This is a genomic window from Kitasatospora sp. NPDC096204, from assembly GCF_044763205.1.
In the GTDB taxonomy this organism is placed as follows: Bacteria; Actinomycetota; Actinomycetes; order Streptomycetales; family Streptomycetaceae; genus Kitasatospora.
Map to the genome: position 1 here is coordinate 1 of NZ_JBIWFT010000044.1, position 57671 is coordinate 57671.

The 57671-nt window shown below is 72.0% G+C and carries 41 protein-coding genes and 2 tRNA genes (1 of these 43 running past the window's edge); 13 read left to right on the forward strand and 30 right to left on the reverse strand.

The window, feature by feature from the left end:
* Positions 1–206 precede the first annotated feature (206 nt).
* From ACIQ87_RS34135 to ACIQ87_RS34145, 3 genes are all read right to left on the reverse strand, one after another.
* Positions 207–350, reverse strand: a complete 144-nt coding sequence (locus ACIQ87_RS34135; RefSeq protein WP_402414583.1) for a hypothetical protein — start codon at positions 348–350, stop codon at positions 207–209.
* A 105-nt stretch (positions 351–455) separates the two neighbouring features.
* The gene (locus ACIQ87_RS34140; RefSeq protein ID WP_402414586.1) at positions 456–734 is read right to left on the reverse strand and encodes a hypothetical protein; all 279 of its coding nucleotides are present in this window, start codon (positions 732–734) and stop codon (positions 456–458) included.
* 594 nt (positions 735–1328) lie between these two features.
* Entirely contained in the window at positions 1329–2468 is a 1140-nt protein-coding gene (locus tag ACIQ87_RS34145; protein WP_402414588.1) for a Fic family protein, read from the reverse strand.
* Positions 2469–2965: 497 nt separating this feature from the next.
* On the opposite strand from ACIQ87_RS34145, the gene ACIQ87_RS34150 reads away from it, so the two are divergent.
* Positions 2966–4234, forward strand: a complete 1269-nt coding sequence (locus ACIQ87_RS34150) for a tyrosine-type recombinase/integrase (RefSeq protein WP_402414590.1) — start codon at positions 2966–2968, stop codon at positions 4232–4234.
* 505 nt (positions 4235–4739) lie between these two features.
* On the opposite strand, the gene ACIQ87_RS34155 is transcribed toward ACIQ87_RS34150, so the two are convergent.
* Positions 4740–4809, reverse strand: a tRNA-Pro gene (locus tag ACIQ87_RS34155).
* A 663-nt stretch (positions 4810–5472) separates the two neighbouring features.
* Here ACIQ87_RS34155 and ACIQ87_RS34160 point away from each other — a divergent pair.
* Complete coding sequence (locus ACIQ87_RS34160; protein WP_402414592.1) at positions 5473–6723, forward strand: tyrosine-type recombinase/integrase; 1251 nt, start codon at positions 5473–5475, stop codon at positions 6721–6723.
* Between the two features lie 118 nt (positions 6724–6841).
* Positions 6842–7981, forward strand: coding sequence for a hypothetical protein (locus ACIQ87_RS34165; protein ID WP_402414595.1), 1140 nt, complete (start codon positions 6842–6844; stop codon positions 7979–7981).
* 54 nt (positions 7982–8035) lie between these two features.
* On the opposite strand, the gene ACIQ87_RS34170 is transcribed toward ACIQ87_RS34165, so the two are convergent.
* From ACIQ87_RS34170 to ACIQ87_RS34185, 4 genes are all read right to left on the reverse strand, one after another.
* On the reverse strand, positions 8036–9976 hold the full coding sequence (locus ACIQ87_RS34170; protein WP_402414598.1) for a hypothetical protein: 1941 nt from the start codon (positions 9974–9976) through the stop codon (positions 8036–8038).
* Positions 9976–10551, reverse strand: a complete 576-nt coding sequence (locus tag ACIQ87_RS34175) for a hypothetical protein (protein WP_387945477.1) — start codon at positions 10549–10551, stop codon at positions 9976–9978. The genes ACIQ87_RS34170 and ACIQ87_RS34175 overlap by 1 nt, the downstream gene beginning before the upstream one ends.
* Complete coding sequence (locus tag ACIQ87_RS34180) at positions 10548–11915, reverse strand: dsDNA nuclease domain-containing protein (protein WP_402414600.1); 1368 nt, start codon at positions 11913–11915, stop codon at positions 10548–10550. The genes ACIQ87_RS34175 and ACIQ87_RS34180 overlap by 4 nt, the downstream gene beginning before the upstream one ends.
* Positions 11916–12209: 294 nt before the next feature.
* Positions 12210–12737: a hypothetical protein gene (locus ACIQ87_RS34185; protein ID WP_402414602.1), complete on the reverse strand. Its 528-nt coding sequence runs from the start codon at positions 12735–12737 to the stop codon at positions 12210–12212.
* Positions 12738–13733: 996 nt separating this feature from the next.
* Here ACIQ87_RS34185 and ACIQ87_RS34190 point away from each other — a divergent pair.
* From ACIQ87_RS34190 to xerC, 3 genes are all read left to right on the forward strand, one after another.
* A complete protein-coding gene (locus ACIQ87_RS34190) occupies positions 13734–14663 on the forward strand; it encodes a hypothetical protein (protein WP_402414605.1) in 930 nt (309 codons plus the stop codon).
* A gap of 134 nt (positions 14664–14797) precedes the next feature.
* Positions 14798–14995 (forward strand): hypothetical protein, encoded by a 198-nt coding sequence (locus tag ACIQ87_RS34195; protein WP_402414607.1) that lies wholly within the window; start codon positions 14798–14800, stop codon positions 14993–14995.
* 26 nt (positions 14996–15021) lie between these two features.
* Positions 15022–15822, forward strand: a complete 801-nt coding sequence (gene xerC / locus ACIQ87_RS34200) for a tyrosine recombinase XerC (protein WP_402414610.1) — start codon at positions 15022–15024, stop codon at positions 15820–15822.
* 565 nt (positions 15823–16387) lie between these two features.
* On the opposite strand, the gene ACIQ87_RS34205 is transcribed toward xerC, so the two are convergent.
* Together ACIQ87_RS34205 and ACIQ87_RS34210 are read right to left on the reverse strand one after the other, a co-directional pair.
* Complete coding sequence (locus tag ACIQ87_RS34205) at positions 16388–16795, reverse strand: hypothetical protein (protein ID WP_402414613.1); 408 nt, start codon at positions 16793–16795, stop codon at positions 16388–16390.
* A gap of 302 nt (positions 16796–17097) precedes the next feature.
* A complete protein-coding gene (locus tag ACIQ87_RS34210) occupies positions 17098–21696 on the reverse strand; it encodes a sacsin N-terminal ATP-binding-like domain-containing protein (RefSeq protein WP_402414615.1) in 4599 nt (1532 codons plus the stop codon).
* A gap of 1362 nt (positions 21697–23058) precedes the next feature.
* Between ACIQ87_RS34210 and ACIQ87_RS34215 the strand changes: the two genes are divergently transcribed.
* Positions 23059–24519 (forward strand): tyrosine-type recombinase/integrase, encoded by a 1461-nt coding sequence (locus ACIQ87_RS34215; protein ID WP_402414618.1) that lies wholly within the window; start codon positions 23059–23061, stop codon positions 24517–24519.
* Here the strand turns inward: ACIQ87_RS34215 and ACIQ87_RS34220 are convergent.
* The 6 genes from ACIQ87_RS34220 to ACIQ87_RS34245 form a co-directional block, all read right to left on the reverse strand.
* Positions 24485–24558: transfer RNA gene (locus ACIQ87_RS34220), tRNA-Pro, on the reverse strand. The two genes, ACIQ87_RS34215 and ACIQ87_RS34220, sit on opposite strands and share 35 nt — an antisense overlap.
* A 135-nt stretch (positions 24559–24693) precedes the next feature.
* Entirely contained in the window at positions 24694–26085 is a 1392-nt protein-coding gene (locus ACIQ87_RS34225) for an MFS transporter (protein WP_402414619.1), read from the reverse strand.
* A 130-nt stretch (positions 26086–26215) separates the two neighbouring features.
* Complete coding sequence (locus ACIQ87_RS34230; protein ID WP_402414622.1) at positions 26216–27007, reverse strand: DUF1684 domain-containing protein; 792 nt, start codon at positions 27005–27007, stop codon at positions 26216–26218.
* A gap of 255 nt (positions 27008–27262) precedes the next feature.
* Positions 27263–28132 carry an acyl-CoA thioesterase gene (locus tag ACIQ87_RS34235; protein ID WP_402414624.1) on the reverse strand — a complete coding sequence of 290 codons (870 nt, stop codon included), beginning with the start codon at positions 28130–28132 and terminating at the stop codon, positions 27263–27265.
* 226 nt (positions 28133–28358) lie between these two features.
* The gene (locus ACIQ87_RS34240; protein WP_402414700.1) at positions 28359–29048 is read right to left on the reverse strand and encodes an alpha-ketoglutarate-dependent dioxygenase AlkB family protein; all 690 of its coding nucleotides are present in this window, start codon (positions 29046–29048) and stop codon (positions 28359–28361) included.
* A 443-nt stretch (positions 29049–29491) separates the two neighbouring features.
* Complete coding sequence (locus ACIQ87_RS34245; RefSeq protein ID WP_402414627.1) at positions 29492–30280, reverse strand: transglycosylase family protein; 789 nt, start codon at positions 30278–30280, stop codon at positions 29492–29494.
* Between the two features lie 600 nt (positions 30281–30880).
* Between ACIQ87_RS34245 and ACIQ87_RS34250 the strand changes: the two genes are divergently transcribed.
* The gene (locus tag ACIQ87_RS34250) at positions 30881–31726 is read left to right on the forward strand and encodes a hypothetical protein (RefSeq protein WP_402414630.1); all 846 of its coding nucleotides are present in this window, start codon (positions 30881–30883) and stop codon (positions 31724–31726) included.
* Positions 31727–31935: 209 nt separating this feature from the next.
* On the forward strand, positions 31936–32814 hold the full coding sequence (locus tag ACIQ87_RS34255) for a hypothetical protein (protein ID WP_402414632.1): 879 nt from the start codon (positions 31936–31938) through the stop codon (positions 32812–32814).
* A 237-nt stretch (positions 32815–33051) separates the two neighbouring features.
* On the opposite strand, the gene der is transcribed toward ACIQ87_RS34255, so the two are convergent.
* From der to ACIQ87_RS34275, 4 genes are all read right to left on the reverse strand, one after another.
* Positions 33052–34506 (reverse strand): ribosome biogenesis GTPase Der, encoded by a 1455-nt coding sequence (gene der / locus ACIQ87_RS34260; protein WP_402414635.1) that lies wholly within the window; start codon positions 34504–34506, stop codon positions 33052–33054.
* A 188-nt stretch (positions 34507–34694) separates the two neighbouring features.
* Positions 34695–35408, reverse strand: a complete 714-nt coding sequence (gene cmk / locus ACIQ87_RS34265; RefSeq protein WP_402414638.1) for a (d)CMP kinase — start codon at positions 35406–35408, stop codon at positions 34695–34697.
* Positions 35409–35639: 231 nt separating this feature from the next.
* Positions 35640–36752: a DUF4419 domain-containing protein gene (locus ACIQ87_RS34270; RefSeq protein ID WP_402414641.1), complete on the reverse strand. Its 1113-nt coding sequence runs from the start codon at positions 36750–36752 to the stop codon at positions 35640–35642.
* A gap of 87 nt (positions 36753–36839) precedes the next feature.
* Positions 36840–37925, reverse strand: coding sequence for a prephenate dehydrogenase (locus ACIQ87_RS34275; RefSeq protein WP_402414644.1), 1086 nt, complete (start codon positions 37923–37925; stop codon positions 36840–36842).
* A 395-nt stretch (positions 37926–38320) separates the two neighbouring features.
* On the opposite strand from ACIQ87_RS34275, the gene ACIQ87_RS34280 reads away from it, so the two are divergent.
* The 3 genes from ACIQ87_RS34280 to ACIQ87_RS34290 all read left to right on the forward strand — a co-directional run bounded on the left by ACIQ87_RS34280 (position 38321) and on the right by ACIQ87_RS34290 (position 42573).
* A complete protein-coding gene (locus ACIQ87_RS34280) occupies positions 38321–40573 on the forward strand; it encodes a DUF4139 domain-containing protein (protein WP_402414646.1) in 2253 nt (750 codons plus the stop codon).
* A gap of 3 nt (positions 40574–40576) precedes the next feature.
* Positions 40577–42124 (forward strand): mucoidy inhibitor MuiA family protein, encoded by a 1548-nt coding sequence (locus tag ACIQ87_RS34285; protein WP_402414649.1) that lies wholly within the window; start codon positions 40577–40579, stop codon positions 42122–42124.
* 86 nt (positions 42125–42210) lie between these two features.
* Positions 42211–42573 (forward strand): DUF952 domain-containing protein, encoded by a 363-nt coding sequence (locus tag ACIQ87_RS34290; RefSeq protein WP_402414652.1) that lies wholly within the window; start codon positions 42211–42213, stop codon positions 42571–42573.
* A gap of 237 nt (positions 42574–42810) precedes the next feature.
* Here ACIQ87_RS34290 and ACIQ87_RS34295 read toward each other — a convergent pair whose 3' ends face one another.
* The 10 genes from ACIQ87_RS34295 to ACIQ87_RS34340 form a co-directional block, all read right to left on the reverse strand.
* On the reverse strand, positions 42811–43818 hold the full coding sequence (locus ACIQ87_RS34295) for a helix-turn-helix domain-containing protein (RefSeq protein ID WP_392922884.1): 1008 nt from the start codon (positions 43816–43818) through the stop codon (positions 42811–42813).
* Between the two features lie 403 nt (positions 43819–44221).
* A complete protein-coding gene (locus ACIQ87_RS34300) occupies positions 44222–45439 on the reverse strand; it encodes a pseudouridine synthase (protein ID WP_402414655.1) in 1218 nt (405 codons plus the stop codon).
* A 62-nt stretch (positions 45440–45501) separates the two neighbouring features.
* Positions 45502–46095 (reverse strand): SMC-Scp complex subunit ScpB, encoded by a 594-nt coding sequence (locus tag ACIQ87_RS34305; RefSeq protein ID WP_392882995.1) that lies wholly within the window; start codon positions 46093–46095, stop codon positions 45502–45504.
* A 311-nt stretch (positions 46096–46406) separates the two neighbouring features.
* The gene (locus ACIQ87_RS34310) at positions 46407–47270 is read right to left on the reverse strand and encodes a segregation and condensation protein A (protein ID WP_402414658.1); all 864 of its coding nucleotides are present in this window, start codon (positions 47268–47270) and stop codon (positions 46407–46409) included.
* 524 nt (positions 47271–47794) lie between these two features.
* On the reverse strand, positions 47795–48385 hold the full coding sequence (locus ACIQ87_RS34315; protein WP_402414661.1) for a hypothetical protein: 591 nt from the start codon (positions 48383–48385) through the stop codon (positions 47795–47797).
* 41 nt (positions 48386–48426) lie between these two features.
* Entirely contained in the window at positions 48427–49494 is a 1068-nt protein-coding gene (locus ACIQ87_RS34320) for a ParA family protein (RefSeq protein ID WP_030245868.1), read from the reverse strand.
* A gap of 425 nt (positions 49495–49919) precedes the next feature.
* Entirely contained in the window at positions 49920–51035 is a 1116-nt protein-coding gene (ald, locus tag ACIQ87_RS34325; protein WP_392882756.1) for an alanine dehydrogenase, read from the reverse strand.
* Between the two features lie 261 nt (positions 51036–51296).
* A complete protein-coding gene (locus tag ACIQ87_RS34330; protein WP_402414664.1) occupies positions 51297–53591 on the reverse strand; it encodes an AAA family ATPase in 2295 nt (764 codons plus the stop codon).
* A 286-nt stretch (positions 53592–53877) separates the two neighbouring features.
* Positions 53878–54525 carry an NUDIX domain-containing protein gene (locus ACIQ87_RS34335; RefSeq protein WP_402414666.1) on the reverse strand — a complete coding sequence of 216 codons (648 nt, stop codon included), beginning with the start codon at positions 54523–54525 and terminating at the stop codon, positions 53878–53880.
* A gap of 123 nt (positions 54526–54648) precedes the next feature.
* Complete coding sequence (locus ACIQ87_RS34340; protein ID WP_402414669.1) at positions 54649–56286, reverse strand: CTP synthase; 1638 nt, start codon at positions 56284–56286, stop codon at positions 54649–54651.
* Between the two features lie 761 nt (positions 56287–57047).
* On the opposite strand from ACIQ87_RS34340, the gene ACIQ87_RS34345 reads away from it, so the two are divergent.
* A protein-coding gene (locus ACIQ87_RS34345) for a glycoside hydrolase family 15 protein (RefSeq protein WP_402414672.1) crosses the window boundary here: on the forward strand, positions 57048–57671 show its 5' end (the start). It continues 1377 nt past the right edge of the window; only the first 624 of its 2001 coding nucleotides appear in the window; its start codon is at positions 57048–57050; the stop codon falls past the right edge of the window.

The following is a 57671-nucleotide window of genomic DNA, read 5'->3' on the forward strand; positions in this document are numbered from 1 at the left end:
CCAGAGGTCTTGGAGGAGGTCGTCAGCCACGACCGTTCATGATCGCGGTTGTGGTGACGCTCTGTGGCTCTGGCACGGAAAGTGATCCAGAACCAGTTTTCACCCGACGCCGAGAATGGACTTCGTTGCCGCCCAGTCCGACGTCGCGGTGTCGGCGGAGGACGGTAGGCGGTGCCGTGCGGCCGGCGCTGCAGCCGGGCGACGGGTCAGCGCAAGCCGGGTGTGGTGGTCTCGGCCTTCATGCGGGCGGGGAGTTCGCTCCAGTCGTGCAGGGCGGCATGGAGCAGGTTCTCGAATTGGGCCTTGCCCTCGTTCACCAGGAGATCCCGCAGGCAGGCGCAATCGTTCATCGAGCCGCCGTCGGTGAAGCAAATGAAGATACCGGCCGCCTGGAGGCCTCGGGCGGCGACGGCGATCTCGTGGCCGAACGGCAGCGGTACGCGGCTGGCGAGTTCCTAGGCAAAGAGTTGCTCGATCCGGGGACGGCCCAGGGCGGCCAGCACGGCGCCGACCAGGCTGCCGAACAGGGTGTGCAACGACTTCTTGCCGTCCAGCAAGGCGCGGGCGAGGGTGGCCAGTGCGTCGCAGCCCTTGCCGCGGTGCCGTTCGACGAGGGCGTTCCAGGTGTCCGGGGCCACGTACCGGACGGCTTGTGCGGCAATGACCTCGCTACCGCCCCCGCCGACGAGTTGGGCGCAGGACCGGACGGCGCTCTCCGTCTCCGCACGGCTCACGAGGTGCGGGGTCCGGGGCGACGACGGCAGCCCGCCGCGCTGAGGCGGAATCCCGGCAGGGCGCGGAGCAGGCCTGGGCCGCGTGGCCGAGGTGCGACGAGCGGGGGCAATGGTGCGTGGGGGCCGCGCCGGGGGAGTGACCGTTCGCGAGGCAGCGGTCGTTCGCCGGGGCGAAGGCCCGGGCGAACGCTGGCCACCGGGAAGCCCCTGGTGCAGGTGGCAGCGGAAGCCCTCCTGCCGCACCGGGTTCCTGCAGAGCTTCTTGTCCGGCTTCATGGCACGGCACCTGTTGACCATTGGCAGAAAGTGACGGCTCGGCATCCTCCCGGCCAACATCGCCGTTTCGCGCAGGGGTGATTCGGTCAGCGCCATCCGCGGCTCCGGCCAGGCAATTTGACGGCATGTCGAGTGAAAACAGAGGTGGCGAAGCAGCGATCGCTGGAGAATCACGTCCAGATCCACGGCTCAGCGGGCAGGAGGCCGCGGGAGCAGTGGCGGAACAAGGGCCGAGGCGCTGGGCGACCTCCCGATTCATGCACTCCGAAGGCAACTCACGGCACACGGCTGCAGATCGCGTCCGGAAAGCGGCTCCGTTCAGTGGCCTGCGTACGGGTCCCGCAGCGGTCGGGGTTCGCGGACCCCGCGCGTGATGTCCTCGGGCAGGTCCGGGCCGGCGGTGTAGTAGCGGCCCTGGGCCTCGCCCTTGGCGGCGAGCCAGCCGGCGCGGACGATTTCGCGGATGTCACGCTGGGCCTGCTGCTCGCTCAGGTCCGCATCGGCCTGGTAGGTAGCGCGGCGGACGCGGTTGCCCATGGCGGCCGGGTAGAGGGCGTAGAGCATGCGGTCCGGCCAGCCCTGGCGCTCGACTGCTTCGTCGAGGGCGGACCAGACCTCGCGGGTGGTGGTGACCTGGCGTTCGACGGTCTGGGCCTGCTGGTGGTGGGCACGCAGGCAGAACCGGACCCAGGGCAGGGTGTCCCGGTCGGGAGTCCAAACCGGGCCGCCGACTTCGGCAAGGATGTCGTAGTAGCGGTAGGTGTTGCGCGCCCGGCCGAGCCATTCCTCGATGCTGGAGAACTCCGGCGCCATGACGCCTTCGCGGGCCAGGACCAGAGTGTGCAAGGCGCGCGACATCCGGCCGTTGCCGTCCGACCACGGATGGATCGACACCAAGTTCAGGTGCGCCATCGACGCCCGCACCAGACCGGGCGCATCGAGGTCACCCGAGTTCAACCAGTCGACCAACTCTCCAGTCAACTCCGGCAATTGCTGTGCATCGGGGGCGGTGTAGGCGGCGATCGTCGGATCTTCGGCGGAGGTTACGTACACCGGCCCGCTTCGCCACCAGCCGGGCCGCTTGAGCAGGTGGTGCCCCTGCATCATGAAGTGCAGCGAGTTGAGCAGGCCCTTGCTGTAGGCGAAGTCGTCACCGGCCTCGGCCAGGCGCTGGATGTAGGTCATCGCCTGCCGGTAGCCCTCGATCTCGGCCGCGACGGTGTCGCTCGCGTCGATCGGCGCCTCACCGACCATGATGTCCTCGACATCCGACACACTCGCCGCGTAGCCCTCGATCGTGTTCGAACCGGCGATCGCCCGCGCTGTGAGGTTGCGCCGCAACTGACCCTCCCTCCGGCGCGGAGCGCGCAGGTGCAGGCGCAGCCGGTCCCGCATCTCGTCGATCTCCGCGAGAACGGACTGGTCGATATCCCGCAGGGCGGGCACAGCGTAGAGCATGACGCGATGACACCATGACGGCGTCATCAAGTCAAGGCTGGCCGGTGACGGTTGCAGCGGCACGTAAGCCGTCCGGCAAGGGCCACGCAGAGACACTCCCCGCCGAGGCCGGCCGGGGCAGGGCCCGCCTTCGTCTTCGGGGCAGATCCGACGGCGAGCACGCCCAACTGGCCAGCACCTCACCCCGCCGAGCACCACGGCGGCGCCCGGGGACGGGCGGGAACCACCGGTCGCGGCCAACTGGCATTACGACCTGGTGGTCAAGCTCGGCGCAACCGGAAAGCCCGATGCCCAAGAGAGAATGCTGCGACCATCCTTCACCGCACCAGCGTCACAGCCGCACCAATTCCCACCCGCATCCGCGCCGACTGCTGCAGCACCGACAGGGCACCGCCTGCTGGACCCACGTGCCGCGCTCACAACGGCGGGCGCGGCACGATGATCGTCCGACACAAGGGCCCGCGATGTCACGTCCACCAATCACGTAGCCCTGAACCATGAACATCTCACGCAAGACCCCGAAACGATCACACGGCGCCGAACCCTACGCGTGGACCGCATCGGCCCCCGGCTCGACGACGCTTCCGGCCGCCCTCCACCCCAACGCCACAGACGCGCCCCTTCACCGCACCGGCGGCGATGCCGTCCCGGCCCAGACCCAGGCGTGGGCCGCGTTTCTGAACACCGCCGTCCACAACGGGCTCGACCCGACTCTCGTCACGCAGTGGCTGACCGTGCTGGCCGACGCCACCGGAAGCCCCGTCCTCCCCCACCTCGCATCGATGACACTCACCGACTACGTCGAGCGGCGCCTGCCGGTGATCCTGGCCGGGCTGGAGAGCACCACCCACGCCCCCTACCTCGCCGGCCTGCGCCTGCGGATCCTCCCGGACCTCGGCCACCTGCCCATTGACCTGCTCACCACCGGCCTGATCCAGGACGCCGTGTTCGCGTGGATCGCCGACGGCTGCAGCCGATCCACGATCAAGAACACCCTCGCCATGCTCCACCGCGTCCTGCGCCAGGCCGTCGCCGACGGACTGATCGCGAACGAGCCGACCCGCGTCACCGGCTGGCAGCACGAACTGCACCAGGCCGAGGACGAACTCCTCGAACCCCGCGACCTCGCCCTGCGCGATTGGAACGCCCTCACCGAACTCGCCGACGCCCTCGTCGACGCCTCCTACAACCACTACCGCGGCTGGGGCGACGCAGTCGTCCACAGCGCCTGCACCGCCACCCGCATCGGCGAGGTCTCCGGCGTCCGCGCCGAGGACGTCGACACCGGACAGTGGATCCTCACCTGCCGCCACCAGACCACCCCCGGCCCCGGCGGACTCGTCGACAAGCCCCCCAAGGGCGGGCACACCCGCCACATCCCGATCATCGAACCCCTGCGCCCGCAGATCCTCCGCCGCCTCCACGCCACCCGCGGCGACCCCCACGCCCGCCTCTACACCGGCCCCCGCGGCGGCCGCATAGCCACCGCCGTCCTACGCGACGCCACCCACTGGGACGACGTCGTCCACACGCTCGGCCACCCACACCTGCGCCGACACGACCTCCGCCACACCGGCCTCACCTGGATGGCCGACGCAGGAATCCCCCCGCACATCCTCCAGGAAATCGCCGGCCACCAGGACTTCGACACCACCCTGCGCTACCTACACCCCGACCTCCGCACCATCACCGAAGCCGGCGAGAAACTCACCCACCACCTCACCGAACAACTCCGCCGAACCGGACGCATCCCCCGAAGGTGGTGACACCGAGCCACCAGGCTGCCCGGACATCGACCGGCGCCAACATAACGAATCAAACGCGAGACTATCCGCTGATGGCCCGTCACAGACCGCCAACTACCGCACCGTGGAGCCGAGTTCACACGATGAGACACACTAGAGCTGATCATCACGAAGCCATCTCGACTACTTAGAGTGGCCGAAAACTCGGGCAAATCGGATGCGGGGCGAAAATCCACAAAACCGGAGACCAGCCCACGAGACGTCAACAGCCCCACGAGAAAGGGAAGTTGAGGCACCAGCACCGCCGAGCGCCGGTCAAGCGCGCCAGCAATCAGCCAACCTTAGAATTCGACCGCGGATTGCGCAGAGTTCGACGGATTCAACGGCAGCTATCCGACGCAACCTTCGGATCACGGCAACCCCGCTTGACCCGATGCCCGAAATATCCCGATTCGCCATGTCCGAAAACCGCCAGAGGCGGCCTTCCTGTTTCCAGGAAAACCGCCTCTGACCTGCGACGTTACCGTCGGGACGACAGGATTTGAACCTGCGACCCCTTGACCCCCAGTCAGGAAGGGTTTCCCCATTCCTACCCGAAATGCGCTCGCACACACGTCGTGCGTGTGCAGATGAGCATGTTTCGCGCACCTCGTGCGGCAGCGCGCATGACGTGTGGTCCCCAGCTGGTCCCCAGGTCGGGGGCTTGACGGAGGGTCCGGGTGGCGTTCATGTCTCCAGGGTAACGCCACTCCGGCCATCAATCCAGTGATTCCGGCGGATCCCCCAAAGAGCCACCGGACAGAAGCCAAGGAGTCCCGGGAGAAATCGATCTGGCCTAGGCCGAACGCCAGCCAGAGAATGGTCACCAGAATTCCCACTCTCACCAATTCCGTGTGGCCTCGCAGGAATTCCCGGCGCCCGCCAACGCTCACTCCGAGGACCGGTCCGAGGCTCGGCGCCACGCACCCCGTGCGCTCCGGGTTGTACGAGCCCAACAACCCACGGCCGACCGGCAGACCGCCTCCTCCCGGGCCGTGGTCACTCCTCCCGGCAGCGACCAGGTGCGGGCCGATGCTGCGCGATCAAGCTGCTCTACCCGCCGAACGTGCTCCGTGATCACCCTCGCGGCGTGTCACCAGCGCGTGTCCCGGCCGGTCGATCTTGCCGTGCTCCACGCCCCGCCCCGCACGCTCTGCCGCCACACCCACCACTCCGGCAACTCTGGACACGACATCACCACTTGGTTCGAGGAGGAGCACATGGCACAGCGTCCCAAGCGGGGCAGGGTGTACCGCAGGTGCGGGTGCAAGGACGGCACCAGCGGGAAGCAGTTGGGTTCGTGGTGTCCGCGGCTGGCCGCCGACCCCGCGCATGGCCGGTGGACGTACGCGGTGGACCTGGCACGGGAGGACGGCAAGCGCCGGACTCGGCGGCGGGGCGGGTTCGCGAGTCGGGCGGAGGCGGCCCGGGAGATGGCGCGGGTGCTGGATGCCGAATACCGGGGTGTGTACGAGGACCGTAGGCTGGGGGTCGGGTTGTTCCTGTACGAGTGGCTGGAGTCGAAGCGCCCGGCGCTGGCACCCAACACCTGGGCGGGCTACCGGGCGTGCATCGAGCGCGACCTCGTCCCCGCGTTCGGCAGCATGCTGCTCCTCGACCTCCGCCCCAAGCACATCGACACCTGGGTAAGCACCCAGCTCGCCGCCGGCCGCGGGCGCGCCACCGTTCACCACGCGGTGGCGATGCTGCGCAACGCCCTGAACCATGCGGTGCGCACGTGGCGGCTGCGCTACAACCCGGCCAAGCACTCCGTCCCGCCCAAGCCCCGCGCTGCGGTGCGCACCTGCTGGACTCCGGACCAGGCCGCAGCGTTCCTCCGCCACAACGCCGAGCACTACGCCGACCGGGTCACCGACCTGTTCGAGGTCATGCTCGGCACCGGCATGCGCCGCGGTGAGATCCTCGCCCTGCACTGGTCCGACGTGCACCTCATGGACCGCCAGCTCTACGTCCGCTGGACCCTGACCGCCATCGACAACGGCAAGATCCACCTCGGCGAGCCCAAGACCGAAGCCAGTCGCGCCTGGGTCAGCCTCTCCGCCAGAGTCATGGCCGCCCTCCACCGCCAAGCGGACCTACAGATGGCGGCACACCCCGACGGACGGCTGGAAGGCCTGGTCTTCGCCCGCCCTGACAGCGAGCCGCTGCGCCCCCAGTGGGTCCTCGACCAGCTCCGCAAACGCAGCGCCGAACTCGACCTGCCGAAGATCGGCCTTCATGACATCCGGCACACCGCGGCCAGCATCATGATCGCCGCTGGCATCCCTCTCGCCGTCGTCTCCAAGACTCTGCGTCACGCCAACCTCGCCATCACCGTTGACCTTTATGGACACCTCCTGAAGGACTCCGCCGACCAAGCCGTCACCGCACTCAGCAGCGCACTCGACCAAGCGGACAGACGCAGCGAAGGCGCCACCGATACGGGACAGGTCCTCCCTCTGGCCGCCTGACCCTGCGCTGCTGGAAGTGCGGGAAATCCCTGCGGTGTTGTCCGGGACCGCCGGTATCCTCCCGGTGCGGGCCAGCGCATGGGACGCCGCCCCGCAGCCCGGGTACGGAGGGGTCCTCGTGATAGATCTCAGCAGTTACGAACTGGTCTGGCCTGTCGACCTGTTCGTCGCCGAGGCCAGCCGTATCGCGCCACTCGGGCGGCGGGACTGGGTGTCACGGGCCGAATGGCTGCTCACGGAGGCGTTCCAGGGATCCAGTGCCTGCTCGGACTTCGAGAGCCTGCCTTCCACGGCTCCGAAGTCCGACGACCCCTGGGGTGCAGTCGCGGATCCATGGAGCCAGGCGCCGGTGCTCACCCAGCAGATGTGGTTGCGTGAACTGATCGGTCGCGCGCATGAGATCCGCGAGTTCGCGGAGCCCCGTCCCTACTGGCCGCACCGCAACGGGCAGCTCGCCCCGACGGCGCCGTCCGATCCGGTTTCCGTACGATTGGGCTTCGCGCGGCTGGCCATGGAGTTGCACGGCAACGGCTACCTCGCCGAGCACTTCGGCGAGGAGTGCGTCGACGTCGACGAGCAACTGCCTGACCCGGCCGAGGTCCTGGAGCAGCGGCTGGGAGTCGGCCAGTTGTGGCCTCTCAAGCCGAAGGACTGGGACGAGGACACCTTCTTCGGCCTCGTAGAGGTTTTCCACGATCTTGTGTCCCGGCCGCGGGATCGCACCTTCCACTCCTGGAACGGATGCGGATGGCACCACCGCGAGTTCCATGTCGGCCCGGCCAGGGTGCTCTACCGCTGGCGCGTGAACCGCCTGCTCGCGGGCGCCGGCGTTCAGTACCGCCTCGCCGACGAGGGCGAGGACCAGGGCCGGCTCGTCGCGGTCACCGATGACGCCCGCGCCGACCTCGTCCACCGTGCCCTCGCCGTCGAGGATCCGGACATCAAGCAGCGCACCACGCACGCCATCGCCCTCTACCGCAGCCGCGGCGCGTCCATCGAGGAGAAGCGCTCCGCGGTGATCGTGCTCGCGGGCATCTTGGAGGAGCGGCGCGACCTCATCCGCAGCGAACTCGGAAAGCCGGACGACGGGGCCCTGTTCGTGATCGCCAACAAGTTCGAGATCCGCCACAGGGACGCCTCCCAGCAGGAGGACTACGATCCGGCGTTCCTCGACTGGATCTTCTGGTGGTACCTCGCCACCGTCGAACTCACGACGACCCTCCTGAGCCGCCAGCAGGCGGAGGGCTCTCGCGTCTGACAGCAACGGTTCGGGCTGCGTTTGTCCGAGAGCCTGTCGAGGAGATCTGCGCTGTCAGCTTTCGCGTTCGTCCTCCGCGCGGCCGGTGTGTCCGGGGCCGGGGTGGGCGACGCCGGGGACCGTCGGGTTGCCGTAGTCGAGTTCGATCTTTCCGAAGGTGCTGCTGGGGACGGGAGCGGAGTCGTTGTCGGCGATGATCAGCTGGATTCGGGAGCCGTAGGTTTCAGCGATCGCTTGGAGGCGGCGGTAGGTGCGGCGGCCGCGTTCTTGGTCCTGTTCGTTGGTTCCCGATGCCTTGCGTGGTGAGTCGATGATCAGCAGGGACGGGACGAGGACGTCGGAGTGGGTGATGCCGAATTCCAGAAGCGTGAGGCTGTACGCGACGTTGATACATGTCACGATGCCGCCACCGTCTGCCTGGAGAGTCTCGAATGAACCATTGTTGATCAGTGGCAGGTAGGTCGTTGGGTCGATCGTTGCGGACTCGATCCACGGGGCTGGGCGGAGTTCGGCGACCATGGTGTCGAAGTTCCGGCTGAGATCGGTGACCAGCCCCTTGCGTGCGGCGAGCTCCGCGAGTCGGGCCTTTTGGTCGGCGGTGGCGCGGGTGCGGCGGGCTTTGATGTCGCGGACGGTCTGGTCGATCGCACGGGCTCTGGCCCAGGAGTCACGCAATTGGGTCACCGCGTCGATGCTCGCTCTGAGGGTGGCTCCGCGGGCGCTGGCATCGGCGATCGCCTCGAAGTGCGGAGACACCATCCCCCGGGTCTGCGCGTCGAGTTGCCGGCGCAGGCTGTGCGTGAGGAATTCGGCCTGCTGAGCGCGTTCGCGGGCGGTGCGCAGCACCTCGGCGTCGGCGGCCAGGAGGGTACGGGCCTCTTGGAGTTGCTGTTCCAAGGCGTTGCGGGTCTGCTGGACCGCGGCCGGGTCGACGTCGTCGTCGGCGGGGTCGGGCTGCAAGCACACCAGGCAGTGGTCTTCCGGCACCGGTCGTGCGTCGAGTCTCTGCATGCATCGGGGACAGACGACGAAGTGGAAGGGCAGGAGCTTCTCGATGGCGGTGGCGGAGCGTTCCAGGCGGGAGAGGTCAAGCTCGATCTGAGCGACGACCGCTTCCCGGGCTTCGATGAATTCCTCGGCCGCCAGGAGTTCCTGCGTGGCCTTGCTCGCGTCCTCGATCGCCGTGCGGAGTTCTTGGCGGAGGACCGCGTCGGCCGCACTGCTTTCCTGCAGTTCGTGGCGCAGCGATGCGAGGGCTGTGTCGGCTCGCTGCAGCATGTCGCGCAGGTCGGCTAGTTCGGCGCGTAGTTCCTCGTCGGTGCGGGGGTCGGTGGCGGCCAGGAAGCGTTGGACGCTCTCGTATTCGGCTGTCTTCGCCTTGAGTTGCTCCTTGAGCTTGCCCAGGAGTTTTCCTAGGTCCAGCACGGTGCTGTCGGTCAGTCCGAACATCAGCTTGAAGAGGTGGGTGCGCGCGGACTTGAACCAGGTGTCGAGGTGTCCGATGACCTCTTGGTCGATCCCTCGGGCGTCCCGGTAGACGTATGTGAAGAGGTCGGCGAAGGTGAGGTCGCGTTCGGTGGCTTTCCCCTCGCGGGTGGTGGCGATGCTCTCGCGGGGGAATCTCAGCGCTTCCAGGAGCAGGTCGGAGAGGGATTCTCCGCCGGCGGCGTCGCGGATGGGGAGGGTGCGGCGCAGCGTGAGGGTCTCGGGGTCGAGGATGTCGACGTGGTCGGTCCGGCTGTCGTTGATGGTTCGCTTGAGGGTCATGTGCTGCTCGCCGACGACCACCTCGGCCCGTACTGAGTGGACGTGGTTGCGGACGGCGGGGGTCAGCATGGCTTTGCCGCCGATGGCGTACTTGAGCAGCATGAGCAGGCTGGACTTGCCGGTGCCGCTGGCACCGCTGACGACGGTGGCCGGCTGGTCGAAGCGGTAGGTCTTCTCGGTGTCGGCCGTGGTGACGGTCAGGGAGATGAAGCGGAGGTGGGTTGCCATCAGATCTCCGTGCGCCAGGGCCTGTCGACCGCGTCGGGCAGGCGGTCGTAGATGAGGGTCTTCAACGCTGTCCCCGACTTGTTGAAGTGCCGCTTCAGGAGGGCGATTCGTTGGGCGACCACGGCCCATTCGTCGGTTGCCGTCAGCGCGGTGGCGGCGATCGCGCCGTTGGCGGTGATGCGGAACTCCGCGCGGTTCGCGCCGCTGTAGGTGATGAGGCCGCGGGCTGCGAGGGATCCGAGGACGCTGTAGTAGCGCTGGTCCCAGGGGCCGTACTTGTATCGGGTCATGCGGCTCTCGACGGCGAGGCGTTCGGAAGCGGTGGGCTGTGCTCCCTGCGGCCAGTGGATGTCGTCCTCGGTGAGAAGGCGGTCGAGCATGGCGGGGTATCGCAGCAGGAAGTCGAGCTTGGCGAGTTTGGTAAGCCCGTCCAAGCCCTTCTTCGCGGTGGTGAACTTGTCGATCAGCAGGAGGATGCGGGCCTCGTGGTAGCCGGCTTCGCGCATCTCCTGTCGGCGGGCCCGGTCCCTGACTCTCGCGATGGCGGCTGCGTGGTCGTCGCTTCGGCTTGTCACGACGCCTCCTCCTCGGAGGGGTCGAACGGCTCGGAGAAGTAGAAGTCGCACTGGTCGCAGAGTTCGTAGGCCAGTCCGCGCAGGTGTTGTCCGTTGACCGGGAACGCCAGGGACGACGAGAGGTTCTCGGGCAGGAGGTGCTGGGTGAGGAGCTGGTTCATGCGCCGGCCGTAGGATGCCCCGTCGAGCGCTTCGTGCTCCGCCTGGTCGCGACTGGCGAAGGCAGCGTCGACCACTTCGAGGCTCACGTTCGCCAGGTCGGTGGTGTCGCCTGCCAGTCCTGATCGGTGTTCTTCCCAGGTCGTGTACCAGGCGGAGCGCAGACGTTCGGCGTGGGCGGCCTGGTCGGAAGGGACTCCGCCGCGCGCGAGCTTCTTGCGCAGGTTCGCCCCGCCCGGGGCTGTGATCGGGGTCTTCCCTCGGGTGAAGGTCGGCACGGCTGCGCGGCTTGAGATGAACTCGTCGCGGATCGTGCCTGGGTAGAGCGTGCGCCGGGCGATGCGCTGCTGGATTTGGACGTTGTGGCGGACCCTGCTTGGGTCTGCGATGTAGGCGGCGTACTGCGCGCGGTCGTTCTCGTCGCGGTTCGCCTTGTCAATGCGTTCGACCACCGCCAAGTAGGTGGCTTCGATGTCCACGTTCTCGCGCTGCAGGAGTTCGACCGCCGGTCGTAGGAGCCTCTGCAGGTTCACGTCGGTGATATCTCCGCGGGATGGCAGCTCGGCGTCTATGTGGAGCACCGCGAAGAAGTCCTTGACCGTGTCGGTGAAGCCGGCCGGGATGGCGATGTCGGCGAGTTTGGATACGTCGGGGACCTTGGGGATGGTGGCGTAGGGCTGCTGCAAGCGGATCTTGAGGAGGTGCCGGCTGACCTTCTCTGCCATTGCGTCTACCCCGACGGTGGTCTTCGGGTCGGGCCCGCACATGGCGGCGAGCGCCGCTGCTCCGGTCTTTCCTGTGGCGAGGCCGGCGTTCGTGGCCAGGCGCAGCCTGACGTTGCCCGCACCGTCGCAAGCCCGCCAGCGGTCGAAGAGATGGGCCAGGCCGCCGTCCTTGCAGATCTCCTGCAGGTTCCACGGGGTTCGACTCTTCGCGCGGTGTTTGACCGAGACGAGTTCGACCGAGCCGTCCGTGTAAGCGACGACGTAGTCCTCGTGCCATTCGCAGACGACGTAGTCAATGTTGCCTGCGGTGAGCATGGCGATGCACGTCTGGGCAGTGACCTCGGTCTGGTAACGGTAGTTGCGCAGCGTGTCGGACCCGCTGTCCTCCTTCGGCGCCATCCGGAAAATCGGATGGACGAACTCTTCCTCGTCGGTCTCGTCAGGTCCGTCGGCGGTCTCGGCCACGACCAGATCAACCACTGCCGCCTCCTGTCCCAGCGACCGCGCGCGCGACTGTAAACGGCCATGGCGCGGAGGATTCCCACAATTACCACACGGATTGCGCAGCCCGTAACCGGTTGATCACATCCGTTATCGGAACGTCGCGGCCGACGGATGCCGAGCTGCACGCCGCCGACTGGAGCGGCCGCTGGAGCACAGACAGGCAGTGCCCAACCGGCTCTGCTTCCACCATCCGAGCAGCGAAACCTGCACTCGACCGCCCATTCCGTCAGGCGAAATGTCCTGCATCAGAATGGTGTTGACGCATTCGTATCAGCTTCCCTCAAGCGCGACAGTCTCCGGCTGCATGCGGCCAGGTAGCTGGCTCCAGTCGTTCAGGGCTCCTTGAAGGAGGTTGTCGAGCTGGGCCTTGCCCTCGTTGAGCAGGAGGTCGCGCAGGCAGGCGCAGTCGCCCATCGCGCCGCCGTCGGTGAAGCAGATGAAGATCCCGGCCGCCTGGAGGCCGCGGGCGGCGAGGGCGATGTCGTGCCCGAACGGGAGCGGTACGCGGCTGGCGAGTTCCTGGGCGAAAACCTGCTCGATGCGGGGGCGGCCCATCGCGGCCAGCAGGGCGCCAACGAGGCTGCCGACCACGCCGTGCAGGGACTTCTTGCCGTCCAGCAGCGCGCGGGCGAAGGCGGCGAGCGCGTCGCAGCCCTTGCCGCGGTGCCGCTCGACGAGGGCACTCCAGGTCTCTGGGGCCACGTAGCGGACGGCCTGGGCGGCGATGACGTCGCCGCCGCCTCCGCCGACGAGTTGCGCGCATGCCCGGACGGCGCTGTCCGTCTCGGCGCGGGTCACGACGCGCACGGTCCGAGGCGGCACTGCGGGCCGGCTGCGCTGGGGCGGGACGGGGACGGGGCGTGGGTCGGGTGTGCGGCGCGAGACGGCAGGGGCTCCGGTGCGGCGGGGCCTCGGTGTGGCGGTGCGTGAACCGGCCGGGGTTCGTCGGGGTGTGGGGCCGAGCGGGCGGCGGCCCGCGGGGAGCCCTTGGTGCTGGTGGCAGCGCAGGCCCTCCTGGCGCACCCGGTTCTTGCAGAGCCTTCCGTCCTTCTTCATGGCACGGCACCTGTTGACCATGGCCAGAGAGTGTCGCCCCCACCATTTTTCGGCAACACCGCAGTCCGGCTAGGGAATCGATCCGGACATCGCAACTGGCCACCGGGCCAAGCACTTTGGAACCGCTACGGGTGATTCCGCTGCTTGCTGGCCTGCACTCGCGGGCGGAACCTGCCCGAATCCGCGAGTGCCGACGGCCCGCGGCGCCGACGAGCAGCGCCCTGGGCCATTCCGGTCAGCTTGTGATTTATCCGGTGCGGCGTGGTTTGGTGCCGACTTTGTGGTGAGCCGGTCAGCGGTAGGGCTCGCCGGCGACCAGGAGCAGCCACGTCGTACTGGTTGGTGGGGCGGCCGTTCGTGGAGCCAGGCGGGCGCCCGGCCAGGGTCGGGTGGGTTTCGAAGACTGCGGCCGGCGTTGAGGTTCTGGCGTGCAGGTGTCGGAACCCGTGCCGGACTCGTGCCGGGGTGAGCTTGTTTGGTTCGGCTGGCTTCTCCGAGGGCCGTCGCAGGTCGGTGGCAGAGAGCAGGCGAGGCGAAGCTGGAGCTCGTACCATCAGCCATCAGCGAAGCCTCACAACCGAGTTGTTTCATTTAGTGGCACCAACCTACTCCTCACCGGCTCTGTGCAACGGGGAACGAATCTGGCCGTCCGTGGGAAGTCCTGACATACAGTCATCTCCAGCCGCCCCTGTCCGGAGCGACTGCCCATCGCGATCGAACGAAGGAGCCAAGGAGCAGTTGGCGAAGCACCCCATGGACCGTGCCGTCAGCAGGACGACGATGAAGACCGAGCGACGCGCGGCGATGCAGGCGCGCCTCAACCAGGTAAAGGAAGAAGCTGAGGCCCGGCGCCGGACCGAGCCGGTCGACCGTGGGAGCGGCCTGACCCAGGAGCAGCTCGACGCGAACAACTGGGCCGCCTACGAGGCCAGCAAAGACCAACTGGGAGACCTTGTGCCCGATGCGATGCCATTCCAGAGCGCGCGCCCCGTGTACATCATCAAGCATGCGGTTCACAACGTCTTGAAGCTCGGCGTCGGAGGGGGCTCACGCATCCAGGCTCACGTCGGCCGGGGGTGGATCCTCCAGCACCTCACCGCGCCGACGCTCCTCGCCCGCGAGATCGAGCGAAACGTCCTGGCGCGAATACGGGCCATGGGCATCCCGCAGGCCATGAGCGGCGCGGACATGCCGCAGGGCGGAGCGACCGAAACCATGAGCGACGACCGCATCAGCGTCGGTGAAGTGTGGGAGATGGTCCAGCAGGAACACCGGCAACTTACCGACCTCCTCGCCGTGACAATGGGCGCGCACCCGGACCGGCTAGAGATCGTCGCGGGGGTGGATGACCACCTCAACGTCTACGGCCTCGGGCATAACCTTCCAGAGCTCCTCGACCGAGTAGCCAGCGGAATCCCGACCATCCTCCACCGCCACGGCCGCGCAGTCGCCGCCATCGTTCCCATCCACGACTTCAACGCCCTCAACGATGCCACCGACGAGATGGCCGTCCGCGACGCGGAAGCGCACCGCAACGACCCGAATTCCAACATGGTCGACGTCCTCGCCGACCTGCTCGGCGAGTCCGCGCTCCGCACCACCGGCCCCGTCACGGCGGGCAGGCGCACTCTCTCGCGGCACCGGGTCACGGGAGACGGCCAGGCGTGAGCCCCCATCAATTCGCTTACCGGTGGCCATACAGTTTCCCGCCCTACGATGCCGGGAAGAGGCTGAACCATCGCTTCCGCGTCGCTGAAAGCGCCCGCCGCACCCTTCTCGCCATCCCCAAGGACGATGCGGTCATGCTGTTGCGGACACTACTGAGCAGGGACGGGAACCCCACCTTCAACGGGGTGGACGCCGCGCAGTTCCCGGGGCGCCCCGAACTGCACCGCCTGCGGGTCGGCAGGTACCGGCTCGTGTACAGGTGTCATCGCAACGTGGTCGTTCTCGCCTCCGTCGTGGACGACCGCGCCCGTTATAGGAGAGCGGAAGACTAATTGGCCTGCCGAGGCGCTCACGGGGTGTGTACGAGGACCGGACGCTGCGGGTCGGGCTGTTCCTGTACGAGTGGCTCGAGGCGAAGCGGCCGGCGCTGGCACCCAACACCTGGACGGGCTACCGGGCGAGCATCGAGCGCGACCTGGTCCCGGCGTCCGGCGGCATGCTGCTGCTCGATCTGCGGCCCAAGCACATCGACGCCTGGGTGAACGCGCAGCTCGCCGCCGGCCGCGGGCGCACCACCGTCCACCACGCGGTGGCGATGCTTCGCAACGCCCTGAACCACGCGGTGCGCACGTGGCGGCTTCGCTACAACCCGGCCCAGCACTCCGTACCCGCCAAGCCCCACGCCGCCGAACGCGTCTGCTGGACCCCCGACCAGGCCGCGGCGTTCCTGCGGCACAACACGGAGCACTACGCCGACCGGCTCACCGACCTGTTCGAGGTCATGCTCGGCACCGGCATGCGCCGCGGCGAGATCCTCGCCCTGCACTGGTCGGACGTGTACCTCATGGACCGCAAGCTCTACGTCCGCTGGACCCTGACGGCCGTGAACAACGGGAAGATCCACCTCGGCGAGCCCAAGACAGAGTCGAGCCGCGCCTGGATCAGCCTCTCCCCGAGGGTCATGGCCGCCCTCCACCGCCAGGCCGCCCTCCAGATGGCCGCCCACCCCGACGGCCGGCTCGATGGGCCTTCGCCCGCCCGGACGGCGAGCCGCTGCGCCCCCAGTGGGTCCTCGACCAGCTCCGCAAACGCACCGCCGAACTCGACCTCCCCAAGATCGGTCTGCACGACCTGCGCCACACCGCCGCCAGCATCATGATCGCCGCCGGTCTCCCCTCGCCGTCGTCTCAAGACCCTGCGCCACTCCAACCTCGCCATCACCGTCAACCTCTACGGCCATCTCCTCAAAGACTCCGCCGACCAGGCCGTCAACGCCCTCGCTCGAGCCCTCGACCAAGCCCAGGCAGGCCAACTCCGTGCCCTCCCGCGGGGCGACGACGATCTACCGATCGCCGCATAGCCGCCCGCCCGGTCGGTCACCCGACCTGCCTTGCCGGGCCGACATTTCCCCGGCGGCCCCGAACGGCGAGCGGAGGCACCTTGCGCGCCCCAGCCTGCCGTCCGGCGCGGGATTCAGCGGCGGAAGCCGCGATGGAGGTCGAGCCGTTCACCGGACAGACCTTCACCCCACTGGAACAGCAGACCGTGGAACTCTCCGGCCAGCTGGCGCACACCCCATGACGACCTCACCGCCCGGTTAGCCAACCGGACCTGACCAAGGCACTGATTGCGCCAGCGAACGGGCCTGGCCCGTCGGCGGCAACACCACGAGGACACCACGCCCCACGATGTCGCCGTCCCCAGCAGCCCGAGCCCTCCGGCCGTCAGCCCCGACCCGACGTGCCGGTCACGGTCAGCACGATGAACTCGGCCCGGCGCACTGCGGCAAAGCCCACCTTCAGGACGATCCGGCCGGCCTTGATGTCATCCGCGGTCATGTTGAGCACCACCAAACCGCTCTGGGTCTGGACCTCGACCGCCTCGATCGCCAGCGACTGGCCGGTGGTGCCGACCTCCAGCGTGACGTTGTCCCGCACGCAGACCCACAGCTGCCAGCCGACGGTGGCCACGTGGGCCCGCGCGCAGAGGCCGCTCATCCCGAACGAGATGAACCGCAGGGCCTCGATCGCCCGCCCCACCACCGCGCGGGGGCAGGGCTTGTCGGCCTGCCAGCCGATGCCCGCCACGTGGGCCTGGACGCAGAGGTAGCGGGAGCTCAGGCCCTGCCCCACCGGCGGGGGAGGGCAAACGCCGGAGTCGGCCCCGACAGCGCCCGTGGCTGACAGGGAGCCGAGAACAGGAGGGCAGCGGCGAGCCCTGGGCCAGTGGCCTGCGCATGGCGGGAAACCTCTCGGGTAGGGGCAATGACGACCGATCGCCAGGGCAGCCCGGCACCTGATGGTCCGATGGTCGCACATCTTCGCCATGCCACTGACGGACCACCAAGTGTCTTGGGTTACAAATTACTTGAGCGATACGGCGGCGCAGCCCGGGCACTGCTGGCCCACCGCACCCCCTTGCTGCTGCGCCCCACTCAGGCCCCTCCGTCGGGATACCGCAGCTCGCGTTCGCCCTCCGCCACCTCCTGTGTCACCTTGAGCCGGATCTCCGCGACCGGCTCTACCTCAAAGTGGCGCACCGGGTCCCGCACGATGCGCAGAGTAGGGTCGCCCTTCCCTCGTTCCAGGTGGGAGGCGAGGACCAGGGAGAGGTTGTCCCCCTCGGTCAGCGCCCGGACGAACTCCTGCCTGGTGAGCGAGACTTCGGCCGGCAACGCCCCGCCGTGACTCTTGATCTCGTAGTAGTGCCCGGTCGAGTCGATGGCGTCCGCGCCGAACCCCTGGACGCCGCGCTGGTCGTCGAGGGTGATCCCGTCCTGCCGCAGGGCCTCGCCGAGCAGCTCGATGACGAGCTTCTCCTTGTCCCGGTCGGCGTAGCCGAGCGGCCCGGACCGCTCCTGGGGCGCGCCCGCCCCAGGCCGGGACTTTGGCAGCGAGGCCGCCCGTCGCCGCTGTGTCACACCACCGGGCCGGGGGACGCCCTCCGAGAGTGCAGGCCGGGCCTCCCGTCGGCGGCGGGCCAACTCGGCCACGGTGTACAGCTCGCGGGAGCCGGTCGGCGGGGCCAGTGCGGGGACCGGAACCGGGGCCGGCACAGGTACCGGCGGCACAGGGGGCGGCACCGGGGCGGCGCCGTTCCTGGGCCTCGGCAGCGCAGGGGCCGGTGCCCGGCGTGCCGTCGTGGGCACCGACGGCGAGGCAGGGAGCTGCCGTTCGCGGTGCGCCAGCAGTTCGCGCAGCCGCTGCTCCTGCTCGTGGTCCTGCTGACGCGCGGACACCAGCGGCTCCGCGCCGAGCGGTCGGTCGAGGAGCTCCGCCTCCCAGAAGTCCCGCCAGCGGTGACCGACCCGGGTCCGCTCGCCGTCGAAGAGGCTCGCCACGGCCGTGCCGCCGCCGTGCGTGGTCCGCAGTGCCTCACGGTTCGCCACGAACAGCGCCTTGGCCTCCCGGTCGATCTGCGCCTCGACCGGTACCTCGAAGGCATCCCCGCCGCCGTCGAGGTCGAGCCGGATGCGGAGCCCCGGCAGGATCCGCACCTCCAGCTCGGGCAGCCAGCCCCAGCCGGTGAAGGCGTCCGCCGCAGCCGGCTCGTCCCGCACCAGGATGTCCTGCAGCCCCGCGACCGCCCGCCGGTACGCGTGGGTGAGCTCCGGATCAGGCACCGCGCCGTCCGGGTCGAGGACCTGCGCCCCGGCCGCTTCCAGCCGGGTGACCTTGAGCAGGCCCAACAGGGCGGTGAACTGACTTACCTTACCGCCCGGTTGCCAGATCGGGACCCGGTCGGCGAGGGCGCGCGCGATGCCCGGGTGGTCCACCGCGTGGACCGGGCGCTTCCTCGTCCACCCGGCGCCGGTCCACAGCGGCAGCGCCCGCAGCCTGTTGCGCAGCGCGATCGGCACCGCCGAGCCGGTGCCGCCGACCAGGCCGGACAGGGAGCGCAACGCCTCCAGCATCACCTGCTGCCGTGCCCCGGTGGGCCGGGCGTCGTCCTCGGCGATCTCCCGAAGCACGTCCACCAGGTCATCGGCACTCGGCTCCCGGATGCCGAGTGCGGTCCACAACGGGGTGAGCTCGGGCCCGGCGAGGACGTAGGGCCGGAATCCCCGGAGCACCGACCGTCCCCGCAGACAGGCAGCCGGCCGCCGCCAGCCCCGGTCGGTCAGCACCAGGTCCACCCGGCCGAGGAACGCGGTCCTGATCTCCTCCGCTGCCGTCCGGGCCGGATCGGCCGACCCGTCCGCCAACCGCCCGGCCAACGCTCGGTAGACGAGCAGGACTTCGGCCTCCAGGGTGTCCCCCTCGGGGCCGCGCACAGACCGACCCCGCAACTGCCGCAACCGCGCGATCAGCTCGGGCACGTCGGGGTCGGCGGCCACGCCGAGCGCGGCCAGCACCTCCCTCCAGGAGGTTGTCAGGCGCTGGATCTCGGGGTGCAGATAGCCCGGATCGTCGTGGCCGTAGAGCGCCTCCGAGTCCCTTGTCCGCAAGCGCAGTTCGGCAGGGGTGCGCAGGCGCCCCCGCGCATCCTCCAGCCAGGCGGTCCGTCGCAGCTGCCAGACCCAGAGCGCCGGCGTGCTGCCCTTCACCTCCCACTTCTGGTAGGCCCGCGCCGCCTTGACCCGGGCCTGGTCGGGCGAGGTGAGCATGCCGGGTTTGCCCAGGGTCGCCAGCAGGGCCGCGGTACGGCGCAGGCGCTCGTGTGGGTCCGGCTCGGCGACGATGTGCCGGACGACGAGTTGGAGCTCGGGGCTGACCTGGTCATCCAGGGTGTGAGTGGCTGCCAGCTTCCGCAGGTCCGCCTGACGGCCCTCCAGCGAGGCGGCGAACTCGAGGGCGAGGCCCACCCGTTGGTCTCCCCAGTACTCCTTGGCGTGACGTCCAGGCCGGGGCAGCACCTCGACCACCGGTACCAGACGCGGCGCGTCGGCCACGCCCAGCAGGCGCAGGAAGCCTCCCGGGCCGAGCCCGTTGTTCCGGGTGGACGGCACCAGTGAGCGCGCGTAGGAGCGGTCCACCCAGGTGAGCTCCGGCGTTTTCCCGGCGGCGACGGCGAACCGGTCCCCCTCCGTGGTCTCCAACGGCTTGGAGAGGTACGCCTCACCAGGATGTTTCCGACTGCGGGTCTCCTTCCCGTCCGGACCGTAGCCGAAGCAGTTCAGCACCACCGCGCGCCCGATCCGCCGACCGAGTACCTCTTGGTCCTTCTTCGACACCTCACCCAACGCCATCTGCAGCGCGACGAGTTGCTCGACCAGCCGGTCGTCATCACCCTGAAGACGAGCCCCGGCGTCGCCCATCTCGGCGACTCGGCGCAGCACCGCCCGGGTGTCGTCCCGCCGCAGCAGGGCGCCGGACTGCTTGAGCCAGCCGACCACCGACCGGCCCGCCCGGTCCTCCGCCCAGTAGGCCGGGTGGAGGTCGGCCACGAGGCCCAGCACGTCCAGTGGGCCGCTGTCCTCGGACGCCGCGAACGCGTGCGCGTGGCTCTGCGGCGCCAGGCGGCGGCCGTCGGCGGTGACGATGCACGGCTCGCGGGCGACCAGTCGGCCCCATCCTGCGTCGATCGCCACCGCCGACAGCCGGATGGTGCGCCCCACTTCGTACTCCGGCCGGCCTAGCAGGCCGACCGCCCGCGCGATGTCCACCTCCTCGGCCAGAGCGGCCCCGCCGTGGGACCGCCAGTCGGCGAGCACCCGCCGCCAACGCCCCTGCCGGTCACGGGCGGTGGCGGGGTACGTGTGCGGCAGCCCGCCGAGCCGGGCGACGTCCGCCGGGTCGAGCACTTCCGACAGAGCGGCGGCCTCCACCGCCAGGTCGGTCAGCGGCACCGGCTCCCCGGTCCCGAGCGGCAGGGCGAGTGCCACAGCCACAGTGCTGCGGGCCCGGTCCAGCAGTTCGGCCCGCAGGGTGTGCGGGAGTCCCGCTGGCGCGAGGTCCCCGGGCTGCGGGGGCAGCGGGATCAGGTGCCAGGCCGAGGGTGCCACCCCGCCGAGGACGTCGAGCACCGCCGCCTCCCAGAGGTCGGCGACCAGCGGGAGCAGGGCGTCGTTCAGCCGGGTTGCGGCGAACCCTTCCCGGTTAGCGACGGGGTCGAACTGGGCGTGCACCCGCGCCGCGAGGTCCAGCGGCGCGACCGGCAGGCCCGCGTGGACGCTGCCCTCGGTCCCGGGGCGGAGCGGGAGTGCCACGGCGACCGGCATGGTCGCTGCAGATGCCTTGTTCCGGCGGGCCGCCCCGGCGGGCGAGTCGACCTGGGTGTCGTAGACCCGCCACACCGAACCGTCGGTCGTCACGGCCTCCCGGACGCCGACCTCCGCTCCGCCGCCGCCGACCACGAGCCGCTTGCGCCCAATCTCGCGCCAGGACAGGCGGAGCACCGTGCTCGGCCGTCCGCCGTCGGCCTCGGCACCGTCCGCCGCCACGGTGATTCGCTCCAGGTGACGGAGGAAGAGCAGCGAACCGTCGCTCCAGCCCTCGAACCACCGGACCAGTGCGGCCGCCGGGAGGACGTCGTCCGCCAGCGGGATCCTGAACACCGTCCACCGCTCGTCGGCGATCTCGGCCGGCAGTTCCAGCGGCTCCGCCACTGCGAGTTCGAGGTCGGTGAAGCGGACGTGGAACGGGTGGCAGTGCACCTCCCAGGACCTGGCCAGAGCCCGCAGCGTCGCCAGCCCGATGCCGAAGCGTCCGGTCGCCTCGGCATCGCGGGTCTTGCCACTGAGCCAGGGCATCCCGAGGAGCAGGAGGTCCGCCAGCCGCACACCGTGGCCGTCGTGTGCGATCAGCAGTTCGGACGGCCGCCAGACGAAGCGGATCTCCCGCGCTCCGGTGTCGTCGGCGTTCTGCACCATCTCGGACAGGATCTGCAGGCCGTCCGAGGAGAGCGTCTCGGCCCCCTGCTGCCCGCCCTCGGCCATCAGCCGGAACACCCCGAGCCCGTTGCCCAGCCCCTCGTCGAGCAGGGCCACCGCCCTGGCCGCCTGCTCGGCGTCCCGGACCTCGAACCCCGGATCCTGCCTCGGATCGGTGAGGAGTACCCCCACCGCCGCCGCGAGTGCATCGTTAGCGTCCACACGCCTCCCCTTCCCTGCGCCCCTACCGGTGCAGATCCTGGCCCCCAGCGCGGACCAGCCGACCACGACCGGCGAAATCCCGTCGAATCCGGGAGGACGGCCGGTCCCCTCGCACATGGCCTGACCGACCGTCACCATCCGGTCGCCCCCATCCGACCCCGTCGGGAAGCGGGCGGGGAGACGGGCCGGAAGGACACCCCGGCAGGTCGCGGCTGTCAGTGCCGGCTGCTAAGGGCTGCCTCCTAGGCCAACCCCGCCGACGAGACTGAACCCGTCATCGACCGGATGGTCACCATTCCCTTCATTGGGATCAAGGACAACGGGATCCGGTAGTCGAGCAGACCCGCCCGGCGTCTGTGATGACGTTTCGCCAGCTGTCCGCCAGCCTCATCCGGCAGGGTGGGTGGCCACACCACTGTCCGTGGGCCCCGCTCCGCCCGCTGCCGATACGTTCCTGCCCGCCCTTGATCGACGGAAGCCGCATAAGCCTGGGTTCTCCCCGATCGCACTATGACATTTGCGGGTACATCCCGGCGGCTGTTCCGCATACTTCCGGTCACCGCTGGCGTTGCGGTCGTACGGCGGCACATGATGCCGGGACGCAGGAGCTCGGGGTCATGACAACCGACGCCAGCTCGGCCGACAACTGGGTCACGGTGAACCAGGGAAGCGGCGCGCGGCGATCCGCTCTTCACCCGGGGCCCATCACGTCACGGGTCTCCTCACCAGTCCAGCGGAGTCAGGGCATTTTCACGCCCGACCAGGCCCCATTCCGAAGGCGACAGGAGAGCAGCCATGACGCCGCACGACCATCGGCCCGGCCCGCGGATGCCACTGATCAAGGCGGCTCTCACCGGCGGGGGCGTGGCCTTCCTCCTCGTCGCCGTCATCACTTCAGCGGCCTGGCCGTACGCGGTCGGTGCCGCCTTCCTTGTGAGCTCGGTCGTCGCAGGCAGGTGGCCCCGACGGCACCAGGACCAATAGGGCACCCCGGAACCGGCCCGGGCGGACGCGCGGCCAGGCCGGAGCAGTCCAGTGACCGGGCCCCGCGACTGCCCTCGACCACGGCCCGGCAAGGTCACCGTCCCCGTACCAGACCTCGGCTGACGGGCATGCCCACCCCACCCCCGGCCGGCCCCCGCCCCGGCCCCGCCGCGTCTTGCTCACCCCGTAACAATCACGCTCGGTCATCCGAAATGTTGATCAGAGCCGACTGCCGCGCCCTGCCTCCCTTTGCCGCTGGTCAAGGGAGATCCGCAGGTCATGGCCGCGTTCCTTAGCCGGTGGTCGCGCGGTGGTCGCCCCGCGAGCACACACTGAAGGAGAGGACGACTCGCGCACGATCATTCCGAGGCGATCGCCATGCGCTGCTCACCTGACACTCCAGGCGGCCGGGACCGAGGACGCGTCTACCGGCGCTGCGGCTGCCGCGGCACCGACCGCCGCCAGCTCGGCACCCATTGCCCGCACCTCGCCGTAGACCCCCACCACGGCAGCTGGGCCTTCGCCGTCGACGCCCCCTCCATCGACGGCCACCGCCGAACCATCCGCCGCGCCAGCTTCCCCGACGAGACCGAAGCCCGCGTCGCGCTGAGGCGCTTCAACGAGTCCCTGCCCCTCGGCGTCGTCACCGATCCGAGGCAGAGCACCGCCGACTACCTCACCAGCTGGCTCGCTGAGAAGGCCCTCCATCTCAAGCCCACCACCATCGCCCGCTACCGCGACTACATCACCCAGGACCTCATCCCCGCTCTCGGCGGTATCCCACTGGACGACCTCACCCGTCAGCACCTGGCCGCCTTCGTCACCGACCAGCTGCGCCGGCACCGGGGCAGGGTTACCGTCCACCGGATCATGTCCACGCTCTCCAGCGCCCTCGCCACCGCCGTCGACACCGAACGCCTGGCCCGCAACGTCGCGAAGCCGCCGCTCATCTCCCGCCCCGCCGCGGCCGAACGGCACCTGTGGACCGAGGAACAGGCGGCCCGCTTCCTGCGCTTCACCCACCTCGTCGACCCGCTGTACGCCGACCTCGCCGAGCTGATGATCGGCACCGGTATGCGCAAAGGCGAGGTCCTCGCCCTGCACTGGGACGACGTCCACCTGCCCGAGCGCACCCTGTTCGTCCGCGCGACGCTCTCCGCGATCGACAACAACCAGCTCCTGCTGACCGCGCCGAAGACCAAGGGCAGTCGTGCCTGGGTCGCTCTCTCCGACCGCGTCGTCGACGCCCTCGACGAGCGTACGGGCTCACCCGCCTTCGGCCAGATCACCCCCGCCGGCGGCTACGTCTTCCACCGCCATGGCCGCCCCCTGCACCCCAAGACCGTCCTCGACCGCTTCCACCTGCTCTGCGACAAGGCCGGCGTCCCCCGCATCGCCCTGCACGACCTGCGCCACCTCGCCGCCAGCTTCGCCCTGGCCGCAGGAACGCCGCTCCCGGTCGTCTCCAAGACCCTGCGCCACCGCACCCTGTCGACCACCGCGAACATCTACGCCGAACTGACCCGCCTCGCCGCCCGCGCAGCCGTCGACGCCATCTCCTGGACACTCAACACCGCCGACCGCACCATCCTCGGTCAACCCGCCTGCGGCGCCCACCGCCCCTGGCACCAGAACCCGCGCCCCCACCGCCGCCTGGCTGCCCATCAGACGCAGCAAATGCCCGAACAGGCTGCCGAGTGGCCGATGTGGCCCGGCGACCACACTGCGACCACCAGCCGACAGAACATCAAAAAGGCCGCTCCCGCCAGAAGCGGAAACGGCCTACGACCTGCAGTTAAGCAAGTCGGGACGACAGGATTTGAACCTGCGACCCCTTGACCCCCAGTCAAGTGCGCTACCAAGCTGCGCCACGTCCCGTGGTCTCGGCGCCTTCAGCGGGGCCTGGGGGGCTCTGCCGTGGGCTTCTCGACCTTGTCTCCGGTTGTCCCGGCGACGTGGAAAACAATACAGCACGTCGGGGGGTGCTCGCTGCCAGGTTCGGGGGTGGGTGGTTCAGGGAGTGGGGTGGCGGGCGTCGTAGGCGAGGAAGGCGGGACGGCGGGCGGCGAGGAGGAGAACGGCGGCGACGCAGGCGAGGCCGCCGGTGATCACGGAGGTGGTGGGGTTGGTGAGGGCGGCGACGGTGCCGGACTCGAAGTCGCCGAGGCGGGGGCCGCCGGCCACGACGACGATGAAGATGCCCTGGAGGCGACCGCGCATCTCGTCCGGGGCCGCGACCTGCATCATCGTGTTGCGGAAGATCATGCTGACGGTGTCGGCGCAGCCCGCGACCGCGAGTAGCAGGAGGCCGAGCCAGAGGTTGTGGAGCGCGCCGAAGGCCGCGATGGCCAGGCCCCAGGCGGCGACGGCCACGAGGATGGCGAGGCCCTGGCGGTGCACGCGGCCGACCCAGCCGGAGAAGAGCGCGCCGACCAGGGCGCCGACGGCCGGGGCGGAGACCAGCAGGCCGACGGTGCCGGCGTCGCCGCCGTAGAAGGTGATCGCGATGGCCGGGAAGAGGGCGCGCGGCATGCCGAAGACCATCGCGGCCAGGTCGGCGAGGAAGCTGGTGCGCAGGTTGGGCTGCTCGCGCAGGAAGCGCAGGCCGTCGAGGACGGAGGCGCGGCCCTTGCGCTCGCCGAGCGGCCGCATGGCGGGCAGGCGCCACATCGCATAGAGGGTGCCGGTGAAGGCGACAGTGTCGATCAGGTAGGCGGCCTGGGCGCCGTACGCGCCGATCAGGACGCCGCCGAGCATCGGGCCGACGGTGAGGCCGAGGTTCATGCTGACGGTGTTCAGGGCGTTCGCCGCCGGGAGCTGGTGGCTGGGCACCAGGCGGGGGATCATCGCGGATCGGGCGGGCGAGCTGATCGCGAAGAAGCCGGCCTGGACGGCGACGGCGGCGTACAGGACGGCGACCAGGCCGAGGCCGGCGAGCGCCTGCGCGGCCAGGACGGCGGAGACGACCGCTAGGCCCGCCGAGCCGATCAGGCCCAGCCGCCGCCGGTCGACGGTGTCGGCGATGGCGCCGCCGTAGAGGCCGAAGGCGACCAGCGGGACGAGGGAGAAGATGCCGACCAGCCCGGTCGCGAAGGCGGAGCCGGTCAGGTCGTAGACCTGGACGGAGACGGCGACGGCCGTCATCTGCTGGCCTATGGAGGAGATGGCCTGCCCGGCCCAGACCCGGCGGTAGTCCGGATGGTCGCGCAGCGGGCTGAGGTCGGCGAACGCCCGCCGGTACCAGGGCGCACCGGCCGCCGCCTCCGGCCCGGGGCCGCCCCCCGGGCCGGGATCGGGTTGGGGTTCGGGTTCGGGCTCCGCGGCGGAGGGCGGCGGGGACGGAAGGGGCGAGACGGGCGAGGGCGAGGGGGAGGAGGACGGGGTGGAATGTTGATTGTTCGACATAGCCCCCCATGCTCCGCCCGGCCCCCGGACGCCCCCGCACCGGGGGCCCGCCGCGGTGGCGGCCCGCCAGTGGCCACCAGTGGCCCGCCGGGGCCCGGCCCGCGCCCGGCCCCGCCCCCGCCCCCGCCCGCTACCGGCTCAGCACCTGCTTCTCCCCCGCCTCCACCGCAAAGTCCAGCCGGTTGCCCGGCGGCGGGAACGGGCAGATGAAGTGGTCCGAGAAGGCGCACGGCGGCAGGTAGGCCCGGTTGAGGTCGAGGACGGTACGGCCCTCGGCGTCGGGCGCTGGCAGAGTGATGAAACGGAAGCGGTAGGTGTCGATGCCGCTGGTCGCGTCGGCGATCACGCCGCTGAGCCGCTCTCCCGACCTGCTGACGGTCAGGGTGCGGTGCTCGCCCGCCACGGTGAAGGCGATCTGCCCGGAGACGGCCAGCGGGCGCTCCCGCCCGTCGGCGTTCGGCACGACGACCGACTGCGTCTCACCGTCCTCGAACGGGGTGAAGACGGCGGGCACGGCCCACTCGGGCGCGTACGGGTAGGCGGCGATGCCCGCGAACGCGGTCCGCCGGGGTGCCGCCGGGTCGAAGACCCGCAGGGCCGGCTCGCCCTCGCGCTCGATCGGGACGAGCAGCAGGGCGCCCAGGGTGGCGGTGTCGGCGGCCGGGTCGCTGTCCGGGCGGAGCAGCACGTCGCCGTCCACTGGCTCGCCAGCGCCGTCGACCGTGATGCCGTCGGACGCCTCCGCCCGGACCCGGACGCCCTCGGCGTCGGCCCACCAGAGCCCGGGCAGGCCGGGGATCTCGGCGGGCTCCGGCTCCAGCCAGTGCGTGCCGGTGAGTGCGAGCTGGCCGTGCGGCGCGCTCACCGACGCCGCCCGGCCGTCGCTCCAGTGCTTCCAGTCCTCCGCGGCCGTCGCCGTCATCGGTCCACCCTCCCGGTCTGTCCGTGGACGGCCCGCTGTTCGGGCCGCCCGCCTCGGTCATCCACAACACCGTCCACTCGGACGGATCATTCCCGTCAACTCGAAACCGCCGAAACCGCAACACGGCGGCAACACGCCGAAACGGGGCGCAACACACGGCACGACACAGGGCCCGACGACACCGGGGCCGCCGACACCGGGCACGCCGCCACGGGGCACGGCGGCACGGGGCACGACACCTGCCACAGGCATCACCTACTCGTCGTGGCGCTTCAGCGGACGGAACAGCCCTTCCTGCACCACGGACACCACCAGTCGGCCGTGCCGGTCGAAGATCTGCCCGCGCGCCAGGCCGCGCGCGCCGTGCGCGATCGGGGACTCCTGCTGGTACAGCAGCCAGTCGTCCGTCCGGAACGGCTGGTGGAACCACATCGCGTGGTCGAGCGACGCCATGTCGAAGTTCCGCTCGCCCCACAGTGGCTCGACCGGGGCCCGGACGGCGTCCAGCAGCGTCATGTCACTGGCGTAGGTGAGGGCGCAAACGTGTATCAGCGGGTCGTCCGGCAGCGGGCCGTTGGTGCGCAGCCAGACGCCGCTGCGCGCCTCGACTCCCGCCAGCTCCTCCTTGCTCCAGCGCAGTCGGTCGACGTAGCGCATGTCGAAGGGCTGGCGGCGGCTGATGAACGGGGGCAGCTCGCCGAGCCGGGAACCGACCTCGTCCAGCGCGCTCGGCAGGCCCTCGGGGGCGGCGACGGCCGGCATCGGGTACTGGTGCTCGATGCCCGCTTCCTCGGGTCTGTGGAAGTCGGCCGTGAGCGCGAAGATCGACCGGCCGCCCTGGATTCCGAGCACCCGGCGGGTGGTGAAGGAGCGGCCGTCCCTGATCCGGTCGACCTGGTAGACGATCGGCACACCGGGGACACCGGGGCGCAGGAAGTAGGCGTGCAACGAGTGGACCGGGCGCTCGTCATCCACCGTGCGCCCCGCCGCGACCAGCGCCTGCCCGGCGACCTGACCGCCGAACGTCCGCTGCAGCGCCTCCTCGGGGCTGCGCCCACGGAAGATGTTGAGTTCGATCTGCTCGAGGTCGAGCAGATCGACAAGATCGTCGACGGGGGTACTCATGCGCGCACGCTTCCTCTCCTGACTCCGAACGAATTCTCCAGCTCACTCGAATTCTCCGGCGACCCTGGTCATTCCCGCACAGCGGCCCGGAACCCCCAGTTCACTCGAACGAGTAGACGAGTAAACGGGTCGGCGAGTCAGTGAGTCGGCGAACCGGCAAGTCGGCGAGTCGACGAACCAGCGGCGGCGGGACGACCTCGCGCCCCCGGGGGAGGCCCCTCCCCGGCTACTCCCCCAGCCCCGACTCCCGCACCGTGATATTGAGCCGCCCGGTCAGCCCCAGCGCCGGATCGGCCGTCCCGGGCAGCGTCCGCACCACCCCGTGGTACGCGAACCGGACCGGGCCGCCGAACACCAGCAGGTCCCCGCTGCGCAGCTCCAGGTCCGTCCACGGCCGGGTCCTGGTCTCGGTGTTCCCGAGCCGGAAGACGCAGCCGTCGCCCAGCGAGAGCGACACCACCGGCGCGTCGGCCCGCTCGTCGCGGTCCTGGTGGAGGCCCATCTTCGCGCCGTGCGCGTAGTGGTTGACGATCGCGATGTCCGGCGCGTACGTCGCCGCGCCCGCGACCTTCCCCAGCGCGGCCCCGTACGCCTCCGCGACGGCCCTGCGCGCCAGGTCCCCGAGCAGCAACGGGAACGACTTGACGGGCGCGCCGTCCTCGGCGACCCGCCGGTACCCGTACGGATACCAGTGCAGGCCGAGGCTCACCATCCGGACGGACATCATCCCGCCGGTGGGCATCCGCACGGCGTGCAGGCCGGCCGGCGGACGGGCCCACTCCCGGCAGGCACCGACCAGCCGGCGCTGCGCGTCGAGGTCCAGCCAACCGGGGAGCAGGACGGCGCCGGGGGCCGGCTCGGAACGCTCGCGCCCACCCGGGGACCCGCCCGGATCGCTGAACAGCTCGCCCTGGATCACCCCACCATCCTCCCGCACCGCGGCCGCCCGGGCCCAGCCCCACCACCGACGGCGGGCACCCCCCGGGAGTACCGACTCCCGCCCGCAGGAGGGCCGGCAACGCCGCCCACGGTGACGCCCGGACACCACGCCGAACACTGCCAAGTACCGCGGAGCAGCGCCGAACACCGCCGAACACCACGAGACGCCGCACAGCATCGCGAGAAACCGCGGAACGCCGACGGCCGCTCCCCCGACCGGCGGAGGAACCCGCGCGGTGGAGAAGCGGCCGTGGAAGCCCAACGCCTCGACTCAGGAAGCCGAACACCTCGGCACATCGACACGTCGGCACATCGGCACATCGGCACATCGGCACATCAGTGTCCGACCGGGCACCGGCACCGTGAAGCCCGAGCAGCCGGTACCGGCTACGCACGGGGCCTCGGGTGCTGGGCGGGACCTCAGATGCTGAGGGTCTGGCCCGGGAAGATCAGGTCCGGGTTGCCACCGATGACCTTGGCGTTGTTCTGGTACAGGTCGTGCCAGTCCAGGCCCTGCGCGGCGGCGATGGAGCTCAGGGTGTCACCGGTCTTGACGGTGTAGCTGCCCTTGGCGGCCGGCTTGGCGTCGTTCGAACGGTTCCAGGACTTGGCACCCTGGTCGGCCTTCGGCGCGGACTTCTGGGCGTCGGCCTTCGGCGCGGCAGCCTTCGGGGCGGCGGCGTCGTTCTTCGGCGCGGCCTGGGCCTTGGGGGCGGCCTTCGGGGCCTCGGCCGGCTTGGCGGCGGCCTTCGGGGCCTGCGCCGGCTTGGCGGCGGTCGAGCCCGCCGAGGTGTCGACGGCGGCCGGGGCGCCGCCCTTGGTCAGACCGGCCTTGACGGAGCAGACGGGCCAGGCGCCCGGGCCCTGGGAGGCGAGGACCTTCTCGGCGACGGCGATCTGCTGCGCCTTGGTGGCCAGGTTGGCCTGCGAGGCGTAGGCGGTGCCACCGAAGGCGGCCCAGGTGCTGGAGGTGAACTGCAGACCGCCGTAGAAACCGTTGCCGGTGTTGATGGCCCAGTTGCCGCCGCTCTCGCACTGGGCGACGGCGTCCCAGGTGGCGACGGAGGCGGCGGAGGCCGAGGTGGCCGTGACGAGGCCGGCCACCGGCAGGGCCGCGACAGCGGCGCCCGCCACGACGGCCATCCGAACGCGGTTGCGCTTGGTGGCGGCGGAGGTGGTGGCAGCGGCGGTCTCGTTACGGAAGGTCATGGGGTTCCTCTCGACAGCCCCGGGCGGGCATGCGGAACCAGGCCCTGGAGAGGGCCGCGATCGCTTGCCGCGTCCGTCGGACGGCCGTGCACGTGTCGGACGTGCCGCTGCCGCCCCGGCCACCCAGCCGCTCGCCGAGCGACCTGTTCGAGCGATCGCGTCGGCGGGCACCAGCCACACCCGGCGAACCGGGGGGCCGTGCGTCGGGGGTGAACCCGGGTGGCGCTCGTTGCGCCGACGAAGAAGCTACGAGCCGGTCGGCGGGGAAACCAAAACCTCGGCGGTCTGCCCAGCTCAGCCAAGGGTTACCGGTGGTAACGACCAGGCAATCATGCCCGAAATGTCCGCTTTGGCCGTCGTTTCCTAGATCAAACATCCAGGCCGCGTGACTCACCTCACTGTTTGATTCCGGCAGCCCTGACCCCGACATCGACAGATTGCGACCACGAGAACACGCCGTGCGGTCGGATTCGACGCAATTCCCGTCAGCCTCGCCGGGCACCCGTGACGCCTGACACAAGGGCCCGTTGGGCATGGCGACCTCCCCCTGTCCGCCCCCGAACCCCATCCACACCCATCCGAGGAGACCCTGTGCCGCGCATGCTCGACGTCAGCGACGAGGTCCGGTCCGAGATCGGCGACGACGAGGCCGACCGCCTGCTAGGCGGCGACCGCGCCCCCGACAGCTACGAGTGCACCTCCTGTCGGACCCCCGGCGACACGCACGTGGAACCCACCAGCACCGTGCTGTTCGTCGGCGACGAGACGGCTGTCCTCGCCTTCGCGCACGCCCGCTGCATCCCCTCCCAGGTCGTACCGGTCTCCGAGGAGCAGCTGGCCGGTGCCGTCCGCAGCATCAGCCAGCCCCAGCCCGGCGGCCCGGACCTCGCCGTCCCCGCCGCCGTACCGCACGCCCCCGCGCCGGCCCCGGCCACGCCCGCCGGTCCGGCCCCGACCCAGCCGAGCGCCCCCGGCCAGGCCGCCATCCTCGGCATCACCTGCGGGCTGGTGCTGCACGGCAGGGTCGGGCACGCCTCGCTGGTGGTCGAGCCGACCGGCCCGGTCGGCCGCCCCGGCAGCACCTCGGGCGAGGACGAGTTCCTCGACCTGCTCCAGGACGCCGGCTTCCAGCCGGTCACCGACCTGGACGAGACCCCGGAACAGCTGCCCGGCTGGTCCGTCCTGGTCGCGATGGGCAAGCTGCACGCGGTCCTCCAGCCCGCAGCGGCCGGCGGCAGCACCGGCTGGTGGCAGGCCCACCAGCCGCTCCAGGTCACCGACGCCTGGCGGATGGCGGCCAGCCAGCTCTCAGAGGTGACGATGTACGCCGTGCCGGCCGGCATGGTCGGTCGACAGCCCCGCGAGGACCTGCTGCGCCAGGCGCTGGAGCGGGCGGTGGCGCTGGGTCAGGTGGTCGCCGCCTCCCTCCCGCTCGCCGGCACCTGATCCGCCTCCCGCCCGACCCGCCTCCGCGCCCGACCCGCCGGAAGGCGGCCGCCCACCCCCGCGGCCGCCTTCCGGCGGGCGCGTGCCTGTCGCGCCCCGGCGTGCCTGCGCTCCGCCCGGCGCACCCACCTCCTTCACGCTCCGGCGTGTGGACGCGCCCCCGCTCCCGCGCCCCGCATCCCCCGCCCCTCTCGCTCGTTGGCCCCTACGTGTACAGCTACGACGTCTCCGCGTCCCCCGGCCGGTCCGCCACCGCCTCGCGCTCGATCCCGAGCATGCGCCCGTCGTACGACGCCGAGCACCCGCACTCCGCCACGCCGATCTACGACGAGCTGTACTCCGAGTACCGGCGCCTCTTCCGTGCCCTTCCCGGCGACCGCTCGGGCGAGGAGGACCTGAAGTTCACCGGCTTCGCGGTCCGCGACGGCTACCCACTGCTCGGCGAGCAGCGCTCGTACCCGCCCCAGCAGCAGGCGTTCCACACCCTCGCGGGCCAGGTACCGGGCCTGCCCCAGTTCGTTCCGGGCCCCCAGAGCCACGGCTCGGGCCCCGCCGGCGGCCAGCAGCCCGGTCATGCCGGTGGGCACGACCGGGGGCACGCCAGCGGTCACACCGGCGCCCAGCAGCACGGCCACTCCGGCGGTCACACCAACCCTCACCCCGGCGGTCACACCGGCGCCCACACCAACCCCCACCCCGGCAGTCACACCGGCGCCCACACCGCTGAAAGCCACAGCGGAAGCCACAGCGCCGGCCACCACCGCCACGGCCACTCCGCCGGCCGTCCCGAGCCCACCGCCCCCACCAGCGACGGCCTCGGCCACACCGCCCCGGCCCCCGTCCAGGCCCCACCCGCCGTCCCCGCTGCCCAGTTCACCAACGGTCAGGGGTGGGTGGCGGCCGGCTACCTGGGCGCGGCCCCACACTCGCTGCCGGTGCCGGCACCCGTACCGCCGACGCCACCCGCGCCCGCCCCGGTGATGGGCACGGCCATCGGCCTCGCCCCCGCTCCTTCCTCGCCCAGCGGCGGCGGCCGCCACCGCCAGATGCTCTCCCTGCCCCCGGGCCCCACCGTCGACCACCGCTGACGCCGGGACTGCGCCCCGAAGCAGGAGCCTCGAACGGGAACCCGGAGCAGGGACCGCGAACAGGACCCCGAGCAGGGACGGCGGACAGGAACCGCCGACGGGAACCCTCCAGGCCGGACGGGCGCCGCCCGCAGGAACCCCGGCCGAGCCCGGAAACGCCGGAGGGCCCCGCCACCACCATGGCGAGGCCCTCCGGCCGGGCGGTCGGTCGATCAACGGACCGACCGCTCCTGCCCACTACTTCTTCTTGCGCTTCTCCCGGACCCGCACCGAGATCGAGATCGGGGTCCCCACGAACCCGAACTCCTCGCGCAGCCGGCGCTCGATGAAGCGCCGGTAGCCGGCCTCCAGGAAGCCCGAGGCGAACAGCACGAACCGCGGCGGACGGATGCCCGCCTGGGTGCCGAACAGGATGCGCGGCTGCTTGCCGCCCCGGATCGGGTGCGGGTGGGCGGCGACCAGCTCGCCGAGGAAGGCGTTCAGGCGCGCGGTCGGGATGCGGGTCTCCCAGCCCTCCAGCGCGGTCTCGACCGCCGGGACGAGCTTCTCCATGTGCCGGCCGGTCTTGGCCGAGACGTTGACCCGCGGAGCCCACTGCACCTGGACGAGGTCGCGCTCGATCTCGCGCTCCAGGTAGTAGCGGCGCTCCTCGTCCAGCTGGTCCCACTTGTTGTAGGCGATGACGACGGCGCGCCCGGCCTCGACGGCCATCGAGATGATCCGGGTGTCCTGCTCGGCGAGGGTCTCGCTGGCGTCGATCAGGACGACCGCGACCTCGGCCTTCTCCAGCGCGGAGGCGGTGCGCAGCGAGGCGTAGAAGTCGGCGCCGGCGGTCAGGTGGACCCGGCGGCGGATACCGGCGGTGTCCACGAACTTCCAGGTCTTGCCGCCGAGCTCGATCATCTCGTCGACCGGGTCGCGGGTGGTGCCGGCCAGCTCGTTGACGACGACGCGCTCCTCGCCGGCGACCTTGTTCAGCAGGCTGGACTTGCCGACGTTGGGTCGGCCGATCAGCGCGATGCGGCGCGGGCCGCCGGGGGCGGCGTCGCCGAAGGTCTGCGGCGGGGCCTCGGGCAGGGCGTCCATGACGGCGTCCAGCAGGTCGCCGGAGCCGCGGCCGTGCAGGGCGGAGACCGGGTACGGCTCGCCGAGTCCGAGCGACCACAGGTAGGCGGCCTCGGCCTCGGTGGAGGGGCCGTCGACCTTGTTGGCGCACAGGACGGTCGGCTTGCCCGCCCGCCGGATGATCTTGATCAGCGCCTCGTCGGTGTCGGTGGCGCCGACGGTGGCGTCCACCACGAACAGCACCGCGTCGGCCTGCTCGATGCCCAGCTCGGCCTGGGCGGCCACCATGGCGTCGATGCCGAGGACGTCGATCTCCCAGCCACCGGTGTCGACGACCTTGAAGCGGCGGCCGTTCCAGCTGGCCTCGTAGGTGACCCGGTCGCGGGTGACGCCCGGCTTGTCCTCGACGACGGCCTCGCGGCGGCCGATGATGCGGTTCACCAGGGTCGACTTGCCGACGTTCGGGCGGCCGACCACGGCCAGCACCGGCAGTCGGACGTGCTCGGCACCGTCCACGGCGTCGAAGCCGTCGAGGTCGATGCCCTCCTCGGCGGCGAGCGCCATGAACTCGGCGTAGTCGGCGGCGTCCAGCTCACCGTGGCCGGTGGCGGCGTGCTCTGCGGTCATGTTCGTCTGTTCCGTTTCCCGGCCCGGCCCTTCCCAGGGGCGTGCCGTGCGTACCTGCCCCGCTCGGGGCAGCGCGATGGTTGTCTCCGCGGCGCCTCGACGGCCCGCGGTTCACTCGTTGGTCGGCCCGAAGGCCCGAAAGCCCGAAGGCCGGTCGGACCGGTCCTGATCGGACCGGCGGCAGCCGGTCAGACCGCGGACAGTCCGGCCCGCTCCTCCACCAGCCCGGCGATCCGGTCGATCACCTGCTCCAGGGTGAGGTCGCTGGTGTCCACCAGGACCGCGTCCGCGGCCTGGGTCAGCGGGGCCGTCTTCCGCGAGGAGTCGGCCGCGTCGCGGCGGGCGAGGTCGGCGGCCATCGCGGTGATGGTCGCCTCGTCCACGCCCTTGGCCCGCAGCTCGGCCGCCCGGCGGGCGGCCCGCGCCTCCTCGGAGGCGGTCAGGAAGACCTTGACGGTGGCGTCCGGGAACACCACGCTCCCCATGTCCCGGCCCTCGGCGACGATGCCGCGCTCGGCGACCTCGGCGCAGCCGCGCTGGAGCTCCACCAGCCGGGACCGTACGGCCGGCACCGCGGACACGGCGCTGACCTTGGCGGTCACCTCGGGGCCGCGGATCGGGCCGGACACGTCCTGGCCGTCCACCGTGATGGTGGGGCCGTCGGCGTCGGTGCCCGAGACGATCACCGGCTTGCCGCACGCGACGGCCACGGCATCCGGGTCGTCGACGTCGACGTCGTTGGCCAGCATCCACCAGGTCATCGCCCGGTACATGGCGCCGGTGTCCAGGAAGCTCAGGCCCAGCCTGGCGGCGACCGCCCGCGAGACGGTCGACTTGCCGGAGCCGGAGGGTCCGTCGATGGCGACGACGACCGGGGCGTGCGCTCGGTCGGCAGTGTCCACGGGGCGAACCTCTCTCTGGGCATGGGAACCGGAGCCTGGGCAGGCTGACGGCCGGGATTGTCTCCACTCAAGGTTAATGGACCGCCGACGTGACCCACTCCGCACCGTCCGGCCCGACCGGTCGACCCGGCCCTCGACCCCCGACCCCGACCCCCGACCCCGCCCGATCGACCCCGACCAGCCGTCCCTGATCAGTCGATCCCGACCAGTCGGTACCGACCGGCCGCCCCGCTACCCCGCCGCCTCCAGCACCGCCGTCCCCAGCCGCGGCCGCAGGTACTCCCCGTCCCGTTCGACGCCGAGGACCCCGCCGACCAGCACCATCGGCACCTCCCGCCCCAGCACCTCCCACACGAACGGCACGCTCGACAGGTGCGACGGGAAGTCGTTCACCTCGAACGCCCCCTGGTGGTACTCGCGACCCGCCGCCTCCCGCCAGTCGAAGGAGCGCCGCAGCCTGGGCCCGTCAGGCGTCTGGGTGTGGGCGAGGAAGGCGGTGAGCCAGCCGGTCACCCGGGGCCCTCCGGACTTCTCCCGCCACTTGAACAGCGAGCGCCAGAACTCCTCGTCCACCGGACCGCCGGCCGCCGTCGCGGCGATCTCGTCCACCACCGGCCGCAGCTGCGCGAACCACGGCGCCAGCCAGCCGAAGCAGCGCGCCAGCGATTCCACCCCGGCCGCCAGCCGCACCCAGTCGCCGGCCGTGCCCTCCAGCCGCACCCTCGGGATCCCGCAGCGGGTCTCCCAGCGGAAGTCGTAGTACGGACTGACCACGTCCATCAGCGCCACCAGCGCCGAGGCGGCGTCGTCCGGCGTCGTGGTGGAGAAGTCCGGCCGGAACAGGTCCACCAGCTCCGCGCCGACGGCCGCCGCGAGCGGCTCCCGCACCAGTCGGACCGATCGCGACCAATCCGGCTCCGACCAGTCCGACTCCGGCCAACCCGCCGACGGCCCCGCCAGGGTGTCGTCCCGCACCACGATCGGGCCCCGTCGCCCGCCGGCGGCGCCGAACAGCGCCCGGTAGCGCGGCGGATACATCCGTACGTGCACCGCGACCTCGTGCACCACCGCGTACCAGAGCACGTCCGGGGACAGGCTCAGCGGCAGGTGCTCGGCGAACGCGGCGTGGGCGGCCCGCAGCAGCAGGCTGCAGGTCGGCTCCGGCTCGGCGAAGTCCGGGTACGGCGGTACGGGCCGGAGCCGCTCGTACATCACCTCGACGCTGCGGTGGCGGATCAGGTGTCCTCCGCCCAGCACCGCCCGCAGGAACCGTTCGTTCCCGAGGTCCACCAGGTCTCCGGCGAACCCGTGCCCGGTCTCCCCCAACGGCAAGTCGATGATCACACCCGCCCCCTTCCCGGAACGCCCCTCCCCGGAACGCCCCACCCCGGAACGCCCCACCCCGGAAACGTCCGACCCGGCCTCAGTGGCTCAGTCCCGGACGCTCCAGCCGCTCGCCCGCAGCGCCTTGGTCAGCCGCTTCACCGCCGTCGGCGCCACCGACAGCTGGACGAAGCCGACCTGCTGCCCGGTCGAGTGCTCGATGACGACGTCCTCGATGTTGACCCCGGCGTCGCCGACCTCTCCGAACAGCCGGCCCAGCTCGCCCGGCTGGTCGCCCAGCACGACCGCCACGGTCTCGTACCGGGTGGGCGGCGCGCCGTGCTTGCCGGGGATACGGGCCTGGCCGGTGTTGCCGCGTCGCATGACCGCCTCGATCCCGGCCGCGCCCGCCTGGCGCTCGCTCTCCTCGACCGCCTCCATCGCGCGCAGCGCGGTGACCGTCTCGCCGAGGTCGCGGGCAACCCCCTCCAGGACATCCGCGACCGCGCCCGCGTTGGCGGAGAGGATGTCGACCCACATGCCGGGGTTGGAGGCGGCGATCCTGGTGACGTCGCGCACGCCCTGGCCGGAGAGCCTTATGGCGGTCTCGTCGGCGTTCTCCAGCCTGGCCGCGACCAGCGAGGAGACCAGCTGCGGGGCGTGCGAGACCAGGGCGACCGCCCGGTCGTGCTCGGCCGCGTCCATCACGATCGGCACCGCGCCGCAGAGCGCGACCAGCTCCAGCGCGGCGTTGAGCGTCTCGGTGTCGGTGTCCGCGGTCGGGGTGAGCACCCAGGGGCGGCCCTCGAAGATGTCGGCGCGCGCGGCCAGCGGACCGGAGCGCTCGCGGCCGGCCATCGGGTGACTACCGATGTAGTGGACGGTGTCGCAGCCCAGCTCGGCGATCTCGCTGCGCGGTCCGGCCTTCACACTGGCGACGTCGGTGTACCAGTGCGCCAGGTTGCGGCGCTGGCAGTCGGCGAGCACGCTGCCGACCAGCGCGGGCGGGACAGCGATGATCGCCAGGTCGACCGGGCCGTCGACCGGGTCGGTGGTGCCGGCGCCGAGCGACTCGGCGGTGCGGGCCGCGTCCGGGTCCGCGTCCTCCAGATGGACGGTCAGCCCGCGAGCGGTCAGGGCGAGCGCGGCGGAGGTGCCGATCAGTCCGGTGCCGACGACGACGGCAGTGCGCATGGCGGGTCGCTCTCCTCATCACGATTCTCGACAGGTGCCGGAACCGTCCGGGAGCACCCGCGCCCCATCCTCCCTCATCAACCGCGCCGAAGTCCCCACCCGGCGCCCGGCAACCGGGACGACGGTCCGGCAGCTTCCGGCACCGGCAACCGCGACGGGCCCGGCCCCGTCCCACACAGTGCACTCACGCCGCACCGGAAATCCTGCGACGCCCGTCCCCGAGCCGGGCAGACTGGCCGCCCGGGGGAAGGCAACGGACAGGCCGGAACCCGCGCGGCGACGACAAGCTGCTTGCGGCATGCCGCAAGCGGCGAGTAACAAGCGACACGCACGAGCAGCAAGCGACGGCCGACGAGCGCCACGCGGCGGGCGACACGCGAACGAAGGGGTTGCGCATGGACGATCAGCACAGCGGCCGGAGCGGGCAGTCGAAACCGCCGGCCGTACCGGCCCACCCGTCGGTCCTGGACTCGGTCGTGGTGTACGCCGAGGGCGCGGTGTGCCGCCGACGGGCCACCGTGCCGCTCCCGCCCGGCAGCCGACTGCGGCTGACCGGCCTGCCCGCCGCCCTGGACGGCCGCTCGCTGCGCGCCCGGGTGCTCGCCGGACCGGCCGGCACCGCGGTCACCGAGGCCCGGCTCGAACGACTCGCCGAACTCCGCGAACCGAACGAACTTCCGGACCTGCAGCGGGCCCTGGACGAGGCCGCCGAGCACCGCAGCGCGCTCGCCGAGCGCCTCCGGCTGGTCCTGGCCGCGATCGCCGAGACGGCCGCGCTGCGCGCCGTCCCACCGCAGCGCCGACGCGACGAACCGCTGCGCCGCACGCCCGCCGACGCCTGGCTGGAGCTCGCCGACTTCGTCGACGAGCGGCTGGCCCGGCTGCAGAAGCGCGCCGAGGAGCTCACCCAGGAGCTGGAACTCGCCGACCACGAACGCGACCTGGCCGCCGACCGGCTGGAGCGGGCGTCCACGGCCGACCGGGCCGACGCGGTCGGGACCAGCACCACCGTCCTGCTCACCCTCACCACCGCGGGCACCCCCGAAGCCACCACGGCGGACACCGCCGAAGGCGCCACCCCCGGCAACGACCACCTCGACCTGGAACTGGAACTGGAACTGGAGTACGGCGTCCCCGCCGCCCGCTGGGTGCCCGCCTACCGGCTGTCCTACCGGACCGGCTCCGACACCGCCCACCTGGTCCTGCGCGCCACCGTCGCCCAGCGCACCGGCGAGGACTGGACGGGCGTGCGCCTCGCCCTGTCCACCGCCGACCTCGACCGCCGCACCGACCTGCCCCGGCTCGCCTCGCTGCGGATCGGCCGCAGCCAGCCCGCCCCGCCGCCCTCCGGCTGGCGGGAGCCCCCGGCCGGCCTGACCGACCTCTTCACCGGCTACGACGCGGCCGGCTACGACCGCCCCGCGCCGCGCCGCGAACCCCACCACGACCTGTACCGCCCGATCGCCGTCCCCGCCGTGGCCCCGACGCCTTCCCCCGTCCCGGTCACCGCCCGCTCCGCCCGTCTCGGCGGCGCCCGTCCGGGCGGTCCCCGGGCCGAGGCCTTCGCGGCCGACGAGCAGATCGCCCCCGCCCCCGGCCCGTACGGCGGTGGCCTGCTGAGTGCCGACCAGCCGATGCCCGCACCCCCGGGCGCCCCCGGCGGCTTCGCCGGCTACGGCGCCCCGCCACCGCCCCCGGCCCCGGTCGCCCCCGCGGCGCCGCTGCCGAAGGCCCCGGGCGGCCTCCCGCCCACGGAGGCCCGCCGCCGCGCCGGTCACGCCGCCCCGCCCCCGCCGGCCGGCCTCGCCCCGGACGCCGCCCTGCTCGACTACCCCGACCTCGTCCTGGCCGGCCCCGAGGAGCCCGCCGGCCGGCGCGGCACCCTGCACCCCCGCACCGAGCGGACCGAGCCCGCGGAGGCGTTCTGGACACCACCCGGCGCCGGCGGCACCAGCCGGCTCCGTGACCTCGCCCTGCCCCGGCACGCCGTCCCGCCCCGCGAGTCGGCCGGCTCCTTCGACCACCGCTTCGATGCCGCCGCCCCCGCCGACATCCCGTCCGACGGCACCTGGCACACCGTCACCGTCGGCGAGATCCCGCTCGCCGTTCGGCCCGAGTACGTCACCGTCCCCGCCGTCGAGGAGAAGGTGTACGCGACCCTGGTGCTCGCCAACCGCACCGACCAGGCCGTCCTGGCCGGCCCGGTCGAGGTCACCGTGGACGACGAGTTCCTGCTGACCGCCGCCCTGCCCACCCTGGCGCCCGGCGGCACCCGACGGCTGGGCATCGGCGTCACCGAGAGCATCGAGGTGGCGCGCCGCACCGAGCTGCACGAGTCCACCACCGGCATGCTGAAGGGCAACAGCACCGTCCTCGACCACCGGGTGCACGTCCTGCTGGCGAACCGGCTCGGACGCGCCGTCACGGTGGAGGTCCGCGAACGGGTGCCGGTCACCTCCGACGCCGAGATCCGGATCGAGGAACGGGCCGACTGGCACGCCCCGACCGTCTCCACCCCGGACTGCCCGCCCAGCACCCGGCTCTGGCGGGTCGACCTGCCACCGGGCGGCCGCACCGAGCTGGACGGCGGCTACCTGATCAAGATCCCGGCCGGAAAGGCCATCGTCGGCGGAAACCGGAGGAACTGAGCGATGACCGTCGAAACCCTTCCCCTCCCCGTCACCGCCGTCACCTGCCTGGAGGACCGCAGCCAGGTCGAGCGCACCAGGACGGTCGGACTCGCCGCGGGCGTGCAGCGGCTGCGCCTCGGCCCGCTCACCGCCCTCGCCGTCGACCGCACCCTGCGCGCCGAGTCCGCCACCGACGGTGTCCGTGTGCTGGACGCCCGGCTGGTGCGCAGCTGGGCCCCGCGCGCCCCGCTCCCGCTTGGTCCGGAGGACTCGGAACTGCGCCACCGGCTGCACCGGCTGGACGCCGAGACCCGGCTGGCCGACCAGACCCGGGCCCGGCTGGAGGCCCGGCTGGCCCTGCTCGCCCAGCTGTCCGCCGATCTCCTGCGCGAGATCGGCGAGGGCGCCGGCCTCGGCGAGCTCGAACCCAACCGCTGGGCCAGGGAGCTCGGCCGGGTGGACGCCGAGCGGGAGCGCTACGGCGAGGAACTGCGCGCCACCCACTCCCGCCTGCGCCGCCTGGAGCAGGAACGCTCGCAGGTCCTGACCGCTCTGGACGAGGCCGAGGAGGAGCCGGTCGAGCTGACCGCCCACCTGGAACTCACCGTCGAGGCGGCGCGGCCCGGCCCCGCCGAGCTGACCGTCTCCCACCTGGTGCCCTGCGCCCTGTGGCGCCCCTCCTACCGGGCGACTCTGGACAGCGGCGAGCTGCGCCTGGAGTCGGAAGCGGTGGTCTGGCAGCGCACCGGCGAGGACTGGATCAACGCCCGGCTCACCTTCTCCACCGCCCGCTCCGCCCTCGCCGCCGCCCCGCCCTCGGTCGCCGAGGACGTCCTGGTGCTGCGCGAACGCACCGACGAGGAACGCCGTACGGTCGAGGTCGAGCTGCGTGAGGAGGCGGTCGCCACCCTGGGCCCGGCCTCCGGGGTGCCGGGCGTGGACGACGGCGGTGAGGTCCGGGTGCTGCCGGCCCCCGCGCCCGCGACGGTGCCCTCCGACGGCCGCGCGCACCGGGTGCCGCTGGGCTCCTTCACCGGCCCGGCGACCGGCGAACACGCCTGCGCCCCGGAGCTGTCCCCGCTGGTCACCCAGGTGATCCGGTTCCGCAACGCGGCCGGACACCCGCTGCTGTCCGGCCCGGTCGAGCTGGTCCGCGGCAGCGGCTTCACCGGCCGCGGGGAGCTGCGCTTCACCGCCGCCGGCGCGGAGGCCGAACTGTCCTTCGGCAGCTCGGACGGCTACCGGGTGGTCCGGGAGACCGAGGAGCGCCAGGCCACCGGCGGCCTCACCGGCCGCCAGACCACCACCCGGACGGTCCGGCTGCACCTGTCCCGATTCTCCGGCCCGGAGGAGCGCGACGAGCGGGTCGTCACGGTACGCGAGCGAGTTCCGGTCTCCGAGGTGTCGGCGGTCGAGGTACGGCTGCGCAAGGAGGACTGCTCCCCGGCGCCGGACTCCTTCGACTCCGAGGGCATCGTCCGCTGGGACGTCCCGCTCGCCCCCGGCGCCCGGCGCACCCTCACCCTGGTGTACGAGGTGTCGGCCTCGGCCAAGGTGGCCGGGCTCTGACCGCTGCGGCCGGTCGGTGGTGGACACCACCGTGCCGATGACGGCCGCTCAGGACCAAACCGGAGACAACGGGTAGAAAAGGAAGCATGATCCTCCACCTTGCTCCCCTGGACGACTGGCTGGCCGACCCCGGTCGCCCGTACGCCACCGCGTCGCTGCTCACCGACGGGTTCATCCACTGCTCGGCGGATGAGCAGACGGTGCTCGCGGTGGCCAACGCCTTCTTCGCCGACACCCCCGACCCGCTGATGGTGCTGCTGATCGAGGAGTCGCTGGTGGAGCCGATGGTGAAGTGGGAGGCTCCGCACGGCGCCCCGCCGCCCGGGGCCACCCCCGGCGTGTTGTTCCCGCACGTCTACGGGCGGCTGAACCGCACCGCCGTGGTCGGCCTGGAGAAGGTCGAGCGCGGCCCGGACGGCCGCTGGGCCTCGCTCAGCCCCTGGAGCTGACGGGGGCGGCCGGGGAAAGTTATGACAATTCCCGTGGATCCCGTGGCTCCAGCGGCTCCCGCCGAACACACGGACCGCCACGACTCCACGAACGGCCACAACCCCCGGGAAAAGTTATGACAATTCTCGAGGATCCCGTGGCTCCAGCGGCTCCCGCCGAACACACGGACCGTCGCAACGCCGCGGACAACCACACCCCCGCACCCGTCGCGACACCAGGAATTGTCACAACATTTCCTACAGCCACCCCCGCTCCCGGGCCGCCATCCCGGCCTGGAAGCGGGTGGTGGCACCCAGCGACCGCATCAGGCTCTGGAGCCGGCGCTGGGTGGTCCGGGCGCTCCAGCCGAGCGACCGTGCGATCGACTCGTCGGTGAGTCCGGCCGCCAGCAGGCCCAGTAGCTTGCGGTGGTCGGCCTCCGGCCCCGACGGGGCGTCCCCGGTGCCGGCCTCCGCCTGCAACCGCACGGCCCGCTCCCACTCCGCCTCGAACAGCGTGTCCAGCGCCTGGAGCAGCGCCGAGGGGTGGATCACGTACGCGGCATCCAGCACGCTGTCGCCGACGCTGATCGGAATGATCGCCATCCGGTCGTCCGAGATGATCATCTTCATCGGCAGCGTGGGCCTAACCCGCGCCTCCTCGCCGTCCGCGACGCCGACCAGGATGTTCTTCTCCAGCCGCCCCGGCCAGGCCACCGCCTCCCGGTCGTAGACCGTCCGGAACTTCACACCCTCACGCAACCGCCGCCGCTGCAGGGGCATCGGCGCCACCGGGTCCTGGATGTACGGCGGGCGGTCGAAGCCGCGCACCTGGTACTGGCTGGTCTCGGTGATGTGCTCCAGCCGCTGCGCGATCGCCTCGCCGCCCGTCAGCACCTCCACCGAGTGCGCCGGGTCGGTGTACCGCGAGGCCTCCCGGAAGGCGTCCATCAGCCGGTGCATCTCGGCCCGGGCGTAGCGCAGTTCCGACTCCCGGTGGCCGATCAGGGTGCCTATCGCGACGTCCGGCGGCACCGGCAGGTAGCGGTGCCGGTCCACCGGCGCCCGGGTGGCCATGCCCTGCTGCGCCAACCGGTCCAGTGCGCGCACGCTCTGCTGGAACGTCAGCCCGCAGCTCTCCGCCAGTTCCTCCGCCGTGGACTGCGGGTTGGCCACCAGCGCCGCGTAGACCTGCCCGTCCGGCTCCGCCAGTCCCAGCGCGCCGAGGGCCTGTCCGCCGGCCCGCCCCAGTGCTGCATCGGACACGACGCCCTCTCCCCTGCTCGCCCGTTCCCGTTGGCCCCGTCCAGTCGGCCCGGCCCCGCCCCGACCCCACGCGCCGCCCCGTACCGGCGCCGCCCCGTGCCGCCGCGGTCCCGTACTGGCGCGGTCCCGCCACACGCCGGGGTGGTGCTCCGATGGCCATCCTCGGCCACGGATCATGACGCTGACAAGGCCGTGACCAGCGGTTGCGTCCCGGCTCACACCACTCGTCCGAAACGTGGACATCCGCACCCGAACGCCCGCGCGCCACTTCCACCCCAGCCCACCCCAGCCCACACCGCCCCACCCCGGCTCCCACACCCGCCCCACACCACCGCCCCCACGACAACGCCGGAGCCCCCGGCCGCAGCACGTGCGTCCGGGGGCTCCGGCGGAGCGGAAGGGCCTACAGGCCGACCTCGCGCATCAGCTGCCCGACCTCCGGGTTGGTCAGCCGGCGCAGCCAGCCCGACTTCTGGTCGCCCAGGGCGATCGGGCCGAAGTGGGTCCGCACCAGCTTCTCGACCGGGAAGCCGACCTCGGCCAGCATCCGGCGGACGATGTGCTTGCGGCCCTCGTGCAGGGTCACCTCGACCAGGTAGTTCTTGCCGACGTTGGAGATCACCTTGAAGCTGTCGGCGCGCGCGTAGCCGTCCTCCAGCTCCACGCCCTGGGCGAGCTGCTTGCCCAGGTCCCGCGGGATCGGGCCCTGGATCGCGGCCAGGTAGGTCTTGGTCACGCCGTAGCGCGGGTGGGTCAGACGGTGGGCCAGCTCGCCGTGGTTGGTGAGCAGGATGATGCCCTCGGTCTCGGTGTCCAGGCGCCCCACGTGGAACAGCCGGGTCTCCCGGTTGGTCACGTAGTCGCCCAGGCACTGGCGGCCGTCCGGGTCCTCCATGGTGGAGACCACGCCGGCCGGCTTGTTCAGCGCGAAGAACAGGTAGGACTGGGTGGCGACGGTCAGGCCGTCCACCTTGATCTCGTCGTTCTGCGGGTCGACCCGCTTGCCCTGCTCGGTGACGCGCTTGCCGTTGACCTCGACCCGGCCCTGCTCGATCAGCTCCTCACAGGCGCGGCGGCTGCCGACGCCCGCCCGGGCCAGCACCTTCTGGAGGCGCTCGCCCTCGGGCTCGCCGAAGGTCTTGGGCAGCTTCACGGCGGGCTTGTCGTGCCGGGCGAGGACGGCGTCCTCGATCTTGGCCTGGAGCTCGCGGGAGCGCTGCGGCTGACGGCGCGGGTCGCCCGGGGCGCCCTGGCCCTCGCGGCGCGGACGCGGGGCCGGGCCGGGGCGCCGGCCGGCGTAGCCGCCGCGGGCCGGGGTGGCGTTGGGGCCGCCGCCGTACTCGGGGCGGTCGTACTTGCGCTCCTCGGGCCGCAGCGGGCGGTCCGGGTAGCGCCGGTCGTCGCGACGGTCGTCCCGGCGCCCCTCGCGCCGGTCGTCACGGCCGTACGAGCCCGAACCCGAGCCGCCACGGCCGCTCCCGCCGCCGTACGAACCCCCGCGTGCGCCCGAGCCGCCGCGGCCGCTGCCGCCGCCGTAGGAGCTGCCGCCCCGGCCCCCGCCCTGTCCGCCGCGACTGCTCCCGCCGCCGCTGCTGTTCCTGCCGTTGCCACTGCTACGCATCAAAGTGTCCGTACGTCGTTCCGTCTGGGATGTGCGGTCGTTTCGGCCGACCTCACCGCCCCCTACCGATCGGGCCCGGCCCGACCGGCCTCGCCACTGCCGTCCGCGGCCTGCGCGGCAGCGGCGGCGACCGCCTCCGCGATCATCGTGCCCTCCAGGGACTCCGCTTCCACGTCGTCGACCTCGGGCAGGAAGGGAGCGAGCTCCGGCAGCTCGTCCAGGCCGCGGAGCCCCATCCGTTCCAGGAAGTAGTTCGTCGTCCGATACAGGATCGCACCTGTTTCGGGCTCGGATCCGGCCTCTTCCACCAGTCCTCGCTGTACCAGGGTACGCATCACGCCGTCACAGTTCACACCGCGGACGGCGGAAACCCGCGATCTGGACACCGGCTGCCGGTAGGCGACCACCGCGAGGGTCTCCAGCGCGGCCTGGCTGAGCCGGGTCTGCTGGCCGTCCAGGAGGAACCGGTCGACGGCCGCGGAACAGGTGTCCCGACTGTAGAACCGCCAGCCGCCCGCGACCAGCCGCAGGTCGAAGCCGCGGCCCTGGGCCGCGTACTCGGCGGACAGCTCGCGCAGCGCCGCGGCCACCTCGGCCCGGGGCCGTTCCAGCACTCCGGCCAGCCGCTCCTCCGCCACCGGCTCGTCGACGACCATCAGGACCGCCTCCAGGTCGGCCCGCAGCCCGGCGTCGGCGGGACCCACGGCACCGGAAGTCGACGGGGCCGACTTCTGGTGCACGACACGCGCCTCCGCCCCCACCCCGGCCGGCTCCTCCAGTTCCCCAGGCTCCCCGGGATCCCCAGGCCCAACCCGTACCCCGGGCTCCACCACCTCCACCGCCCCCACGGCCTCCACCGGCTCCGGCAACAGCTCGAAGACCGGCTCCAGCCACTCCTCGGCCCGCGGCCGCCCCGGCAGCCCCAGCGGGCGCCGCACCGGCCGCCCGCCCTCGTTCCCGCCGCTCGTCACCGCTCCTCCTCCTTGACCTCGCCGGCCGGCCGGTCGAACTCGTCCGTCACCTCGACCGCCACCCGGCCCTCCTCGGCCACCCAGCGCACCAGCAGCTCGCCGAGCGCCTCCGGCTGCTCGAAGGCGAGCACCCGCTCCCGGTACAGCTCCAGCAGCGCCAGGAAGCGAGCGACCACCACCAGCTCGTCCGGCGCGTCCTCGACCAGTCGCTGGAACGAGGCCTCGCCCAGCTCGGTGAGCAGCCCCACGACCAGCCCGGCCTGCTCGCGCACGCTCACCGGCGGGGTGTGGATGTGGTCCACGTACACGACCGGCGCGGGCCTGGGCTCCATCGCCTTGGCCGCCAGCTCGGCGAGCCGCTGCGGCCCGATGGTGAGCACGACCTCGGGCAGCAGCTCGGCGTGCCGGGGTTCCAGGGCGGCCGTCCGGGGCCGGCGCATCAGCTCGGCCGCCCAGCGCTCGCCGAACAGTGCCGCCGCCCGCTTGTACGCCCGGTACTGGAGCAGTCGCGCGAACAGCAGGTCACGGGCCTCCAGCAGGGCGATGTCCGCCTCGTCCTCCACCTCGGCCACGGGCAGCAGCCGGGCGGCCTTGAGGTCGAGCAGAGTGGCGGCCACCACGAGGAACTCGGTCGTCGCGTCCAGGTCCCAGTCCGGACCCATCGCCCGGATGTGCGCCATGAACTCGTCCGTCACCGTGGCCAACGCCACTTCGGTGACGTCCAGCTTGTGCTTGGCGATCAGGCTGAGCAACAGGTCGAAGGGGCCCTCGAAGTTGTCCAGCCGTACCCGGAAGCCGCCCCGCGACTCGTCCTCGGTCGATCTCACGGCGGTGGCGGCTGGTTCGGCGGTCCTGGGCATGGCGGTCCATCTTCACCCGTCCCGGCCACCGGCCCCGCTCAGGGGCCACCCGACACGCCGTCCCGCCGGGCCCGGACCGGACGTCCACCCGGCGCCCACGGGCCCGTACGAGGCCCTCGAAACGCGCGCCCACCCCGACTGTCCAACCAACCGACCGTCCGACAGGACGACTACCCGACCGTCCGACCGTCCGACCACAGAGTCTCGCCAGAAGCCCCCCACGCCCCCAGGAGCGGCCCCGCGGCGCCCGACACGCCCCTCGTACCCCGAGGCCCGCCCCGACCCCGCCCCGCACCCCTGAGGCCCCTCGCCGGCCCTCCGGCGTCCTTCGGCGCCGCCGACACCCCGGCGCGCCCCACCGCTCGACCGGCGGCCTCCCCACGCCGGGCCCGCGGCCCCCCTCCACGCCCGACGCAAACCCGCCGGCCGCCCTCCACACCGCGCACCACTCAACGCCTGGCGCTCAGCGCGCACCGCTCAGCGCGCACCACTCAACGCCCAACGCGCCACTCAGCGCCGACCGCCTACCGGCCGCGCAGCCGCCGGACCAGGATCGAGGCCTCGCCACGCTGCTCCAGGTCCGCCAGGACGACCGCGATGGCCTCCCGGACGATCCGCCCGCGGTCCACGGCCAGGCCGTGCTCCCCGCGCAGCACCAGCCGGGTGTGCTCCAGATCCATGAGCTCCTCGGCGGACACGTACACCGTGATCTTCTCGTCGTGCCGCTCGCGCCCGCTGGGCCGGCGCGGCGCGCGGCCGCGCGGCCGGGCACGTCCGGCGGCACCGGGCTGCTCCTCGGCGGCGCCCTGGTGCGTCCGGGGCGCCGGGGCGGAACCGGCACCGCGGCCGCCCGCGGCACCCCCGGCGCCCGCAGTGGACGCGGGCCCGGCCGCTCCGGAGCGCTGGACGGGCGGCTGCGCGGCCGTCGGCACCCCACCGGCCGCCTGCTGCTCCGGCGTCACCTGCCGGTCACCCCGGTCGCCCTGCGCACCCTGGGTGCCCTGGGCGGACTCGGCGCCCTCCGCGCCGTCCGGTCGGCCGTTGACGGTCCGCGCGGTCTCCGGTCTGGATGCCTCGGCGGCCGGACGCGGCGCGAGGGACGGCGACAGCGCCATCCCTCCCGTGGTCCGGAACAGCTCGTCGGCACCCGGGAGACTCACTCGGCGGGGCGGCACCGGTCGAGCACCTCCCTGGCGAGCTGGCGGTAGGCGGCGGCACCGACCGAGTTGGTCGCGTACGTCGTGATGGGCTCGCCGGCGACGGTGGTTTCCGGGAAGCGCACGGTCCGCCCGATGACGGTGTGGAAGACGTGCTCACCGAACGCCTCGACGACGCGCGCCAGCACCTCACGGCTGTGCACGGTGCGCGAGTCGTACATGGTGGCCAGGATGCCGTCCAGGCGCAGCTCGGGGTTGAGCCGCTCGCACACCTTCTCGATGGTCTCCGTCAGCAGCGCGACACCGCGCAGCGCGAAGAACTCGCACTCCAGCGGGACGATCACGCTGTGAGCGGCCGTCAGCGCATTGACCGTCAGCAGGCCCAGCGAGGGCTGGCAGTCGATGATGACGTAGTCGTAGTCGGGCAGCAGTGGCTTCAGGGCGCGCGCCAGCGCGGACTCCCGGGCCACCTCGCTGACCAGCTGCACCTCGGCGGCGGAGAGGTCGATGTTGGACGGCAGCAGGTCCATCCCCGGGACCGCCGTCTTCAGCAGCACTTCATCGGCCGTCAGACCCCGCTCCATGAGCAGGTTGTAGACGGTGACGTCGAGCTCCATCGGGTTGACGCCGAGGCCGACCGAGAGCGCGCCCTGCGGGTCGAAGTCGACGAGCAGCACCCGGCGGCCGTACTCGGCCAGCGCCGCGCCCAGGTTGATGGTCGACGTGGTCTTGCCGACGCCGCCCTTCTGGTTGCACATGGCGATGATCTGGGCCGGGCCGTGCTCGGCGACCGGCGCGGGGATCGGGAAGTACGGCAGCGGACGGCCGGTCGGGCCGACCCGCTCGCGGCGCTGGCGCGCGGCGTCGGGGGCCAGCGTGGCGGCGTACTCCGGGTCCGGCTCGTACTCGGCGTCCGGGTCGTCGTAGGCGCCGTAGGCGAACTCGCCGTAGGCCAGGCCGTAGGCCGCCAGGTCGGCGTCGTGATCGGTCACCGTGGTCACCTGTGCTGTGTTCTGGCGTGCTTCGAAAGTACGGAGTGCGACCGAGCCGACCTCGGCCGAGCCCACGGAGGGCTGCCGGGCCCCGGGCTCCTCACTCGGCTGGCCGGCGGTGAGTTCCGCCAGTCCTGGCTGACCACCCCCGGGAGCAATTGTCGACTCATTCACAAGTCGTCTTACCTCCTTGGGCATCCAGGACTCTATGTCGATTCGTCAGCGTGGCAGCATGCCGACGGTTTGCGACTCTAGGCCGTTCAAGGCGTTCGCAGCAACACAATCCACGGTAGTGGGCAGGATGTGTCGACTATCGAGCGGGCCGCTGTCAAGGGACGAGAGGGTCACCGGCCCCAACGTTTCTGCGGGCGGGTGACATGACCGACGGATATTGACGACAGAGCGACGTAGCCGGCCGACCCGCTGATCGCGGGCATGGCGAAGCCCCCGGCCCGAAGGGATCGGGTCGGGGGCGAACGACCGCCAGGCGGTCAGGGTGTTCAGGCGAGCACGCTCTCCAGGGAGACCGACTCCAGGCCGAAGGCCTCGGCCACGGCCGGGAAGGTGATCTGGCCCTCGTGCACGTTCAGGCCCTTGGCGAGCGCGGCGTCGCGGCGCAGCGCGTCCTTCCAACCACGGTTGGCCAGCTCCAGCACGTACGGCATGGTGGCGTTGGTCAGCGCGTAGGTGGAGGTGTTCGGGACCGCGCCCGGCATGTTGGCCACGCAGTAGAAGACCGAGTTGTGGACCTTGAAGGTCGGCTCGTCGTGCGTGGTGGCGTGCGAGTCCTCGAAGCAGCCGCCCTGGTCGATGGCGATGTCGACCAGCACGGAGCCCGGCTTCATGCGGGAGACCAGCTCGTTGGTGACCAGCTTCGGGGCCTTGGCGCCCGGGATCAGCACGGCACCGACGACCAGGTCGGCCTCCAGGACGGCCTTCTCCAGCTCGAAGGCGTTCGACACGATGGTCTTGACCTTGGTGCCGAAGATGCGGTCGGCCTCGCGCAGCTTGTTGATGTCGCGGTCCAGCAGGGTCACCTCGTAACCCATGCCGACGGCGATGGTGGCCGCGTGCCAGCCGGAGACGCCACCGCCGATGACGACGGCCTTGGCCGGGTGGGTGCCGGGAACGCCGCCCGGCAGGGTGCCGCGGCCGCCGGCCGGACGCATCAGGTGGTACGAGCCGACCTGCGGGGCCAGGCGGCCCGCGACCTCGGACATCGGGGCGAGCAGCGGCAGCGCGCCGTTCGACAGCTGCACGGTCTCGTACGCGATGGCGGTGGTGCCCGAGGCGATCAGCGCGTCGGTGCCGGCCCGGTCGGCCGCCAGGTGCAGGTACGTGAAGAGGGTCTGGCCCTTACGCAGCCGGTGGTACTCCGAGGCGATGGGCTCCTTGACCTTCAGCAGCAGGTCGGCGGTGGCCCACACCTCGTCGGCGGTGGGGAGGATGGTGGCGCCGGCGGCCACGTACTCCTCGTTCGGGATCGAGGAGCCGACACCGGCGTTGTCCTCGATGTAGACCTCGTGTCCGTTGCGGACCAGCTCATGCACGCCGGCGGGCGTGATGGCCACGCGGTACTCGTGGTTCTTGACCTCGCGGGGGATGCCGACCTTCACGGCTAAACACGTCCTCTTGCCATGGGGGTCCCGACCGGAGAAGACCGGTGGGCGACGCGCACGTGGGGAAGCCTCCGGGGCAGCCCGGGGCGGGGATCGCTGCGCGACTGAGTCCGAGTGTAATGAAGCCCAGTCGGCGTGTCAGCCTTCCAAAGTGAATAATTTTCCCGCGCGCATTGGCAGGTTCGTAGGCTTCCCCTGCGACTTTCCCACCAAAGAGGTCTTAACCGGGCATCTTCGACAATACCTCCGAAACACCTGTCACCACGCGGCGTCCGCACGTTCCCGCAGGTCCGCGAGGGCAGCCCCGACGGCCTCCAGGGCCCGCTCGTCGCCCACCCGGCGCAACACGGCGAGCGCGGCCCGGTACTCCCGGTCGGCCTCGTCGAAGCGGCGCTGCGCGGTGTGCGCCTCGGCCACCCGGGCGAGCAACCGGGCCTCGGAGGCGTGGTCCCCGAGCGCCTGCCGCAGGCCGAGCGCCCGGCCGTACCAGTCCGCGGCCCGCACCGCGTCGCCGAGCGCCCGGTGGCAGTTGGCCGCGCTCTCCAGGGCCCGGGCGCACAGCGGTTCGTCGTCGGCCCTCCGGGCGTGCTCCAGGGCGGCCCGGTAGTGGACGGCGGCCGGGGACCAGCGGCCGGCCGAGGCCTGGAGGTCGCCCAGGTTGAGCAGCGCGGCCGAGGCCCGGCGCGGGCGTCCGTTGCGCTCGGCGACGGTCAGCACCAGCTCGTGCAGCCGGTACAGGTCGATGGGGGCGGCGGCCCCGGTCAGCGGCAGTGCCCGCAGCAGCGCGGTGACCAGCCGCCCGGCCGAACCGTCCAGGTCCCCCTGGCCGATCGCGTCGGCGACCGCCCCGAGCAGCAGCTCCCGCTCGCCGAGCAGCCACTCGCGGGCGTGCGCCGCCGAGCCCAGCCGCAGCGGGGCGGGCAGCGGTTCCGGGGCGGGGCCGGCCACCGGGTCCAGCAGCGCGCGGGCCGACTCGGTGAGCCGGACCAGCCGCTCCAGCAGCCGGGCCCGGGCCAGCTCGGTCTCGGCGGGCCGGTCCTCCAGCTCACGCAGCCGGACCAGCCGGGGGTAGAGCCGCCCGGGCACCCGGTAGCGCGGGGTGCCGTCGGCGGCGGGCGCCTCCTCGCCGAGCAGCTCCCGCTCGGCCAGCGTGGCGAGCGTCACGGCGGCGTCCGGCACCGGGCAGCCGACCAGGGCGGAGGCGGTGCGCGGGTCGGCGGTCTGCGCCGGGGCCAGGGTGAGGGTGCGCAGCATCCGCGCCTGGGCGGCCGGCAGTCCGCGGTACAGCAGGGTGAACGCGCCGAGCAGCGGGTCGTTGTCGGGAACGGGCACCGGCTCGGCCGGCCCCGGACCGGGCTTTACCCAGGCCGCCGGGTCGCCGGCCGACTCGGTCACCGCGCCGGCGGCCGCCACGGCGGGCTCACCGGTCCGGCCCTCAGCCGCCCTCCCCGAGAGCGGCTTCCCCGGGGCGGGCTTCCCCGGGACCGGCTTCCCCGTGAGATCCCGCACAGCGGCGACGGGCCCCGCGGCCCCGGCGGACCGTACGGGCCCCGCCGCCCCGGCCGCGGGCGCGCCGGGAGACTTCGCCCCCCGCTCCTCTTCCTTGTTCTTCTTCCCCGCTCCCCTGCCCTGCCCCTTCCCCTTCGAGGCCCCCACCCCGGCCCCCGTCCGCGCCCCCGTCCCCTTCTCCTTCACCACCGCCGCCGTGGCCTCAGCGGTCGCGGCGGTCGTAACGGTCGCGGCGGGCTCCGCGGAGCCCCTCCCCGCCACCGTCTCCTCCCCCACCACCCGGTTGAGCTCGCGCGCCGCGTCCGTGACCGCGATCTTCGGGTTCCCGCGCAGCCACCCCGCCATCAGCCGCAGGGCGGCCGGCCGGGCGGCGCAGGCCTCGGCCAGGTCGGCCCCGCCGACCGGGTCGCAGGAGATCCGGGTGCCACCGACCAGGTCGGCCAGCAGCTCACCGGAGGCCGACCGGTCCAGCCCGCCGAGAATCACCGGGTCGATGTCCTCGATCCCGGTGAGCGGCCCGGCCGTGGTGGCGAGCACCAGGCAGCCGGGTTCGTCGGCCAGCAGCGGCCACACCTGCCCGGCGTCCCGGACGTCGTCCAGCACGAGCAGCACCCGCAGCCCCGCGAGCGCCTCGCGGAGCGCCACACAGCCCGGCTCGTCCCGCCCGTCCTCGCCGGCACCGGGCAGCGGCACGGCGGTCTGCGGGTCGAGCTGCTCCAGCAGCAGCCGGGCGGCCCGGGCGGGCGGCATCCGGCCGCCGTCCGGGGCGGACAGTCGTACGAAGAGCACGCCGTCCGGATAGTCGGCGGCGACGGTACGGGCGAAGCGGGCGGCCAGCGTGGTCCGTCCGGATCCGGGGCGCCCGGCCAGCACCAGTACGGGGCAGCGCCCGCTCGCCGGGCGGGCGGCGGCCGCCCGCAGCGCGGCCAGTTCGGCGCGCCGTCCGACGAACAGCGCGGGCCCGGCGGGCAGCCGCTCCAGGCCCGGGACGGCCCCGGCGGGCGTGCCGGGGCCGGGGTCCATCGTCGCCGTCTTCCTCGCCACCCGTGCCACTCCCGATGTCGTCCCGCGCTCGGCATCCGGCGCTCGGCATCCGGTGCCCCGCCTCCGGAGCTCGCCCGGAGCCCAGCGGAGGCGGCCCGGGACGGGCGCCCTGTCTGCGAAGCGTAGTTCGACCGTCCGGCTCAGCCGAGGTGACATCCGGTCGTACGAATCCGCAAATCACCCCAACGACTCAACGCACGGACCCGGTCACCCCCCGACCGGCCCCTCGACCAGCCGCCCGGCCGGCCCGCCCCGACCCACCCCGGCCTGCCCGGACCCGGCCCCCTCAGGCCTCGAAGGGGCGGGCCGGCCACGGCGAGTCCGCCGGGCGCAGCGCGTCCAGCCCGTCCGGGCCGGTGAGCGCGGCGTGCACCGCGAGGGTGCCGGTGACCAGCGTCGGGTTGTGCAGCTTCCCCGCCTGGATCAGCCGGATCAGCTCCGGCACCGGCACCCAGGCGACCTCGATCTCCTGCTCCTCGCCCTCGGCGGCGTAGCGCTCGCCCTCGGCCGGCGCCAGGTCGGTGGCGAGGAACATCCGCAGCGCCTCGTCGGTGCCACCCGGGGAGGTGTAGTAGTCGGCGAGGATCCGCCAGGTGCCGGCCTTGCAGTACGCCTCCTCGTACAGCTCGCGCTGCGCGGCGTGCCACGGGTTCTCGCCGGGGACGTCGAGCAGGCCGGCCGGCAGCTCCCACAGCCGCTGGCGCACCGGGTGGCGGTACTGGCGCAGCACCAGCACCCGCTGCTCGTCGTCCAGGGCGAGCACCGAGACGGAGCCGGGGTGGGTCTGGTAGTCACGGCGGGCCCAGCTGCCGTCGGGCATCCGGACCTCCTCGCTGCGCACCCCGGTGACCTTGCCCTGGAACGGCGTCCCGCTCGCCCGGACCTCCCACTCCTCGGCCACGTCGAAGATCCCCTGGCGGCCCTGCTCGTCCATCGCTCTCCCCTTTTCGTCAGTACGACACAATCTAACGCCGAACGGCGGCCCCGCGGGAATCGCGGGGCCGCCGTCCGGTGAACGACCGCGGTCGACGGCGAAGGCCGACGCGGCGAAGGAGAACTACTTCGAGGCCGCGGTCTTGATCTCGATGGCCGCCTTGACCAGGCCCGCGAACAGCGGGTGCGGGCGGGTCGGACGGGACTTCAGCTCCGGGTGGGCCTGGGTGGCCACCAGGTAGGGGTGCACCTCGCGCGGGTACTCGACGTACTCGACCAGGTCGCCCTTGGGCGAGAGGCCGGAGAACACCAGACCGGTCTTCTCCAGGTCCGCGCGGTAGGCGTTGTTGACCTCGTAGCGGTGGCGGTGGCGCTCCTCGACGTACTGCTCGCCGCCGTAGACCTCGCGGACGATCGAGCCCTCGGCGAGCTTGGCCGGGTACAGGCCCAGGCGCATGGTGCCGCCCAGGTCGCCCTTGCCGTCGACGATGGCCAGCTGCTCGGCCATGGTGGAGATGACCGGGTGCTTGGCGGCGGCGTCGAACTCGGTGGAGTTGGCGTCCGGCAGGCCGGCCAGGTTGCGGGCCGCCTCGATGACGACGCACTGCAGGCCCAGGCACAGGCCCAGCAGCGGGACCTTGTTCTCGCGGGCGTAGGTGATGGCGCCGACCTTGCCGTTGACGCCGCGGTCACCGAAGCCGCCGGGGATGCAGATCGCGTCGACGTCGCCGAGCTGCGCCTGGGCGCCCTCGGGGGTCTCGCAGTCGTCCGAGGTGACCCACTTGATCTCTACCCGGGCGTTGTTGGCGAAGCCGCCGGCGCGCAGCGCCTCGGTCACCGACAGGTAGGCGTCCGGCAGGTCGATGTACTTGCCGACCAGGGCGACCTTGACGATGTGCTGCGGCTCGTGGACGCGGCGCAGCAGGTCGTCCCAGGTGGTCCAGTCGACGTCGCGGAACGGCAGGTCCAGGCGGCGCACCACGTAGGCGTCCAGGCCCTCGCCGTGCAGCACCTTGGGGATGTCGTAGATCGACTTGGCGTCGATGGCCGCGACCACGGCCTCCTCGTCCACGTCGCACATCATCGAGATCTTGCGCTTGATCGCCTGCGGGACCTCGCGGTCGGCGCGCAGCACGATCGCGTCCGGCTGGATGCCGATGTTGCGCAGCGCGGCGACGGAGTGCTGGGTGGGCTTGGTCTTCAGCTCGCCCGAGGGGCCGATGTACGGCAGCAGGGAGACGTGCACGAAGAACACGTTGTCCCGGCCGACCTCGTGGCGGACCTGGCGGACGGCCTCCAGGAACGGCAGCGACTCGATGTCGCCGACGGTGCCGCCGACCTCGGTGATCACCACGTCGACGTCCTCGGTCGCCATCCGGCGGATCCGGGACTTGATCTCGTTGGTGATGTGCGGGATGACCTGGACGGTGTCGCCCAGGTACTCGCCGCGGCGCTCCTTGGCGATGACGGTCGAGTACACCTGGCCGGTGGTGACGTTCGCCGAGCCGTGGAGGTTGGTGTCCAGGAACCGCTCGTAGTGACCGATGTCCAGGTCGGTCTCGGCGCCGTCGTCGGTGACGAACACCTCACCGTGCTGGAACGGGTTCATGGTGCCCGGGTCCACGTTGAGGTACGGGTCGAGCTTCTGCATCGTCACGCGCAGGCCGCGGGCCTTGAGCAGCGCGCCGAGGCTGGAGGCGGTGAGCCCCTTTCCGAGAGAAGAGGCGACACCCCCGGTGACGAAGAGGTGCTTGGTCGTCACGGCGCGGCCGTTCGCTGCCTTGCCGGAATGGGGCTGTGCCAAGAGGGGGCTCCCGTGGGTCGCGTGTCGAAAGTGACGTGGGCGGGAGGCTCGGGGTTCGCCGGGCGACGGGAGGCCGGCGCGGTGCGCGGCGCCCTCTGGTTCGTCGGTTCGGCTGGTCCGGGGCGTTTTGATCCCGCCGGTCCACGGGATACCAGGGTAACAGTGACGCGGACCGGGCGCCGTTCGGGCCGCGCGCGCCGCGCCGGGAGCGCGCGCGGGGCGCACCACCGGCGCATCACGCGCCGCTCGTGTCACACCGGTCGCACAACCCGCCGGACCGGGCCAGAGCACGTCATCCGTCCGGACCATTCCGACTCCTCCGGCCGGACCAGGCGGAGGTGATCCTTCCGGACCATCCTGCGCCGCGCCCTCACGATGCACGGCATTTCCGCCGAATTGCGGCGCCACACCGGGCTGCGTCCGCGTGCTTCGCCCCTTTCGTCCGTCGTAAGCTGCACGGACGCATCGCCGACAGCACGAGCACGCGGAGGGCGTGGGAGGGTCAGGACACTCCCGGTCCCCGATGCGCGACCGGACCTCCCCGTATTCCCGCTCATCCCCACCCACTCCAGGGGCTCGACCGAGCCCCGCGGACACTCCAGCAAGGCCCGCCACCACCCCCGGCGGGCCGGACGTCCCGGGGTGGACCTCCGGCCCCGCAGACCGCTCGCTCCCTCCGCTCGCCGATGCCCTGACCACATTGCGAACTGGAGATCCACGTGGCCGGCCGTATCGAGGACTACGCACTCATCGGGGACATGCAGACCGCTGCCCTGGTCAGCAGGGACGGGGCGGTGGACTGGCTCTGCCTTCCCCGCTTCGACTCGCCGGCCGTGTTCGCCGGCCTGCTCGGCACCGATGAACACGGCTTCTGGCGGATCGGCCCGGCCGAGGCCGTCCTGACCGAGGTCCCCGCGCCGGCCGCCGCCACGCCCCCCGCCGACACCGGCCGGATCCGCATCGCCGACACCGCCGACCTGCGGGTGCCCCCGCCCACCGCCGCCGCGCCCGCTCTTCCCGCCGACCGTCGCCGTTACCGGGACGACTCGCTGATCCTGGAGCAGGAGTGGGACACCCAGGGCGGCACCGTCCGGGTGATCGACTTCATGCCGCCGCGCCCGCTGGCCGGCAAGGACGCCGTCCCCCAGATGATCCGGATCGTCGAGGGCCTCTCCGGCACCGTACGGATGCGCTCCGCCCTGCGGATGCGCTTCTCCTACGGCCGGATCGTGCCCTGGGTCCACCGCGTCGAGCAGCCCGACGGCGGCCACCGCACCGTCGCCATGGCCGGCCCCGACTCGGTCTGGCTGGACGGCGTGGCCGAGACCTACGGCCGCGACCTC

Coding starts and splice junctions, on each gene's coding strand:
- ACIQ87_RS34215 (WP_402414618.1), top strand. CDS start 23,059: ATGCGCTGCTCACCTGACACTCCAGGCGGCCGGGACCGAGGACGCGTC.
- ACIQ87_RS34300 (WP_402414655.1), bottom strand. CDS start 45,439: ATGCGTAGCAGTGGCAACGGCAGGAACAGCAGCGGCGGCGGGAGCAGT.
- ACIQ87_RS34310 (WP_402414658.1), bottom strand. CDS start 47,270: ATGCCCAGGACCGCCGAACCAGCCGCCACCGCCGTGAGATCGACCGAG.
- ACIQ87_RS34170 (WP_402414598.1), bottom strand. CDS start 9,976: ATGGCAACCCACCTCCGCTTCATCTCCCTGACCGTCACCACGGCCGAC.
- ACIQ87_RS34305 (WP_392882995.1), bottom strand. CDS start 46,095: ATGGTCGTCGACGAGCCGGTGGCGGAGGAGCGGCTGGCCGGAGTGCTG.
- ACIQ87_RS34150 (WP_402414590.1), top strand. CDS start 2,966: ATGAACATCTCACGCAAGACCCCGAAACGATCACACGGCGCCGAACCC.
- ACIQ87_RS34280 (WP_402414646.1), top strand. CDS start 38,321: ATGGACGATCAGCACAGCGGCCGGAGCGGGCAGTCGAAACCGCCGGCC.
- ACIQ87_RS34245 (WP_402414627.1), bottom strand. CDS start 30,280: ATGACCTTCCGTAACGAGACCGCCGCTGCCACCACCTCCGCCGCCACC.
- ACIQ87_RS34135 (WP_402414583.1), bottom strand. CDS start 350: ATGAACGATTGCGCCTGCCTGCGGGATCTCCTGGTGAACGAGGGCAAG.
- ACIQ87_RS34225 (WP_402414619.1), bottom strand. CDS start 26,085: ATGTCGAACAATCAACATTCCACCCCGTCCTCCTCCCCCTCGCCCTCG.
- ACIQ87_RS34230 (WP_402414622.1), bottom strand. CDS start 27,007: ATGACGGCGACGGCCGCGGAGGACTGGAAGCACTGGAGCGACGGCCGG.
- ACIQ87_RS34275 (WP_402414644.1), bottom strand. CDS start 37,925: ATGCGCACTGCCGTCGTCGTCGGCACCGGACTGATCGGCACCTCCGCC.
- der (WP_402414635.1), bottom strand. CDS start 34,506: ATGACCGCAGAGCACGCCGCCACCGGCCACGGTGAGCTGGACGCCGCC.
- ACIQ87_RS34290 (WP_402414652.1), top strand. CDS start 42,211: ATGATCCTCCACCTTGCTCCCCTGGACGACTGGCTGGCCGACCCCGGT.
- ACIQ87_RS34250 (WP_402414630.1), top strand. CDS start 30,881: ATGCTCGACGTCAGCGACGAGGTCCGGTCCGAGATCGGCGACGACGAG.
- ACIQ87_RS34315 (WP_402414661.1), bottom strand. CDS start 48,385: ATGGCGCTGTCGCCGTCCCTCGCGCCGCGTCCGGCCGCCGAGGCATCC.
- ACIQ87_RS34335 (WP_402414666.1), bottom strand. CDS start 54,525: ATGGACGAGCAGGGCCGCCAGGGGATCTTCGACGTGGCCGAGGAGTGG.
- ACIQ87_RS34285 (WP_402414649.1), top strand. CDS start 40,577: ATGACCGTCGAAACCCTTCCCCTCCCCGTCACCGCCGTCACCTGCCTG.
- ACIQ87_RS34145 (WP_402414588.1), bottom strand. CDS start 2,468: ATGCTCTACGCTGTGCCCGCCCTGCGGGATATCGACCAGTCCGTTCTC.
- ACIQ87_RS34160 (WP_402414592.1), top strand. CDS start 5,473: ATGGCACAGCGTCCCAAGCGGGGCAGGGTGTACCGCAGGTGCGGGTGC.
- ACIQ87_RS34195 (WP_402414607.1), top strand. CDS start 14,798: ATGCTGTTGCGGACACTACTGAGCAGGGACGGGAACCCCACCTTCAAC.
- ACIQ87_RS34235 (WP_402414624.1), bottom strand. CDS start 28,132: ATGAGTACCCCCGTCGACGATCTTGTCGATCTGCTCGACCTCGAGCAG.